The sequence below is a fragment of the Sphingomonas sp. JC676 genome (assembly GCF_014489075.1).
GTDB lineage: Bacteria > Pseudomonadota > Alphaproteobacteria > Sphingomonadales > Sphingomonadaceae > Sphingomonas.
Map to the genome: position 1 here is coordinate 57,122 of NZ_JACTGR010000003.1, position 56,379 is coordinate 113,500.

Below are 56,379 nucleotides of genomic sequence, written 5' to 3' on the forward strand. Positions count from 1 at the left end.
ACGCGGCCGATCAGGTTCGATGGCAGCAACAGATAATTGAACGAGCGCGACGGGTCGCCGGAATCGGCCGAGGCGATGAAATTGCCGTTCAATTCGGTCAGCGTCAGGTCTGAGCTGAGACCGCGGATGCTGACCCGCGACCCTTCGCCGCCGTCGCGATCGATGATGACGCCCGGCACGCGCTGCAGTGAGTCGGCAACGTTCTTGTCGGGAAACTTGCCGACATCCTCGGCGGTGATCACATCGACGAATGCATTGGCCTCGCGCTTGCGCGACAGACTCTGCTCGATCGACTGGCGGTAGCCGGTGACGACAATGTCGCCGGCCTGCGTCGCTTCGTCCTGCTGGGCCTGCGTCGCATCCTGTTGCGCTGGTGCCGCATCCTGCTGAACCGTGGTGGTCGCGACGTCCGGCGCTTGCTGCGCGTGCGCCACGCCGCCCAGCGCCACGACGATGCTCGCCGAAGCCAGCAGTTCGCGCAGCAGCCGAGCGCGGCTGGCCGGCATTGAAATCTCCTGAAGGGTCATCCCCTGTCTCCCTCTCCAAATAGGGCCTTGTCCGGCCCGGTTATGTTTTCCCCTGCCATCCGGCGGGTTCGACGTCATAATATTAAAAGCAAATTGTCAATTGTATTCCCGGCCAGTGGTGACGGCTTCCCGGCAGCCCGTTGCTGGCTCGTGTCCAAAAGCCCGAGCCGGCCCCGATTAGGGCCCCGCACGCCCTTCACCGCCCGGAAAGGTCCTGCGCATCAGCGATCTTCCCATAAGGGTGCCGCCATGCGCCGGAACGCTTCCGCCGGCGCCTTCGCGACCTCGCGGTCATAGGTCAGCAGCCCGTTGACCTCGCCCTCGACATCGGTCGTCTGGGTGTAGACCGAGGCGCTGAGGCCGTTCTCCCGGGCCTGGCGCACGACCTCGTCGAACTTGCGCCGATAGCGGGCGAGATAGTCCTTGGGGTCAGTGGTGACCTGGTAGCTCCAGCGCTTGTCGCTGCGCCACAGATGGCCGTCGATCGGCCAGCCCACGCCGCCATATTCGCCGAGCACGATCGCGCGCCCGCTCTGGTGTGCCGGGGTGTGCGGTACGTCCTCATAAGTATGGATGTCGAATACGTCGGAGACCCCGGGGGCGACGTCCAGCCAGCCGCTGTCGGCATTGACGAGCCGGCTGGGATCCATTCCTTTCACGTAACGGGCGAGGGTGGCGGAATCATATTGTCCCCAGCCCTCATTGTTGACGACCCACATCACGATCGACGGAAATGCCCTGAGGTCGCCGATCATGTGCGCCAGCTCGTTCTGCTGCTCGGCCATCACGTCGGACGAGAGCACCGCCTGGCTCTGGCTGGTACCGGTGACGAACTGGTCTTCGCCGCCGCCCGACGGCATGTCCTGCCAGATCAGCATGCCGAGATGATCGGCGTCGTAATAATAGCGCGCCGGCTCCACCTTGATGTGCTTGCGGACCATGTTGAAGCCCGCTTTCTTGAGGAACTCCAGATCGTGGCGCATCGCCGCTTCGGACGGCGGGGTCAGCAACCCGTCGGGCCACCAGCCCTGGTCGAGCGTGCCGTTCTGGAAATAGGGCTTGTTGTTGAGCAGCAGCGCCGGTTGGCCAGTCACCTTGCCCGGCCCCACCGAAATCTTGCGCATTGCGAAATAGGCGTTCACCCGGTCACGCGGCTGCCCTTCGACCTGCGCCGCGGCATAGGTCTCGACTTCGCCCTGCGTGAAGCGCGCGTCATAGGCGACGCGGTTGCGCTCGGGCTTGCCGGCATAGGGATCGCGTACCGTCACCAGCTCTGCGACGAGGTCGTAGAGGAACGGATCCTCGGGCGACCAGAGATGCGCCGCGGGCACGCTGAGGCTCGCATGGCGGTTGGCGCGCATGGTCGTCGAGGCGATCGTCTTGTTGCCCGAGCGCACGCTGAGCCGCACCGCATCGGTGTCTTTCGCCCAGCCGCTCAGCGCGACATCGACTTCCACCTTGCCGCGATCGATATCGGGCGTCGCGCGGACGTCGGCGATGTAAAGCGCCGGCACCGGCTCGATCCACACCGTCTGCCAGATGCCGCTGACCGGGGTGTACCAGATGCCGTCCGGATCGAGGATCTGCTTGCCGCGCGGCTGGCTCCCGGCACTGGTCGGATCGGCGACCTGCACAACCAGTTCGTTCGCGCCGGGCCGCAGATATTCGGTGATGTCGAGGCCGAACGCGTCCGAGCCACCTTCATGCGCGCCGACAATGGCGCCGTTGACCCAGATATGTGCGGCATGATCGACCGCGCCGAAATTGAGCATCACATGCTGCCCGGCCCAGTCGGCCGGAACGGTGAAGCTGCGGCGATACCAGATGCGGTCGTCGGGAAGCACCTTTCGCGCCACGCCGGAAAGACGGGATTCCACCGCGAACGGCACCAGGATCTTGCCGTCCATCTGTGTCGGCATGGGCGCGGCGGCCTTGGTGATCGCATAATCCCACAGGCCGTTGAGATTCTGCCACTTGGCGCGTTCGAGCTGCGGACGCGGATAGCCGCGCCAGGCATTGTCGGGCGTCACCGCCTTGCCCCAACGGGTCATGATCGCGCCGGTATAGACCGAGTCCGCGCGCTGGGCGGGCGCCGGGGACGTCTCTTGCGCGGCCGCGCACCCCGTCCAGGCGGAGGAGAGCATCAAGGCCAGGACGGCGTTGCGCATCATTGCTACCTCAGCGCCGCGACAACGAGGGAGGTGCATCGGCCGGCGCGCTGCCCCAGGCCGGGTTCGGCTTCGGCCCCATGGTGAGCACCAAAGTCGCGCCATTGGCAATGTCGGCATGGCGGAACCACGGCTTGGTCCAGCGCTTGCCGTTGAGCGTGGCCGACTGGACGTAGAGATTCTGCGCGGAGTTGTTCTTCGCGACGATCTCCAGCGCCTTGCCATTGCCCATCTTGAGCACCGAGCGATCGAAGAGCGGGCTACCGAGCACATAGACGTCGCTCGACGGATCGACCGTGTAGAAGCCCAGCGCGCTCAGCGCGTACCAGGACGAGGTCGCCCCCTGGTCGTCCATGCCCGGATAGCCATAGCCGCTCGCGTCGCTGCCATAGAGATCGCGCAGGATCCGCCGCACCAGCGCCTGCGTCTTCCAGGGCTGGCCGCTCCATGCATAGAGATAGGGCGCCTGCTGATCGGGCTGGTTGCCCTGCACATATTGACCGATCACGCCGGTGCAGTCGCGGCAGATGCCCTTGGGCGCGTAGGGCGTCGAGAAGAACTGGTCGAGCTTGGTATTGAACGCCGCGCGGCCGCCGAGCAGGTCGATCAGTCCGTGCACGTCGTGCGGCACCAGCCACAGCGTCGACCAGCCCGACGCCTCCTTCATCATGAAGTTGTAATAGGGCTCAGCCGGATCGAACGGCGCGATCCATTTCCCATCGGCGGTGCGGCCGCGGATGAAGCCGATCGACGGGTCGAAGACGTTGCGGTAGTTGCCCGCGCGCTTGGCGAACAGCCGCGCATCGTCGCGCTTGCCGAGCCGAGCCGCGAGATCGGCCATCGCCGCATCGTCCCAGGCATATTCGAGCGTGGTCGCCGCGCCTGCCTTGCCGCCGGCATAAGGCGGGCTCGGATTGCCCTTGGGAATCTCGTCCGCGATCCAGCCGTTGCGGTCATATTCCGCGAGGAAGTCGCGCGGCCCCTTGGGATCGGTGGCGTTCTTGCGGAGGAATTCGTACGCGGCCGGATAGTCGAACGGAATGCCGCGCAGCATCGCGCCGAGATACAGGAACACGGCATTGTCGCCGTGGAACGAGGTGTTCATGAACCCCCGCTCGCGCGCCATGTCGAGTTCGGACGCCATCACATCGGCGGTCAGCTCGGGCTCGAGCAGTTCGAGCAAGACGATCTGGTTGCGGCCCGTATCCCAGAACGGCACCGGGCCGTAGCGATCATGGGTTGCGGTCTGGGTCTGCCCGCGCGTGTCGGTGAAATGCTCGCCCTTGCGCGCGACCAGTCGCGGGCTGGCGAAGGACTGGAACAGCGTCGAATAGAACAGCATCCGCTGCTTGGCGGTTCCTCCGCTCACCTGCACCCGGTCGAGCAGCTTCGCCCATTCCGCACGCGCCCCGCCGCGCATGCGATCGAAGTCCCAGCCCGGGCTCTCCTCACGCAGCCGCTGCTCGGCCGCTTCATAGCTCGGCCCGTGCGCAATCTTGACGAGCACCGTCTCGCCCTGGCGCGTGGTGAAGTCGAGATAGCTGCCGGCGAAGCCGCCCTCGATCGTGCGCGCATCGGGCAGGACGTCCTTGTCACCGATACCATAGCCGCGCGCATCCCCGCCTGACTTGCGGAACGTCCCGAAGCTCTTGAACGGCTTGGAGAACTCGGCGACGAAATAGCGCCCGTCGCGCGCATCATTGTCGTTATGCCGCGCCACCACACCGCGCACGACGTGATCGCCGACCACCTCGACCTCGCCGCCGCGCCCCTGAAGGTTGAGGATCACATGCGCCCGCTCGGTCGCCGGGAAGGTGAAGCGCATCAGCGCGGTCGCCTGGGTGGCGGTCAGTTCCACCTTGGTCCTGAAGGTGTCGAGATAGACCGAGTAATAGCCCGGCGCGGCAGTCTCGCGCGCCTTGTCGTAATAGGCTTCGGTATAGGCCGGCGGCACGGTCCAGTCGCCGACCACCGGCATCAGCATCGGCGTGGCCCGCGCGCCATAGGTGGGCCCGCCGCCGCCGGTGAAGCCGATCATCGTCGGATTGGTGTAGTAATAGGGCGTCGCAACGCCCGACGGGTAGCTGAGTTCGACGTTGAGGTTGACGGGCGCCGCCTCGACCGCGCTGTGCGGCAATCGCGCACCCGGCGAGGTGATGCCTGAATAAAGCGGTTCACCCGCGGGCGGCGCGTTGCCGATGAATTCGGGCTTGTCGAGCGGCGCGGTGCCGACCAGCGGGTTGGCGGCATCCACCGGGGCGCGCTCGTCCGTCGAGCGTCCCGCGGTTTGCGCGATCACTGCGCCACCCGCCAGTGCCGAAGCCGCGCCCGCAAGGATCGTCAGGCGAGTCGCGCGACGGCCGAAACGTTGGAATTGCCGCGATGCGCCCGAAGGACCCTTCATTTTCCTCTCCGCTCATAGCGAGCGAACGCGCTTCCGCATTCGCACCCGATGCCGCCTTGCCGGCGGTCTTCGTGATGGAGATTTGATTAAATAAACCATTTTGTCAATTGAACTCTGGCGACAGCGCAAATCACCAGCGCAGGGCGGTTTCGCCGCCCGGTTACGACTGACAGCGACCGCCGATTCGGGCGCGCGCCAGAACGACTCGAGCACGAACAGCCGAACGCCGCCCCGCTGAAAGCAACGGGACGGCGTGTGATTGAGGGACTGAGCGGCGCTAGGTTGGATCGGACGGGCGAAATCGCCCCGCCCTCACCCGCTCCTGAGCTGTTTGACCGCGTGATCGGCGGCCCGCGCCGTCAGCGCCATGAAGGTGAGAGACGGGTTCACGCAGGAGACAGATGCCATCTGCGCACCGTCCGTGACGAACAGGTTGGAGGCATCATGCGCCTGGCTCCATTTGTTCAGGACGGAGGAGCGAGGGTCGGCACCCATGCGTGCTCCGCCCATTTCGTGGATGGCGTCGCCGGGCACATGCTCGTCCTCGGTGCTCGACACGTTCATCAGGCCAGCGGCCCTTAGCATCGCTTCGCCCTGGGTGCGCGCATCGGCCATCATGCGCAGCTCATTCTCGCGGAAGCGCACGTCGAAGCGCATCAACGGGACACCGAAGCGGTCGACCTTGTCCGGATGCAACGATACGTGGTTGTCTTCATAGGGAAGGCATTCGCCGAACGCGCCCATCCCGAACTTCCAACCACTATATTTGCGCATGCCCTGCTTCATCGAGGCGCCGAACCCCACCGGCGAGGCAGGGTCTCGCCGGGCGCTGCCCTGATAGCCGTAGCCGCGCTTGAAGCCTACCCCCTCGTCGCCGCCGATATTGCGGAAACGGGGAATGTAGACGCCACCCGGCCGGCGGCCATATTCGATGAACTCCTCCATCCCCGGTATATCGCCGTCGATCGACACCCGGAATATGTGATCCATCACATATTTGCCGAGCGTTCCGCTGGCGTCGAAATGGCTGCGGCCGCTGCCGGCAGGCCGCGAATTCAGCAGGATCTGGTTCGACCCCATCGCCGACGCGCAGAGGAAGACCAGGCCGGCATTGACCACTTCCGCCTGCCCGGTTTTCGCATCAATGAACCGCACGCCCGTCACGCGCTTCTTCGCGGCGTCATATTCGAGATTCGTCACCACCGCGTCCGACCGGAGCGTCAGCCGTCCCGTCGCGCGTGCGGCCGGCAACGTCACCGCCTGTGTCGAGAAATAGGCACCGAACGAGCATCCGTTCGCGCACTGGTTGCGGAACTGGCACTTCGTCCGGTTCTGCTCTGGCTTGTCCTCGGTCATGTTCGATAGACGGGTATGGATGAGCTTGCGGCCGGGAAACTGGGTCTCGAGCCGCTGCTTGAGCCACTTCTCGGCGACGTTCATCGGCATCGGCGGCTGGAATTCGCTGTCCGGGAGATAGGGCAGGTTCTCGCGCGAGCCCGACACGCCGATATATTTCTCGACATAGCTGTACCAGGGGGCGAGGTCGTCGTAGCGGATGGGCCAGTCGCCATCGACCCCGTCGCGCTTGTTCGCCTCGAAATCCGCGGGGCTCCAGCGGAAGCTCCAGCGTCCCCAGATCAGCGATTTACCGCCAACCGCGGCGGGCCGGATCCAGTAGAATTTGCTGCCTTCGTCAAAGGCATAGGGGTTCAACCGGTCGTCATTGTAGAAGGCCCGGTTGCTCGGCGAGACATAACCGTGCTTCGCGATGAAATAGTCGCTCTCCATCAGCCCTGGCGGCATCTGGTTGCGCGCCGGAACCTCATACGCCGGCTTCCCGTCATAGGCATAGCCTTCGCCATGCTCGACCATGATGCCGCGGTCGAGCATCAGCACGCGCAGACCCTTTTCGGTGAGTTCCTTCGCGGCGAATCCGCCGCTGACCCCCGATCCTATGACGATTGCATCGAACCTGTTGGTCGAAGCCATGATCTTCCTCCTCGGGGATTCCTGTCAGAAACGCAGGGTGTGAAGCGTCTCGAAACTCGTGGTGATGTCGGGAATGTAGGGCGCGGGCGCCTGATCGTTCTCCACGTAGAAATGGCGCACGCCGGCGCTGCTCTTCAGCTTGAAAAGCGCGGCGAAATCGATCGTCCCGGCGCCCACTGCGGCCATGCTGCCATCGGCCCGCATATCCTTGACGTGATAGGCATAGATCCGCCCCGCAAGCCGATCGATCAGCGGTGCCAGGCTTTCCCCGGCATGTGCCGCCCAGTAAAGGTCGAGCTCCACCTTCACGAGCGAAGGATCGGTCTCCTTCACGAACCGATCGTAAAGGCTGGTACCGCCCGGCTTGGTGGTGAACTCGAAGTCGTGATTATGATAGGCGAAGCCCAGTCCGGCCTTTTTGAAGTCCGCTGCAAAGCGGTTGAAGTTCGGAAGCGCGGCCTGCCATGCCTGCTCGGTGCGATGCTCCTGCGCCATATACGGCAGGACTACCGTGTCGGCGCCGAGCGTCTTCGCCATGCTCAGGCTCTTGTCGAAATTCTGGAGCAGCGCGTCATAGCCGATATGGACCGACGGCGCCTTGAGGCCCAGCCGATCGAGCGTCTTGCGCAGCATGGCGGCGTCCATGCTGTCATAGCCTCCGCCGCCGAACTCGACCTCGCGATACCCGATACGTGCGACCTTCTCGAGCGTGCCGACAGGATCCTTCTCGAAGATGTCGCGAACGGTGTAGAGCTGCAGGCCGATCGCTTTGATCTGGGCCGCAAAGGCCGGTGTGATCGGAAAATCAAGGACGGCGAAAGCGGCTGCGCCGGCCGCGCCTGCGAGCATGTTTCTGCGATTGATGATCATGAGGAATAGACCTTGTTGACCTGAGAATAGGGGAATTCGCCGTTATACTCGCCGGGAACCGGCAGATATTCGCGCTCCTGCGTCATCCCGATTTCGGAGGTGTAGTAACCGGTGATGACGAGCTGCCGGAAAGCCTCGAAGAAGAAACCGGCGGACGGCAATTGGCCGTTCATCGCGAGCGTGAGGAGCGCATCCTGCTGCGCCGCGGTCGCCTGCGCGCCCGAGACCTTGTAGTCCACAAGGCTCCGCGCCTCGATTGCGTCGAGCCCGGCCAGGATCGGCAATCGGTCTTCCGGCCGCGCCCAGTCGGCCAGCAGCTTCTCGATAAAGGCGGGCACCCCCGCCGCGATCGCGCCCGGCGTGTCGGTCGTTGGAATGACGCGTTCGCTGAGCGCGGCCATCAGCGCACGCTGGGCGGGGGTGAATACCGCCACGCTCGGCGGGCCCTCGCTGATCACCGGCACGTTCGACGCCTTGGCAGCACCGGCGGCGCGGGCGATCGGCGCGAAGACCGATGCGCCGAACATGCCGACCACGCCGGCAAGCGCGGTTCTGCGATTGATCATTTTCCTGCTCCCGGAAGATCCTGCGCGATGGCCGCCTCGGGCAACGGACGGACCCAGATGTTGCGATACGAAACCGCCGAACCGTGATCCTGCAGCTGCAGCGGCGCCGCATCACCGTGCGCCTGGTAGCTGGCGACCTTGCGGTAGATCGTGGCGCCGAGCAGCGCCTGATGGTTCTGCACGACGACGCCGTTCAGAAAGACGGTGACATAGGCCGGCCGCAGCAATTTCCCGTCCGCCGCAAAACGCGGTCGCTCGAAGACGATATCGTAGCTCTGCCACTCGCCAGGCTTGCGCGCGGCGTTCACCAACGGCGGCTTCCAGCCATAGACAGCGCCCACCGTGCCGTCCGCATAGGTCGGGTTCTGATAGCCATCGAGGACCTGCACCTCGTAGCGCTGCATGAACCAGACACCGCTGTTTCCCCGGTCCTGCGATGTCCCCGACGGCGGCGTGGGCGAGCGGAACTCGAGATGGAGCTGGACATCGCCGAAGCTCTGCCGCGAAACGAGATTGCTCTCGGTGCCGCCCTGCGCCCGGGCCGGAACCGTCATCACGCCGCCCTCGACCTGCCAGGGTGCGCCCTCCGCCTTCCAGGCGTCGCTCGACAGCACCACGGCATCGGAAGGCGCGCCACCCGGCGCGGCGGCAGGCGTCGTCACCGTCGGCGCCGGCCGATCCGAATCATGGACGAGCCACTTGCCGCCCGGCAGCATCGGCGTGTCCTTGAAGCCCGGTTTGTCCTGCGCAAACGCAGGTCCACCCGTCATCGCGATCAAGCTGGCAGCAACGCACCCAACCATGCGCACACGCGTCATACTTCCACTCCTTGTCGATCGATTTCGCGATAGGCGGCGATCAGGCGGTCCTCGCCCGCGCGGCCCTGTATGGAATTGCCATGCTCCATGCCGATCACGCCGGCATAGTGCTGCGCGCGGAGCCATCGGACGATCGCGGCATAGTTGATTTCGCCGGTTCCGGGCTCGTTGCGGCCAGGATTCTCGCCGAACTGGAGATAGCCGATCTCGCTCCAGCAGGTTTCCAGCGTCGGGATCAGGTTCCCGGACTGGATCTGCTCGTGATAGAGGTCCGCCAGGATCTTCACGGCAGGGCTGTTCACGCCGCGTGCCACGGCAAAGCCCTGCGCAATCGTCTGCATGTACACGCCCGGATGGTTGCTGCGCGTGTTCAGCGGCTCCATCACCATCGCCACGCCATGCGGCGCCATGATGTCCCCCGCGCGGCGCATCACGTCGATGATGCGCGCGGTCTGGATATCGACGGGCAGCTTCGGGTCCAGAAACCCGGTGACCACGGTCATGTGCGTCGCGCCCAGCCGCTTGGCGACGTCGATCGAGGTGCGGATATCGGCAAGGAACGCCTCGCGCTCGGCATCGTCGTTGGCCCCGAGCAGCGGCCGCGACTGCACCCATTTCGGCATGCTGGCCACGAACACGCCCATCTTCATCCCGCGTTGCGTCAGCGCTCTCGCCATCCGCTCCTGTTCCGCCACCGGGCGGCTTCGCGCCTCATTGTCCTCCCAGGCGGTGAAGCCCTGGTCGGCGGCGAACGCGATCTGCTCGATCAGGCCACCCCGGCTGGCGAAGCTGCCTTCGTGCGGCGCATAAGCGAGCGAGAAATGCGCGGCGTTCGAGCTCTGGCCCTGGGCGCGGGCCGTCGCTGCCGCCGCCACGGCGGCGCCTCCAGCAAGCAACGTCCTGCGCGTGACCGATGTCACTTCGCGCTCCCGCCCCTCAGATAGGCGATGATCGCCGCGCGCTTGGCCGGATCGGGCGTACTGATCGGCATCCGCGAGCCCGGAACCTTCTTGCCGGGATTGGCCAGAAACTCGCTCAGCGTCGCCTCGTCCCAGACCAGCTTGGAGCCCTTGAGCGCCGGCGAATAGTTGAAGCCCGGCGCCGATGCGGCGGGCCGCCCCACGACCCCGTACAGATTGGGACCCAGCCCGTTCTTGCCGCCTTTTTCGACGGTATGACAAGCGCGGCAGGCGGCAAAGACCGATGGCTGGGCATCGGGCGCGGGCCGCGCATGACCAGGCGTGAGCGCTACGCACAGCCCAGCCACCGCCGCGGCGCCCGTCGCCAGACCCAAGAAAAGCTTCATTCCAACTCTCCCAACACGCTTTGTACTTATCTCGAAACCGCGGCCTCACCGATGCCCGGCAGCATGCGCCCCGCGCCGATCATCCTCCATCGATGCGCGTCCATTTCTGGTCCGACGCCGCATTGGCGACGGCCGTTTCGACAAACCGCATCGTGCGAAGCCCGTCGGCGAGACCGGGGAACCAGCGCGACGCGCCAGAACGGTCTTCCGACGTACGATCACCGCGAATGGCCTGCGCAAACGCGCGGTAGAGGTTCGCAAATGCCTCGATATACCCCTCCGGATGCCCCGCCGGTGTCCGAATCAGCGCCAGGGTCCGTTCGTCGAGACCCGGTCCGCCCGCCCGCACGATTTCCGTCGGACGATCGAGCCAGCGCAGCGCGAGCGTGTTCGGCTCCATCTGCGCCCATTCCAGCCCGCCGAGCTCGCCATGGATCCGCAGCTTCAGCCCGTTCTCCTCGCCGGCCGCGACCTGCGTCGTCTTCAGCACACCCCGGGCGCCGCCATCGAAGCGGAGCAGCGCGCTCACATCGTCGTCCAGGCGCCGGCGCGGTACATGCGTCGTGAGGTCCGCGCAGATCGCATCGGTCCGCAATCCAGAAACATGCTCGGCCAGCTGGAATGCATGGGTCCCGATATCGCCAAGGCATCCGCCCAGGCCAGCGCGGGCGGGATCGGTGCGCCATTCGGCCTGCTTATTGCCGCCGGCATCGATCGGGCGACTGAGCCAGCCCTGGAGATACTCCACCTGCACCAGCCGGATCGCCCCGAAATCGCCGCGCGCTACCCGGAGGCGCGCCTCCTCGACGAGCGGATAGCCGCAATAGGTGAAGGCTAGCGCGAACCGCTTTCCGCTCGCCTCCGCCGAACCCGCGATCGTCTCGGCTTCCGCGACGGACATCGCCATCGGTTTTTCGCAAAGGACGTGGAAGCCGGCATCGAGCGCGGCGATCGCCACCGGCGCGTGCAGATGGTTCGGTGTGACGATGGCGATGGCATCGATCCGCTCGCCGGCGGGTAGCCCGCGCTCCCGGGCGATCAGTTCCTCGAACGACGCATAGACGCGCCGCGGATCGAGACCGAGTTGCTCGCCCGTCCGCGCATTCCGCCCGGCATCGGTGCTGAACGCGCCGGCGGTCATCGCCCAGTCGCCGTCCAGCGCGGCGGCCATCCGATGGACGGCGCCGATAAAGGCCCCTTCCCCGCCACCAACCATGCCAAGCCGAAGAGGCTGTCCCATTCTACCTCCGAAGTGCCCGATACTCTGGGCAGGCGTTCAATTCTGTGACGATGCGATTCCGAGGATCGAGCGGATGGCGTTCCGATCGACGCCGCTCGATGCGAAGTCGTCAAAGGGGTGATCCGTCAGGCGAATCATATGATGGCGGATGAAGGGAGCACCTTCGCGTGCCCCATCCTCGGATCGCTTCAGCGCGCACTCCCATTCGAGCACGGCCCAGCCTGAATAGCCATATTGCGCCATCTTGCTGAAGATGCCGACGAAATCGACCTGGCCATCGCCCAGCGAACGGAACCGCCCGGCGCGGTTCACCCAGCTCTCATAGCCGCCATAGACGCCCGACCGCCCGGTCGGATTGAACTCGGCGTCCTTGACGTGGAAGCAGGAGATCCGGTCGTGATAGCGGTCGATGAAGTCGAGATAGTCGAGCTGCTGCAACACATAGTGCGACGGATCGAACAGGATACGCGCCCGCGGGTGGTTGCCGACCGCCTCGAGGAATCGCTCCCAGGTCGCACCGTCGTGAATATCCTCGCCGGGATGAATCTCGAAGGCGCAGTCGACGCCCGCTTCTTCGAACACGTCCAGAATCGGTGTCCATCGCCGCGCGAGTTCGGCGAACGCTTCCTCGACCAGCCCCGCCGGCCGTTGCGGCCAGGGATAGACATAGGGCCAGGCCAGCGCGCCGGAGAAGGTCGCGTGGGCGCTGAGCCCCAGATTGGCGCTCGCCTTGGCGGCGAGCTTGACCTGCTCCACCGCCCAAGCTTGGCGCTCCGCCGGCTTGCCGTGCAGCTCCGGCGGCGCAAACCCGTCGAAAAGCTGGTCATAGGCCGGATGCACGGCAACCAGCTGGCCCTGGAGATGGGTCGACAGCTCGGTCGGCTCCACGCCGAACTCGCCGAGCAGCCCTCGCAGATCATCGCAATAGGTCTTGCTTTCCGCAGCCAGCCCCAAGTCGATCAGGCGCGCGTCACACGGGATCTGCACGCCGACATAGCCGAGATCCCCCGCCCATCGCGCGAGGTTGTCGAGCGTATCGTACGGCGCCGCTTCGCCCATGAACTGGGCGAGGAAGATCGCCGGTCCCTTCATCTCGCTCATGCGGCGCGCTCCGCCCTGCTGTCATCGCGGAAGAAAAGCTGGAACAGGATGGCGATGACCGCGGCCGCGATCGCCGGATACCACCACATATGCTGCCAATCGGCGATGGTCGGTGCCTCGGGCAGCTGGGCGTAGAGCAGCGCGCCGATCTGTGAGCCGAGCAGCATGCCGACGCCATAGGTGAACAGGGTCAGCATGCCCTGCGCCTGCGCATTGACGCCCTTGGGCGACGCGATCGTGCCAGTGTAGATCGCACCCGCGACGAAGAAGAAGTCGTAGCAGACACCGTGCAGCGCCACGCCGAGATAGACCGCCCATAGCGATCCGCCGCCGTCGCCGATGGCGAACAGGGCATAGCGCAGCGCCCAGGCGATCATGCCCACCAGCAGCAGCGGCTTCACGCCGAACCGGCGGTACAGCCAAGGCATCGAGAACATGAAGACCAGCTCGGACATCTGCCCGATCGCCATCGTGCCGCCGACATTCTTGATGCCCGTCGCGCCGACATAGGGCGAGGCATAGGCGTAATACATCGCCAGCGGGATCGAGATCAAAGTCGCGCAGCCCATGAAGATCAGGAACGAGCGCTGGCGGAGCAGCCCGAACGCCTCGACGCACAGCACCTGCCGCACCAGCCCTTCGCCGCTCGGCGCGTCAGCCGCCACCTTCGGCAGGGTCAGGCTGTAAAGGCCGAGCGCGATCGAGACGATTGCGGCGACGCGGAATATCTCGGGGCTCGCCGACAGCCCCGCCCAGCCGATGATCAGCCCCGCGACGATCCAGCCGAGCGTGCCGAACGCCCGCACGAACGGGAAGCGGTCCGTGCGCTCGCCGAAGCTCTTAAGCGCGATCGTGTTCGCGAGGCCGACGGTCGGCATGTAGAGGATCATATAGCCGAGCAGCACCCAGACGAAGGTTCCCCCGGTCGCCGGGGTCACGAGCGCTGGAAGCGCCAGCAGGATCGCGCCGCCGACCAAATGGAGGATCACCATCAGCGCGCGCGGGCTCAGATATCGAGTCGCGGCCATGCCGAGCAGAAAGGATCCGGCGATCGACGCGATCGGCCCGACCGAGAATGCGTTGCCGATAAGGCTGCCGATCCCGACGGTCTGCATGACCAGTCCGAGCGTTACATTCCACGCGCCCCAGACGAAGAACTGCATGAACATGAGTGCGCTCAATCGCGCCGTGAGCGCCGCCGTTGCCGGGCGCGCTATTCCCACCGCTTCGTTGCCCAAAGTGGCCATGCGACCCCTCTCCCGCTGACGCAGTTTCCCTGCCTTGTGGACCAAGCCTATGTCGGACAAATGGCGATGTAAAGGATTACATTGCTTTGCTGTCGACAAGCGGGCGGAACAGGCTGCATGAAGCGGCGATGCCGACGATCATCCAGGTCGCCGCAATGGCGGGCGTCTCCACGGCCACGGTTTCGCGTGTCCTGAGCCATCCGAATCGGGTCGCGGAAGAAACGCGCCGGCGCGTGCTCGATGTCGTCGATTCGCTGGGATACAAGCCGAACGTCGCCGCCCGGACACTGCGTACATTGCGCGCGGCCAAGATCCTCGTCACCGTTCCCGACATCTCCAATCCCTTTTTCGCCAGCGTGATCCGCGGCGCCGAAGAGGCGGCGCGCGACGCCGGCTATGCGGTTGTCGTCGGGGATACGCGGCACGATCCGCTGATCGAGGATCAATATGCAGACATGCTGTCCGGCCGCGAGGTCGACGGACTGATTTTCCTTGGGCATCGCCTCCCGGACAATCTGCGCCCGCTCGTGTCGAAGCAGGGCGCGCGCGCGCCGGTCGTCAACGGCTGCGAATACAGCCCGGATATCGGCGTGCCGAGCGTGCATATCGACAATGCGGCAGCCGGCCGCGATGCCGTAGAGCACCTTATCGGCCTCGGGCATCGCGACATCGGGGTCATCACGGGGCCGCCCGTCAGTCCGATCAGCCGCGACCGCCTGACCGGGGCAATGCAAGCCGCCGAATGCCATGGCCTGGGCGATCGGCTTCAAGTGCGGATCGGCGACTATTCTGCACAATCCGCCTTCGACCTGATGGGCGACCTCATTTCGCGGGGCGTGACCGGACTGTTCTGCTTCAGTGACGAAATGGCCATGGGCGCGATCAGCGCCATCCGCCAGGCGGGGCTCACCTGTCCGGACGACATCTCGGTTATCGGCTTCGACGACCTGCCTTTGGCGCGCTTCTTCCAGCCCGGACTGACTACCATCGCCCAGCCCAAGGGGCTGATCGGGCACCATGCAGTGGACTTGCTCGTCGGCATATTGAGCGGCACCGATAACCTGGTGAATCAAATCACCCTGCCGCACGAACTTGTCGTCCGACGCAGCACGAGGAAGATCGGGTAGGATCGGTTGGAGGCGGGACCGGTCCTTGTTCTAAATTGACGAGCGGCCACCAGAAGCTTGGGTTGATGCACTCCGCTCTGGCCGGCTCCCCTTTGGACCTGTTCGTCTTCGCCTTGCCTCCTCGCACGAGCGGAGTCCAAGCTCAAAATCGAGCGGTTTAGGCTAAAAATTGAACAGTTTAGGCCAAACATCGATCAGCTTTGTGGGAGTAGTCATCTTTGTCCGTGCAAGTTGACTCCCATATTAGTGAAGTAGATACTTCCTTGGTGCGATCCGAGTCTTTGCTGGGAGAAATGCAATGGAGAAGGAAACAGCCGCCAAGGTTCAACACGCCTCTATAGGTATCAACAAAGTAACTGGAGCAATTCAGTTCTCCGTGCCGCATGGCACCAAGTTGGTGGATGCCCTAAAGGCTCTTTCAACAATTGACTTTTCGGCGCTGGCCAAGCTGCCTCGCGGCTGCCAGAATTGCATTTCCGGCCACCCGTTCGACATCCGCGAGCAATTCGATCCGGTCATCAACGTGAGGCTGGGCCAAGGCCACTAACGCAGCGATAAGATGACGCACGCCGATCCCGGCCATGATGCCCCGCGTCTCGGTGTGGGCATCATGGCCAATCTTGCGATCGCGCCATTCATAGGCACGCCCGGCGCGGTTGATTATCTCGCGGTCACGCCGGACATGTTCTGGATCGATCATGGTTCGGATACCGGCGGAGCGGGACGGCGGTTCACCGACATCCCAAGCTGGGTGGCCATGCTGGATGAATCCGGGCTGCCAATGGTTTCGCATCATATCGGCCTGTCGATCGCCAGCGCGATTCCCACCGACCCCGCTTATGTCGCCCAGATGGCCGCCTGGGCCGATCGCTGGCATGCGCATTGGCTGAGCGAACATCTGGCTTTCGTAGCGATCGCCGAAGGCCAGGGCGCGTCGGCGGCGGGCCTGGCCCTGACTGCACCGTTCGACCGCGATGTCCTCGATCTGGCCGTCGAACGGGCCCGTTACGTGATCGAACGGACACAGGCGCCCTTCCTGCTCGAGAACAGCCCCTATTATGTGACCTTCGACGACTCGGACATGGCCGAGGCCGAGTTCCTGAACCGCTTCTGTGCCGACAGCGGCGGCGGACTGTTGCTCGACTTGCACAATCTCTACTGCAATGCGGTCAACTACGGCTTTTCAGGGCATCGGTTTCTGGACGAGATTGATCTTGCCATGGTGGTGGAGGTTCACATCGCCAACGGCTCGGAACTCGGCGGCATGTATGCCGACAGCCACTCAGGCGCGCCACCCGAGCCGGTATGGGATCTGCTCGACGACCTTGTCGGGCGGGCGCCAAATCTGCGCGGTATCACCTTCGAATTTCACGACAGCTATCTGCCCCTAATCGGCTTCGATGGCGTCGCAGACGTCGTCACACGCGCCCGCCGCTCGTGGAAGACGCACGCATGAGCATGGCGGCGTTCCAGCGCGCCTATGCCGATCTTGCCGGCTCGCCCAAGCTGTGCCTTGCGGTGCGCGCCGATCCCGTCGCGGCGCTCGCGTCCTATGACCTCGATGCGCGCGAACATGGCCGCCTGGCGCGCGCCGTATGGCAGCGCGGCATGGACGCGAACTGCACGCTATATCGCGCGACCCGGATCACCGCGCTCAACACCATAATACCGCTGACGCTCGGCCTGCTCCGCCCGGTCTTGCGCACCCTGCTCGACGCTTATTGGGAAGAGCACCCGGTCCACGACGTCCGTTTCACGCGCGAGACGGCACGATTCATCGCCTGGCTGGAGACGCGCCCCCCGGCACTGCCCGAACCGACCGACGAAATCATCATGCTCGCCCGGCGCGAACTGGCTGTCGAAGAGACGCGGCTGGCAGGCGCGGAGAACTGACAAGCCGCAATTTGCGACACGACCAAAGCAGAATCGCGCCGCAAATGGTCCTCTGGCAGCCATCCGGCTTGCATGCTCACCCGCTCGCGAGACGCCCTAGTTCGACATAATCGAGCTTGCCCGTCCCCAACACCGGCAGCGCATCGAGCACGCGGATGTCGCGCGGAATGGCAAGCTCGGCGATGCCGTTCTGCCGCCCCCAAGCCTGCAGATCGCCCGCCTTCGCTTCCGGGCGGGTGGTGAACAGCACCAACTGTTCGCCCTTGCGAGGATCCGCGCGGGTGACGACCGCATGGTCGGCGTCGGGCCACACGGAAGCGGCATAGCCTTCGACCGCCGGAAGCGATACCATCTCGCCGCCGATCTTGGCGAAGCGCTTGGCGCGACCGCGGATGGTGACGAAGCCCATCTCGTCGATCGTGACGATGTCGCCGCTGTCGTGCCAGCCTTCGACGGGTGGCTGGAGAATGCCGGGCTGATCGGTCTTCATATAGCCCGCCATGATGTTCGGCCCGCGGATCGAGAGCTTCCCGCCCTCCGCGATGCCGGGCACGGGCTCCACCTTCGCTTCGATCCCTGGAAGCAGCCGGCCGACCGTGCCGGCGCGGAAGTGCATCGGCGTGTTGACCGCGATCACCGGCCCCGCCTCGGTCGCGCCATAGCCTTCTAGGATGCGCAACCCGAACTTCTCGCTCCACACCTTGCGCGTCTCGTCGCGCACACGCTCGGCACCGGCGAAGATGTAGCGCAGCGCGTAGAAGTCGTAGCTGTGCGCCATGCGCGCATAGCCGGCGAGGAAAGTGTCAGTGCCGAACAGGATCGTCGCATTGGCGTCGTACGAGAGCGCCGGCACGATCCGGTAGTGGAGCGGATTGGGATAGAGCAACGTCCGGATCCCGTTGAGGATCGGCAACAGCGTTCCACCGGTCAGCCCGAAGCTGTGGAACACCGGCAGCGCGTTGAGCACGAGGTCCGACGAATTGAAGTCGATCCGCGCCGACAGCTGCGCGCAATTGGCAAGCAGGTTGCGGTGCGTGAGCACCACGCCCTTGGGCAGCCCTTCCGATCCGCTGGTGAACAGAATCACCGCCGCGTCGTTGGGCGAGACGCGGCGGCGGCGGTGGAGCCGGCCGGCGAAGCGCGTCGCGAACAGCGCGCGCAGCTTGGCGCCGGTGCCGATCTCGCGCGAGATATCCTCGAGATACAGGATCTTGCGACCGTCCGCTTCGAGCCCCTCGATCACCGGCTCCAGCTTGGCCTGCTCGATGAAAGCGCGCGCAGTCACAATCGTGCGCACTTCCGCGGCAAGGCACGCCGCCTTCAGATTGGCGAGGCCGGCCGTGTAGTTGAGCATCGCCGGCACGCGCCCGATCGCCTGCAGCGCGAAGAAGCTCGCCACGGTGCCGGTGATGTTGGGGAGCAGCAGCCCGACAGCCTCACCCTGCGCGGTGCGACGCTCGAACGCGCGGCCCAGAGCGATGCTGCCGGTGATCAGCTTCTTGTAGCCCAGAGGCTCGCGCTTGATGTCCTCGACCACCAGCGCCTTGCCGCCATGCACGTCCTTGGCATCGAGCAGCGCCTGGAACAAAGTGCGGTCGATATCCGAGGTGGCGAAGATCATCGTGCTCATCTCGTCATAAAGACGGCGGCCGGCGATCGCGCGGCGGGCACGCGCGGTCATCGCACCTTCGATGACGAAGTGGCGCGGCGGCAGGATCGTCAGGCTGATCTGCGGAAAGGTCCGCAGCCGAACCTTGCCGCGCAGATACGAGAACGGCGTGAACTGCGCGCCGTCGATGCGCACCGGGATGATCGGCGCGTCGGCCTTGTCGGCGACCATGCCGGGGCCGTCGAAGATCTTCATCAGCGCGCCGGTGACGGTGATACGCCCCTCGGGGAAGATCACCAGCGTGTTGCCCTCCTTCACCGCGCGGACCATCGCCTTGGTTGACATCGGATTGGTCGGATCGACCGGAAAGGCGCGGAACAGCTTGAGCGCGGGCCGGATCCACCAGCGCTTGGTGACCGCGGTGTGCACCGCGAACACGGGCTTGCCGGGGAGGAACACCGCGAGCAGCAGGCCGTCGAGCCAGGAGACATGGTTGACCACCACCACCGCGCGCTCGCCGGGTTTGGGCATGTTCTCGGCGCCGTGCAGCTCGATCCGGTAGAGCAGCTTCAGAATCGTGCGGATGCTCGACTTGATCACCGTGTCGGGCAGCAGCCAGCACGAGATCAATGCGACCGCCAGCGTGGCGAAGCCCATCGTGCCGACGATGCCCGGGATCGAGACGCCCGCCGCGAGCAGACCGGTCGCGACCGCGACTACACCGACCATCACCGCGGCATTGACGATGTTGTTGGCGGCGATGACCCGCGAGCGATCCTCGGGCGCGCCGGCGGTCTGGAGGATCGCGTAGAGCGGCACGATGAACATGCCGCCGGCGAAGGCCATGCCGGCGAGGTCGCCGAGGATTCGCCAGCTGCCTGGTGTCCATACGAACTCGGCGATCGAGGCGCCCGGCACGGTAATGGTGTAGCGCGAGGCGCCAAACCAGAGGTCGATCATGAAGCCGGCCATGAACAAGGCGGAAAGTGGCACGTAGCGCGCCGACACTTCGCCCTTGAGCAACCGATTCACGATCATCGAGCCCAGCGCGATCGCGACCGAGAAGATGACGAGAAACAGCGTGACGACTTCCTCGCGTCCGCCCAGTTCGTCCTTCACGAGCGGCAGGAATTGGGTGAGGATGATGGCGCCGACCGCGAAGAACCAGCTGATGCCGAGGATCGACAGCCAGGTGCCCCGGCCCTGATGCGCGACCTTGAGCACCTCCATCGTCGATTTCCACGGGTTCGGCGTGATTCGGGCCGGCGTCCCCACCGGCGGGGCCGATGGGACCAGCAGGCTGGCGCCGAACCCGGCCATTGCGAGCCCGGTCGCGATCAGCCCCGCTTCCCATGGCGGCACGTTGCTGCCGAGCAGCTGCCCGCCGAGCACTGCGAGGAACGTCCCCGCCTCGATCAGGCCGGTGCCGCCCATCACTTCGCCGGCATGGAGATGCTGCGGCATGATCGAATATTTGACCGGTCCGAAGATCGTCGAATGGCAGCCCATCAGGAACAGCGCGATCAGCAGCAGCGGGATCGACTGGAACCACAACCCGGCGAGGCCGAGCGCCATGATGCCGATCTCGGCGGCCTTTACCGCGCGTACCAGCTTCGCCTTGTCCCACGCGTCGGCAAGCTCGCCGGCGAGCGCCGAGAACAGGAAATAAGGAAGGATGAAGATGCCGGTCGAGACTGTCGACAGCATCGCCGCCTGATCCGGCGCTTTGCTGAGGATCGTGAAGTTGGCGAGGAACAGCATCGCGAACTTAAGGACATTGTCGTTGAACGCGCCGAGAAACTGGACGACGAACAACGGACCGAAGCGCCGCTTGGCGAGCAGCGAGAAATCGGGTGCGGACATGGTTCTGCTTCCCCCTGGAACTGTTATGCGGCGGCGGTGACTTGCTGGCGAGCCTTGAGTTCGCACAGAAAGCCATGGAGCACTTCGGTTGACAGACCGTGCAGCATCAGCCGGAATCCGGCCCGCAGCGTCGAGAACGGCACGAGCGGGTGGCGGTTGTTGATCATTGCGAGATGCTTCTCCTCGCCGGTGAGGCGTGCGGCGTAGAGGCCGATCGTCTCGTCGAGCTGGAGCGAATTGGACGCGCGCCAGAAGTCGCGGTCGCTGAGCAGCAGGGCATAGGCCGGCGTGTAGATTTCGATCGCGGTCTGCAGGTCGATCAGGTTGAAGCGGCCGGCAGGCATCGGGTCGATCGGCAGATCGGCGGTGATCGCGCTGAAATCGAGCGCCTCGACGCGCTCGAGCGACGTGCCGCGCCGTTCCAATTCGGCATTCAGCTGGATCAGGAAATTGAAGATGTTGAGGTCGTGCTTGAGGAACAGATTGTCCTCCACGTCCCGGATCTCGCGCGGCTGCATTGGCTCGAGCTCTGGGCGGAAGCCGGGCGTGGCATTGTCGGCGATGAAGCGCAGCACCTGCCCGCCGAGATGGAAGTGGCGCAGGATCAGCCGGTTGGCGTCGGGCGTCAGGAAATGGCGCATGCCGAACGCGATCGACCGGTGGAGCAGCCGCGGCGCATGCGGCCAGCGCGGGCTGATTGTGTGGACGAGCTGCGCCACCACGATCATCGCGCGGGCGAAGGGCCGCACGACGGGTAGCAGGAATTGGCGACTGCGCGAGGCCTGGTCACGGATCAGCGCAGCCTTGGCCTCGGGCGCGAAGGGCAGCGAGCGGTCGAGCATCAGCGCGAGGCCCGGATCGGGATCGGCGCGGTCGTAATGCGCGAGGTCGAGAGCCGGCTTAGACATGGTCGAGCTCCTCGAGCTGGAGGCGATAGAGGCGCGCGACGATCCGTGCATGGCGGACAATGTCTTCGGCGGTCGCCGCATCACGCACGGCGAGCGCCAGCGCCTTATCGAACATATCCAGATGATCCCCGTCGTTGGCGCCGTGATAAGCGAGGAAGCTTACCGCCTCCTTGCCGAGCCCGAGCTGCGCCTGGATCGCCTGGGACCAGGGGAGCGCGAGACGCTCGCCCAGCCCCTCGATAATGAACATCGCGCCGAGCATGCCGAGCGGATCCGGTTTCGACGCCGCCTGGTACATGAAGGCCGAGAGCGCCTCCGACCCGATATTCTTGCGCGCCGAGACTATGTCCTCGAGCACGCCGCCCGCGGCGACGTAATTCTGCTCGAGCAGACGATAGTCGCGATGCTCGGCGACCGCATGGCGGACGAACAGCGAGCGCAATTCCTCATGCTCGGAGCCGAGGTTCGACGCGGCGCGGCTGATCCAGCGGCTGCCCTCCACCACCTGCTGCCGCAGGTTGCGAAGCAAAGCCTGATAGTCCTCGCGGCGCAGCTTGCCGGCGGTCAGGCGCGCGATCACCGGCACCTGCACCAGCGCGCTTTCGAAATCGATCCAGACCATGGCGAGCCCGCGATGCGTGCGCTCGACCAGCGCGGCATTGTCTTCGGCAACGGCAAGAGCGTTCATTTCTCGTCTCCCACAACGGTGAGGCCGGCATAGGCCATGATGCACTGGCCGCTTTCCGGCACGGCGCAGAGGATGCGCTGGCCCGGCCGCAGACGGCCCGAGCACATCAGATCGTCGATCATCAGGAAGATCGCGGCGGCGCCGACATTTCCCTTGTCGTAGATGTTGGTGAACCAGCGTTCCTCGGGGATCATGCAGCCCGCGCGCGTGGCGAGCTTCACCATCTCCTCGCGCAGGCTGTGCGCCGAGAAATGGCAGAGGAACCAGTCGACCGCATCGGGATCGATCTTCCCATCGTCGACCAGGCGCATGAACTCGCCCATCCATACCGGCAGCATCCGGTACAGCGCGTCGATATCCTGGCGCAGCTGGAAGGCGCCGGCACGGGCCGCCTCGGGGGCGCCTCCGGTGAGGCTCCATGGGGTGAGGTCGCCATCGGCCCCGCGCACCGCGCCGCCGGTCATGCACGGCGCGAAGCGATCGGCGAAGGAGCGCAGCGAGATCCAGTCGACCCGCAGCGACAGGCCGCGCTCGGCAGGCCGGTCCTCGATCAGCAGCGCCGCGGCGCCGTCGCTTAGCGTCCAGCGCAGGAACTCGGCATCGCCGGGGAGCGTGCCGTCGGCGCGCATCGTGTCGGTGCCTATATAGTGGCCCGGGCGGAAATAGCGGCTCGAGAATTCGGCGCCGGCCACGATCGCCGCGCGGTGCTCGCCGGCGGCAACCTGCAACGCGGCCGTCTTGAACGCCATCATCGAGCTGGCGCACACGCTCTGCAGGCTCGCGACCTCGATCGGCGGGAGCCCGCTCTCGGCATGGACGCCGCTGGCTAGGCCGGGAACGAGCAGGTCGTTCTGCGTCGTGGCGGTGGCGAGGAAGCCGACACGCTGCGGATCGGTCTGGGCGAGCACACCGCGCACTGCCCGCCCCGCCAGCTTGGCGACGGTCCAGTCGCTGCTGCCATCGGGGCGGATCGCATAATGGCGGCCGCGGATGCGGTTCTGGCGCAGCGTCAGCCGGCCGAGCCGCTCGGCTTCGGGAGAGAGGCGGCCGATATACTCGACCATCGCTTCATTGCCCACGGGCGCGCCGGGAAGGCACTGCGCGGTGGCGGTCACATAAACGGGCTGCATCACGACAACTCCATTCGATGCCCGGCGAATCACCGGACGACAGCGAAATGCCATGAAATTGAGCACTGTTCAATTAAATAATTAGACAGTGCTCAATTTAACCCCTATCCGGCCTCCATGGGACGCCGATCCGACCACACGCGCGCCGAATTGCAGGAGCTCATCCTGGCCGAGGGCCAGCGGCTGCTCGCCGAAGTCGGTTATGCTGGCTTCTCCGCGCGTGAGGTGGCGAAGCGGATCGGCTATTCGATCGGCACGATCTACAATGTGTTCGGCAGCCATGACGCGCTGCTGACCGCGCTCAACAGCCGGACGTTCGTGCTGTGGGCGCAGACGCTGCACGACAAGCTTGCCCAGGCCGGCGAGGATCGCATCGCCGCGCTCGTCCAGGGCTATTTTGATTTCGCCGAGGGCAATTCCAATCTGTGGATGGCGATCTACGACCATCGCCTGCCGCCAAATACCGAGCTTCCCGAGCAATATCGCCTATTGCGGGCAGGGCTTACCAATATCGTCGAAGAGGAGATTGCGCGGGCGCTTCCGCATATGGGCCGCGCCACAATCGCAGCGCTGACGCGGTCGCTAGTCGCGACGGTCCATGGGCATTGCGCCTTCGCATTGAACGGCACCTTTCTCCTGCTGGGAGAAGAAGATCCGCGCGGCGCGGCGCTCACGCGAGTCCGGGAAACTCTGGCCGCGAACAATCGTGCCGGTGCGCGCTAGTGCCATTTCGTGATCGTGGCGACACGAAGAGAGGGCGGATCCCCCGCCCTCTCCCGCGTGTCGATCAGCGCAACGACTTGAACGCCGCGCGTAGTTCCGTGGCGAACAGTTCCGGCTCTTCCCAGGCGGCGAAATGACCGCCTTTGTCGACCTCATGGAAATAAGCGAGGTTGCGATAGGCACGCCGGGCCCAGCTCTCGGGCGCGCGATAGCTTTCGCCCGGGAAAACGGTGATGGCGACCGGTAGCGAGATTTCGCTGGTGCGTTGCGGGCCGGACAATGCGGGGCTTATCGGGCCGACCTCCCAATAGAGCCGCGCTGACGAGGTCGCGCTGTTGGTCAGCCAGTAGAGCGTGATGTCGTCGAGCACCTCGTCCGGTGATTTTTCCGGGTCACTGGCGTCATAGGTCCAGGTCATGAAGCCCGGATGCCCGAGCATCCATGCCGCGAGCCCGGTGGGCGAATCCGCCAGACCATAGCCGATCGTCTGCGGGCGCGTACCCATCACGATCGAATAGGAGCGGTTGCCCTTCTTGGCAGAGGCATTGAGCGCGTCGAACGTCGCACGTTCCTGCTCGGATAGCCCAGCCGGGGCCGGCCCGCCGGCGGCGAGTACCGTGGCGACATCGGGCGGCACGATCGCCGGCAGGTTGATATGGATGCCAAGCAGGCCGGCCGGCGCCTGCCGCGCCATCGCACTCGAGACGGGCGAGCCCCAATCGCCGCCCTGCGCGACATAGCGGGTATAGCCAAGGCGCCGCATCAGCTCCGCCCAGGTCCGGGCGATACGGTCCGGATTCCAGCCGAGATCGGTTGGCTTGCCCGAAAAACCATAGCCGGGCAGCGACGGAATAACGACGTCGAATGCATCCTCGGCACGGCCGCCATGGGCCACCGGGTCGGTCAGCGGACCGATGACCTTGAGTTGCTCGAACACCGAACCCGGCCAGCCATGCGTGATGATCACCGGCAGCGCGTTGGGATTCTTCGAGCGGACATGGATGAAGTGGATGTCGACCCCGTCGATCCGGGTGACGAATTGAGGATAGGCATTGAGCTTCGCCTCCGCCTTCCGCCAGTCATAGCCCGTGCCCCAATGCTCGACGAGCGGCTTGAGCTTGGCGAGCTTGATGCCCTGCGACTGGTCCTCGACGGTTTCCTTGTCGGGCCAGCGCGTCTCGCGGATGCGGCGCCTGAGCTCGTTCAGGTCCTTCTGGGGAACATGAACCCGGAACGGCCGGATCGACATGTCCTCGGCCTGCTTGGCCGCGATCGCGGTCGGTGCCGGCTGGGACTGGCTCGCGGCCTGCGCGAAAGCATTCGGGGTGAGGATGGTGCCCGCCGCCAATATGGCGAGTGTCTTGATGAAGCTGTTCATGAAATTCACTCCTCGACAGAGGCTGACGGCAGCGCGGCGAGCAGCTCGGCGGTCGTCAGGATGGCATGGGCGAAGGTGGGGCCGTTCAGATCATGCGCGGCGTGCATCAGCTCGGGCGCGAAGGCGGCGGTGGCGTCGCGCACCAAGGTTACGTGATAGCCGAGTTCCATCGCGTAGCGGGCGGTCGATTCGATGCAGGTATTGGCGAGCAGCCCGACAACGATCACGTGGGTGATGCCCTTCTGCCGCAACCGCATGTCGAGATCGGTATTGGCGAAGCCGCTTTGCCCCCAATGTTCCTTGGCGACGATGTCGCCCGGCTTGGGCGCAAAATCAGGATGCCAGTCGCCGCCCCATTCGCCGCGGGCGAAATGATGGCCGTGCATGATCTTCTCCTGCGAGGGGTTGGGATGGTCCCAATCCTCGTAATCGCCCGGCTCCCAGCGGCGGTGCGGGACGATCGCCACCTGGATATCGGCAGCGCGGACCGCGCGGTCAAGACTGCGCAGATTGTCGAGAAGCCCGACCTGTTCGGCGACCGGCTTGAGCCGCGGCCAGGCTTTCCCTTCCTCGGACAGGAAGTCGTTATAGGGATCGACGAAAAGAAGTGCGGTCGACTCTCTCTTGTAAATTGGCTGTGACATGTTCGTTCCAATCGATGTTTGGGCATGTTGCAGGCGGCTACTCCCGGAGCATGCTCCCTGGCGTCGCTTGAACGGAGCTCTATTTTGCTATGAAAATCATAGCATCAAGACCCTATGAAAAAGAAAGTGTCGATTGTGGAGATCGACCCGGTCGATCAAACCGCTTGGTTGCGCCGGAAAGCGGTCAGAACAGGCTGGCCTTGGGAGCTGTTATCTCCGCGGATGCACAGGGGACGGGTCCAGAGTGGAGCGCCCGTCGCAGCATCGCCCAGACCGCGATATTATTGAGGATCAGCACCGCCGAAATTGCGGCAGCCAGGCCCCATAGCCCGCCCCACCAGGCGGCCGGTGCCCCCAACGCGGCGATCGTCGCGAACCGCACGCCCGCCAGTGCCATGTTCAGGCGCTCCCCGCCGAGCACGATCAGCGCATATGCAAAGGGCGCCATCACCACCGCGGCAAGCTGCCCGGCCAACAATATGCCGAGCACTGCCCCCGCGCCGGCGAACTCCGGATGGATCGCGCCGAGCAGAGGCTCGGCCAGGGCCGTCGCGCCGAGCGCGACCGGTACGCCCAACGCCGCCGCCGTCACCGCCATTCTCCGCAGCAGACGGCCGAGTTCGCTTCGGTCCCCGCCATTGGCGATGCGCGCCAGGGCCGGCAGGTTGCTGAACGCGATCGACGTGAAGAGTATCATGAAGCCGTTGGCGAGTTGTGCCGCCATGCGGAATGTCCCCGCCCCGGCCGCGCCGAAATAGAGCCCTGCATAGGCCAGCCCCAGCCAGTCGCCCGCCGCCACGAACAGCGCTGCTGCCGCCAGCGGCATCGCCGAACGGGCCACGTCGCGCGCGCGCATGTAGAACGCGCCTTCCCCGCCCCGCCCGTGCGCCATGCGCCGCGCGATGCCGATCAGCGCGGGCACGGCGGCCGCCGCGGTACCCGCCACCATCGCCGCAAGCACGCGCGTCAACGTCGGATTGGGCAACAGCAGCGCAAGCAGGATCGCCAGGTTGATCGGCATTTCCATCAGATGCGATCGCACCAGCTTGCCGTGCGCCTGCAGCAGCGTGACCTCGAAGCGAATGACCGGACGCAGCGCCAACGCAACGATCAGCGCCATCAGTGTGGCGCGATCGACGGCCTCTGGCGAGATCGCCAGCCAGAAGAGCACCGCGCCGACAAAGGCGATGTCCGCCGCGACGACGAAGCCAAGCAGCTTGCCGATCAGCTGGGTTGCGATCGGACGGCCATCGGCGACGGCGGGAGCGAAGAGACGCAACAGCGCGAGATCGAGTCCCAGTGTCGCTACGGTCGCCGCCAGTGTCGATGTCTGCAGGACCAGCCCCAGCACGCCGCTCGCCGCCGCACCCAGGAAATGGCCGATGGCGATGGTGGTCAACAGGCCCGTGGCGAGCACGAATAGCCGGATCGCGAAGAAGATCAGCTCGTGCCGCTTCGGTTCAATCTTCCATTGCCCCATCGTCATACTTGGTACGCGCGATCGAGTTCGGCTAGCAACGTCCGATATCTTCCCGGCCCTTCCTGCCGGATCCGGGGCGCGGCGATGCAGATCCTTTTCCTGACCACGGTCCTGCCCGCCGAGATCCGCAACGGCGGTGAGCTATGGTCGCAAACGATCGTAGACAGTCTTCGCCGCTGCGGTGCGCAGGTCATGCTGCTCGGCTATGAACGCCCGGGATCGTCTCCCGCGCCGGGCGAGACCAGCGTGGGTGTGTGCAGCATTGAGACACGCGCCGCGCCGCTCCGTGCCGCGATCTGGGCACTGAGATCGATCGGCCGCCGCGCCTTCACTGTCCAGAAATGGATGGGGGCAGGCTATCGGGAGCAACTCGCGACGCTGATCGCAGATCGGGACTGGGATCTCGTCGTCATCGATCATGCCCAGATGGGATGGACGCTGCCGCTGCTGCGCGACGTCCCGATCGTCTATCTCGCGCATCATGCCGAACAGTCGCTCTACGTGCGGCTCGCGGCGTCCGCCGGTTTCGCCGGGAGGCGGGTCTATCGTCGCGAAGCGCGGCTGGTCGCCCGCGTCGAGCGTGCGGTTCTCGACGCCGCTGTGGAAACCTGGTGCATCAGCGAACACGACGCCGATCGGCTTCGCGCCCAAGCCCGCGGCATCGTCCGCGCGCTGCCGCCACTCGGTCGCGAGCAGGCCGACGCCCCGCTTTCCGAACCCGCCGGCCCGCAGGTCGCGCTGCTCGGCAATTGGCGGTGGCAGCCCAATCGGCAGGCGTTGCGCTGGTTCCTCGATCGCGTCCAGCCTCTGCTGCCGGCGGACTGGCGGATCGAGATCGGCGGCAATGTCGACCCCGCCGGCTTGCCGGCGCCGGCGCAGGTGCGGTTCTGCGGCGCGGTCGAGGACGGGCCCGGCTTCCTGCGCCGTGCCGAGCGCGTCGCGGTGCCCTCTCTCGCGGCGGAGGGCGCCAATCTCAAGCTGCTCGATGCGATCGCGTCCGGGCGGCCGGTCGTGGCGAGCGCCAGCGCGATCCGTCTGGTCGGGCAGGTTCCGGCGGACGTGGCGGGCGCGGACTCGGCCGAGGCGTTCGCAGCGGCGCTGGTGCGCACGCCCCGGCCCGATCGCGCGGCGCGGACGCGCTGGATGGTCGCACGGCGTGTGGCGCTCGACGAGATCGTCGCCGCGGCGCTGTCAGATCGGAAGATGCCCGGCAATCGGGTCGGCGATCGCGCAGGCCGACCATAGCGCCCGGCGCGACCAGACGACCCTCCAAATGTCGCGTTTCGGCGCGAGCCGGCGTATCGGGATCGCCGCAAGCGTCAGCACGACGCTGCGCAACTGGCTCCCCCGGATCAGGCACGCCGCCGCGAGCCTGCCGCGCACCGGGCCCAGGTGCCGTCGCGCCAGCTCCAGCTTGGCGCTGAGCAGATAGGTCCACATATCTTCCGGTCGACTGCTCTCGCCGCCGGCATGGACAATGCTCGCATGGGGCGTGAACAGCGGGCGTGCACCGCGCTCTCTTGCGCGAATGTTGAGATCGACATCCTCGCCGTAGAGGAAGAAGCGCGTGTCGAACCCACCAAGCTCTTTGAAGAAGCGGCGGCCGATCAGCATGAAGCAGCCGGCGATCATTCCCACTTCGCGCACGGTGTCGCGCTTCCAGCCGCCATAGCTTTCGGAGTTGAGCATCCGGCTGCCCGGGAACAGCGCGGCAAGGCCCGACGCGACACAGAAGCTGCCCCAGAGCGTCGGCAGCGCAAGGCTTTCGGTCGGATTGATCCGCCCGTCAGGCCTGAGCGTGCGCCCACCCCAGATGCGCGCCTCCGGCCGTTCGCGGGCGAAGGCGGCAAGCGCGTCGATCGCGCCGGGCGGCACTTTGGTGTCGTTATTGAGGAACAACAGTTGCTCGCCACGCGCGTGTGCGGCGCCCAGATTGGCGCCGCCGGCGAAGCCCAGATTGGTCGAACTGGAGACGAGGTTCACGTGCGGGAATTGCTCCCGCACCATTGCCGCCGTGTCGTCGCTCGATCCATTGTCGACGAGGATGATCTCATGGTCTGTGGTGGGCGGTGCCGCGCGCAGCGAAGCGAGGCAGGCGCGGCTCGCGTCGCGCTTGTTCCAGCAGACTATGACGATCGAGAACATCACGCTCAGCCGGACCACAGCCCGTCGCGCTGCCGCCGCCAGTCGCGCCAGTGCTGCTTGAGCCTGTCGTAGCGCCGCAACCACTTGTTCCGCCGCTGGTCGCGCCGGTTCACCCGCAAGTCATTGCCGTCGATCGCCCGACTGACGAAGAAGTTTGGCACCGCGTTGAGATTTTCCATCCCCAAATGAAAAACCGGGCATCCGGAGCTCGCCTGCGGCGGGACGATCCAGGACCAGTCGCCTGAAACGGTGCGGCCCTCGCGCTGCTCGCGTTTCACGAACTCCATGAACTGCGTGCTGGCGGTGTGGTGATCGACTATGTCGATGCCCGCGTGACGGAAGCTGTGCAGGACTGCATGGTTCAGCTCGGTGAGGGCGCGATCGCGCCAAAGCGGATCGGCGTTTGCGGATATTGGCAGTCCCATCGCGCTGGCGACCTCGGGCAGGAGGTCGTAGCGCTTACGATCGGCCAAGTCGCGCGAAGCGATCTCGGTGCCCATATAATGGCCATTGAACGGCGCGCAGGGATATTCGATGCCGCCGATTGTCATGTGCATGTTCGATACGCAGGGAACGGCGTACCATCTGAGGTTCAGATCGGCGATTCCAGGGTAATTCGGGTGCCTGATCTCGACTTCTTGAACAAGATCGCGCGGCAGATCGAAGATGTGGCGGTGGCCGTCCGCATCGCGGAGCAGCATCGGCAGCACGTCCCACCGCCCCCGGTCGACCGGCGGCTGCCAGCCCAGCGCCATCACCGTGCGCGTCAGCTCGACATTCTGGGCATCGCCGATCACCTTGCCGTCTTCGCCCAGATAGCCCGCATATTGAATGACCTGCGGGCTCTCGATCGTCACCGGCACCCGGCCCGGCCGGGCCGGTGGGAAAACGCTGATGCACGAACGGATGCGCCCGCCCGAAAATCCCTCCGTCATATGACCGAACACATGCGCCGAGACTTCCGCCGGCGTCTCCGCCGCCCGGCAATCGCGCACCTCGAGCGACTTCCACCACAACCGACCGATGCAGCGCGCATGATTGCGCCAGGCGAGCCGCGCGCCGAACGCAAGTTCCTCTGCCGTATGCTCGTAGTGATTCGATGCCCGCAACGACGCGAGCACCGCCCGGCGACGCGCCTTCGCCTCCGCCTCGATCTGCCCCGTCTCGCGCGCGAAATCGGCAAGAAAGGCAAGCGCTTCCTCGCGCCGCTCGCCCCGGCTCAACCGGCGCATCCGCCGCAGCACGGGATTGGCAATGGCGAACCGATCCGCGTGCATCACATCATTCCGTCGAACATCTGCGCGCCGGGCGCGAGCCGCCGCCGGTTGATCGCGAACACTGCCCCAAGCACTCGCGCCTTCGCCCGACGATAGTCGCTCACCTGGGTCGATCGATTCAAATAAGAGATGCGGCCGAGCCTGGCCTGCGCGCCGTTTACCTCGATATCGGGCAGGTCCCCGGCATGAACCTGCGCCCAGATCGGCGTATCCTCGAGGATCGAGAACTCGTTGAACCGGACGCGATCGATATAGCGAAGATGTTCCTCGAGGAACCGCGCGCTACGCTCCAGATCCTCGGCAGTTTCACCCGGATAGCCCTTGAACATCGTGCAGCGTACCGAGATCCCTGCCTCGAAGGCATGGCGGATGAACATGGAATTGGCCTCGACCGTCGCCCCCTTCGTCATCAGGTCGAGCATCCGCTGGCTGCCGCTCTCAAGTCCGAAGCTGACGCGCCGCATCCCGCTCGCCGCCGCCGCGCGCAGATCGGCGCGCGACAGACCATTGTCGGCACGCGTATCGACATGGACCGTTCCAATCCACTGCGCCCCCGGCACCACGTCCTGCGCATGCTCGGCGATCCCCCGGAACAGCGCAGGATTGCTGTTGAGCTTGAGATCGAGGAACAGGAAGTTCGACGTTGCTTGCCGGCGTGACTGCTCGCGCATCTCGTGCAGCACCGACTCCAGGCTCCGCGTGCGATAGGTGCGCCCATTGGCCGACACGACGTCGCTGCAGAAGCTGCACTTCGCCCATTGGCAGCCTCGCCCGGTCATGATCGGCACAATGCGCACACGGTAGCGATCCCAGGGAAAATCGGAAAAATCGGGGACCGGCGAGGAATCGAGCGCACGAAACGGCGGCGCCGGCCGGCTGCGCTCGCCGTCGGGCAGGACGATGCCGTCGAATTTGAGCAGATCGTCCTTGCATACGATCGCCGCGATCAGCTCGGGCAGCAGCAGGTCCGCCTCGCCGCCGAATATCGCGGTCAGCCCGGGCACCGTCCGCCATGCGTCGGCAACGCCCTTCAGATTGAAGGCCGGCCCGCCGAGCAACAGCGGAATGCCGGCCGCCCTGGCGAGCTTACCGATCTCGACCACGGTCGCGTGATGCTGGAGATAGGCGGAGAGCAGCAGCACGTCGGGCTTCGCCTCGATCGCCCTCGCGACTTCGCGCAATACCGTGCGATGCGGGCGCTGGCGCCACCAATAGCGCAGCCCGCGGGCCATATCGCGAAACCAGCGCGCCGGCGCCCAGGTCGACAGATGGATGCGCCGCATCCAGTGATCGAGCCACCACTCGACGCGCTCGCGCTCGCTCGCCGGCACGTCATAGGCCAGCGGCACCAACAGCCGCACCTCATGCCCGGCATTGCGCAACGCAGCGATCAATATCCCCACCGCCAGCGTGGGGAAGGTCGCGAAATTGTTCAGATCGACGAGCAGCGCGGTGTGACGCGTCCGATCGATCGGCCGCACTTCGCGCATCGCGCCCGGCAGGATTGCGGCGCGCCCGCGCGCGTCCTCAACAAGCCTTTGTGACGCGAAGGCGTCTCGTCTCAACCACGCACCCATCTCGCAATCCCCCAGTCTGTGAATATGAAATCAAGCCGGAGGAATCGCAAGTATTCTCAATAGTTCCGCTCGGTTTCGCAATACCGAAATCGGACATTTTTACTTGAGCGCGGCAGAGATGATGGTCGCGCCAGCATCGACCCGGATATTACCCGTGGCGATCGATTCCACCGGCAATCTGGCATAGCGAACCCGCGGAATGCATCGCCGCACGCTTCTCCGTTGACCCGAATCATTTCGCGGTGCAGCAATCGCGGCCATGGCTAGCCGTGCGATCGCGAACAACCCGGACATCCGCTTCCTTGGACGCCTGCTTGGCGACGTGATCCGCGCCTATGGCGGCGAAGAGCTGTTCAAGCGCATCGAATATATTCGCGCGACCTCTGTCGATCGCCATCGCGGTGTCGCCGGTGCCGGCGCGATCGATCGCGGGCTCGATCGGTTGACGCTCGACGAGACGATCGATTTCGTCCGCGGCTTCATGCTCTTCTCGATGCTCGCCAACCTCGCCGAGGATCGGCAGGGCGTCGAGACCGAGAAGGACGCCGATGTCGTCAGCGCGCTGGAGCGGCTGAAGGTCGAGGGCATCGGCCATGACGCGGTGATGGCGCTGCTTGATCATGCCTTGGTCGTGCCGGTGCTCACAGCCCATCCCACCGAGGTCCGCCGCAAGTCGATGATCGACCACAAGAACCGGATCGCCGAGCTGATGCAGCTCAAGGATCTAGGGCTGAGCGAGACCGAGGATGGCGACAGGGTCGAAGAGGCGATCCTGCGCCAGATCGCCCTGCTCTGGCAGACCCGCGTGCTGCGCCGCGAGAAACTCGGCGTCGCCGACGAAGTCGAGACCGCGCTTTCCTATCTGCGCGACGTGTTCCTGCCCGTGTTGCCCGCACTCTATGCCCGCTGGGATCGTGCATTGGGCGAACGCATACCTTCCTTCCTTCGCGCCGGGAGCTGGATCGGCGGCGACCGCGACGGCAACCCCTTCGTCAACGCCGAATCGATGCGGCTGGCGCTGGCGCGCTCGGCCGAGGCGGTGCTCGGCTATTATCTCGACGCGGTGCATGCGCTTGGTGCCGAGCTTTCGATCTCGACCGAGCATGTCTCGGTCAGCGACGCCGTGCTCAAGCTCGCCGAGGCGAGCCACGACACCGGCCGCAGCCGCGAGGACGAGCCCTATCGGCGCGCGCTCTCGGGCATCTATGCCCGGCTCTCGGCCACCCACGAGCATCTGACCGGCAAGCCGCCCGCCCGCCCCGCCCCGATCTCGGGCACGCATTATGCCAATCCCGGCGAATTCCGCGAGGAACTGGTGGCGATCGCGCGCGGCCTGATCGCCGAGGGGCCTGGTCCGCTGGCCAGCGGCGGCGCGCTCGGCAGGCTGATCCGCGCGGTCGAGACCTTCGGCTTCCACCTTGCCACGCTCGACATGCGCCAGAACAGCGCTGTCCATGAGCGCGTCGTCGCCGAGCTGCTCAAGGCAGCGGGCGTCGCCGAGGACTATGCGTTACTGGACGAAGATGCGCGCGTCGCACTGCTGCGCACCGAACTCGCCAGCCCGCGGCTGCTCACGAGCCCCTATGCCGAATATTCGGAGGAGACCGCCTCGGAGTTGGCGATCGTCCGCGCCGCCGCCGATGCGCATGCCAAATATGGCTGCCAGTGCATCACCCATTATATCGTCTCGATGGCACAGTCCGTGTCGGACCTGCTCGAGGTCCATGTGCTGCTCAAGGAAGCCGGGCTCTATACGCCGGGCGAGACGCCGAGCGCCGGGATCATGGCGATCCCTTTGTTCGAGACGATCGCCGATCTAGAAGCCGCGCCGCCGATCATGGAAACCTGGCTCGGCCTTCCTGAAGTCGCCGCGATCGCCAAGGCGCGCGGCCACCAGGAAGTGATGATCGGCTATTCCGACTCCAACAAGGACGGCGGCTATCTTACCTCGACCTGGCAGCTGTCGCGCGGCTCAACCGCGCTCAAGCCGGTGTTCGAAAGGGCCAATATCGGCATGCAGCTGTTCCACGGCCGCGGTGGCGCGGTGGGACGCGGTGGCGGATCGTCCTTCGCGGCGATCCTCGCCCAGCCGCGCGGCACCGTGCAGGGCCGCATCCGCATCACCGAACAAGGCGAAGTGATCGCAGCGAAATACGGCACGCGCGAGAGCGCGATGACCAATCTCGAGGCCATGGCTTCCGCCACTTTGCTTGCCAGCCTCGAGCCCGAAAAGCTCGCCGATGCGGACGCCGCACGCTTCGCTGCTGCGATGGACCAGCTCTCCGACACGGCATTCAAGGCTTATCGCGGGCTGGTCTATGAGACCGAGGGCTTCACCACCTTCTTCCGCGAGGCGACGCCGATCGCCGAGATCGCCGGGCTCAAGATCGGCTCGCGCCCGGCCTCCCGCAAGAAATCAGACGCGATCGAGGATTTGCGCGCGATCCCCTGGGTGTTCAGCTGGGCGCAGGCGCGCATCATGCTCCCCGGCTGGTACGGCGTCGGCGCCGCGATCGAGGCGTTCGAGGACAAGGGGCTGCTGCGCGAGATGGCGAGCGCCTGGCCGCTCTTCGCCTCGACACTGGCGAACATGGAGCAGGTGCTCGCCAAGTCCGACATGGGCATCGCCGAACATTATGCCGCGCTGGTCGAGGACCAAAAGCTGCGCGACACCGTGTTCGGGCGCATCCGCGACGGCTGGCAGCAGACCCATGACGGGCTGCTCCAGGTCACGCGCCAGACGCGGCTGCTGGAAAGGCACCCGACGCTGGAAACCTCGATCCTGCTCCGCCTGCCCTATATCGAGCCGCTCAACCTGCTTCAGATCGAGCTGATGAAGCGCCACCGCGCCGGCGAGGAGGATCCCCGGATCGGCGAGGGCATCCTGCTCTCGATCAACGCGATCGCGACGGCGCTGCGCAACAGCGGCTGATCCTTTCCAGGTTCAGATCGGGCGGATATTCATCCTGCGCTGCAGATCCATCAATCTAGCGTGATATGCGGGCAAGCAGTCGGGCTCGATCGTCGCGTCGAGCCTCTCGGCCATCGCATTGGCACGCTCCACTTCTCCACGGCGGATCAACCCGCGCTCGATGAAGAGGAGAGCAATGTCGAGCGCCTCGACGACATATTGATTGTCCGGACGCTGCGCATCGCGATTGCCGGCGATCCAATGAAGGCGCTCGATCATCATTTCGGCCAGGCCCTGGTCGGGGCCGATCAACCAGTCCAGCGCGTTCGCGAAATTGGCGCGCGCCGGGGACCCGTCGGCCATCCGGCTCGTGACCCGCGCGAATGCCTCTTCCACCTCGTCCACGCTCGCCTTAGGCGCAGCGGACATCAGCAGCGCCGCGCCGCCCGAAAAATAGGCGGTCGAATAGGAGGTACCGTAGCGGTCGGTGCGTTCTGCGGGCGTGGTCGAGGCGAAAGCCTCGCGATCCTTCGATCCCAGCACCGCGCCGACGGTGATGGCTTTCTCAGCTATGCCGGGACATTCGATCGAGTTGGCGTGCGGGCCGGTGTTTCCCGCCGCGGCGACCGGAGCAATACCGGCATCGCGCGCATCGTTGACCGCCCGGCACAGCGCGCAACGCGCGCCGGGCCGGCAGCCCCATAGCCGCCCTCGCGGGATGGCGAAGCTCATGTTGATCACACGCATCGCCGGATAGCGCGCGATGCTCTCGCGAACCGCGCGCGCCGCCGCATCGCGGACATGGGCATTGTAGCGCAGCGCAGTGTTGCTGGCAGGGAAGATGCTGAGCCCGACAATCCGTGCTTCGGGCGCAACGAGGCGGATGTTACGGGCGATGCTGGTTCCGTGCGTGTCGGGACCAGCCGGCACCGCCGGCTCGCGCTCCACGAATTCGAGACAGGACTCGACCCATCCCTCCAGCTCGGGATGCGTGGGATCCAGGCTGGTGTCGATCACCCCGATGGTGATGCCCGCGCCCCTGGCGCCGCGCTCCCAGCAGCGGGATATGCCCTGCTTCCGATCGAAATCGTCGGGCAGGGCCGGCACGCGGCTCAGGCCTTGGTGAGTTTCTGGAGCGTCGAGTCCCACGCGTAGCCGGCGAGCATTGCCGCCTGGGCAGTCTCCACCTGCTTGCCAAGCGCGAACATGATGATGATCGCCGTCATGGCAGAGGCAATCCCGAGCAGCAGGTAAGGCTTTATAATCGTCCAGAGCTTCTTGCTATCGTCGCGCAGACCCGCAGGTCCGGCCGGGGCGGGAAACGCAGCGCGGACTGCGACCCAGATGACGGGCAGAAGTACGCTGATGACGATCCCGGCAACGCACCAGAAGTAAAGTTCCCAGTTCATATCCACCCCCTCGAAACATCGACGGTATAGTCTAAAAGTGATCGTTCCGCGAGCGGTTACCTGCGCCCTGACTGCCCGCTATACCAATTTCGATGCGCCGATGACCTTGTTGATCAGAGCAAAGGATGACGGCGGGTCCGAACTTTGCAGTCTCGACGGCGAGACCGCCGAAAGAAAAAGGCCGGGCATCGAGCCCGACCTTTTCCGAATTCGTCCAGATCGGCCCTTCCCCGCGGGAAAGGGTTGCGCGCCTCAACGCCCGACCATCGTCTCGGGGCGCACCAGGCGGTCGAAGGTGGGCTCGTCGACCAGGCCGAGCGCCAGGCCCGATTCCTTGAGCGTCAGGCCCTTCTCATGCGCGTTCTTGGCGATCTTGGCGGCGGCGTCATAGCCGATCTCGGGCGCCAGCGCGGTCACCAGCATTAGCGAGCGGTCGACCAGCTCCTTGATGCGGCCCTCATTGGCCTTCATCCCGTCGACCGTCCGCTCGGCAAAGCTCGTCATGCCGGTCGACATCAATTCTATCGAGCGCAGCAGGTTCGAGCCGATCAGCGGCTTGAACACGTTCAATTCCAGATGCCCCTGCAGACCGCCGACGGTGACCGCGACATGATTACCGATCACCTGGCCGGCGACCATCGTCAGCATCTCGCACTGGGTCGGGTTGACCTTGCCCGGCATGATCGAGCTCCCCGGCTCGTTGGCCGGAAGCTCGAGCTCGCCCAGGCCCGAACGCGGACCCGAGCCCAGCAGGCGGATGTCGTTGGCGATCTTGGTAAGCGACACGGCGAGCGTGTTGCACGTGCCCGACAGGTTCACCAGCTGGTCTTTGGTCCCAAGCGATTCGAACTTGTTCGGCGCGGTGACGAAGGGCAGCCCGGTGATCTTGGCGATCTCAGCGGCGACGTCCTCGGCATAGCCCGGAGGCGAATTGAGCCCCGTGCCCACCGCGGTGCCGCCCAGCGCCAGCTTGAAGATATCGAGCTCGAGCACGCTGGCGAAGCGCGCCTTGGCCGAGGTCAGCATCGCCGCATAGCCGGAGAACTCCTGGCCGAGCGTCAACGGCGTCGCGTCCTGAAGATGGGTGCGGCCGATCTTGACGATGCGGTCCCAGTCCTTCGCCTTCTTGTCGAGCGCGCCATGCAGGCGCTCGAGCGCCGGATAGAGCTTCATCGTCACTGCACGCGCCGCGGCGATGTGCAGCGCGGTCGGAAACGAGTCGTTCGACGATTGCGCCATGTTTGCATGGTCGTTGGGGTGGACGGGCGACTTGCCGCCGCGCTTGCCGGTCAGGATCTCATTGGCGCCGCCCGCGATCACCTCGTTGACGTTCATGTTGGTCTGGGTGCCGCTGCCGGTCTGCCAGATCACCAGCGGGAACTGGTCGTCGAGCTTGCCGTCGATGATCTCCTGGGTGACCGTCTCGATCACCTCGGCGATCTTGGGATCGAGCCCGTGCTTGACGTTCACCCGCGCCGCGGCCTGCTTCACGATCGCCTGCGCATGGATGATGCCGATCGGCATGCGCTCCTGCGGGCCGAACGGGAAATTCTCGATCGAACGCTGGGTCTGCGCGCCCCAATAGGCGTCGCCGGGAACTTCGATGGCGCCGATCGAATCGGTTTCGGTGCGGGTAGTCACGGTCACATTGCCTCCATGCGCGCCGGGCCTGCCCGGCTCGCTGGGGCGATTGTCACTTCTTCCGCTTGAAGTCCACCGAGACGACGTTCGATCCATCGTCGACCGGCTTCACCACGCTGACGGCGCCGTCATTTTCGGCTTCTTCGTGCGGCTCGGGGCCGTCCGGGCCTTCCTGCGCCTGGAAGCGCAATTCGAAATTGACCGCCGGATCGTGGAAGCCGGTGATCGCCGAGAAGGGGATGTTGAGGATTGCCGGCACCTGGTTGAAGCTCAGGCCGACCGAGAATTTCTCGCCGTCCACCTTCAGGTCCCAGAATCGGTGCTGGAGCACGATTGTCATCTCGTCCGGGAAGCGCTCGATCAGCCGCTGCGGGATGTCGACTCCGGGGGCGTGGGTCTTGAAGGTGATGTAGAAATGATGCGCGCCGGGCAGCGCCTGAGTCGCCGCGACCGAGCCCAGCACCCGGCCGACGACGGCGCGCAGGGCTTCCTGGACGATCTCGTCATAGGGAATCAGGCTGTCGGGCACGGTACCAGTCATTCTTGTTGGACTAGCGCATGCCGAGCGCGGGTCAAGATTGCATGGACGGCAACCATCGCTATGTGGGTTGCCGATGCGCATCGCCACCATCAACCGCAAGACGAGCGAGACCTCGATCCATGTTACCGTCAACCTGGACGGCACGGGCGAATACACTGTTTCCACCGGCATCGGCTTTTTCGATCACATGCTCGAGCAGCTCAGCCGCCATTCGCTGATCGACCTCGACGTGAAGACGGTGGGCGACCTCCATATCGACCAGCATCACACCGTGGAGGACACGGGACTCGCGATCGGCGAGGCAGTGGCCAAGGCGCTGGGCGAGAAGAAGGGCATCCGCCGCTATGCCGACGCGCTCTCGCCGATGGACGAGACGCTGACCCGCGTCGCGATCGACATTTCGGGCCGCCCCTTCCTCGTCTTCAAGACCCAGTTCAGCCAAAAGCGTCTCGGCGAGATGGACACCGAAATGTTCGAGCACTGGTTCCATTCGTTCGCCCAGGCCGCCGGCATCACCCTCCACGTCGAGACCCTCTACGGCGTCAACAATCATCACATCGCCGAGAGCGCGTTCAAGGGCCTCGCCCGGGCGCTGCGTGAGGCGATCGAGATCGATCCGCGCAAGGCGGATGCCATTCCGTCCACCAAAGGCGTGCTCTGATGATCCTCGTCCTGCTGACCTACAAGCTGAGCCCCGAGGCGATCGCGGAGCTGCGCGCTGGCCATCGCGCCTGGCTAGCCGAAGGCGTCGCGGCAGGGCGACTGCTCGCCGCCGGACGCAAGGTGCCGGTGACGGGCGGGATGTTCATGGCGCGCGGAACGCTCGAGGAGGTCAGGGCATGGGTCACGAGCGACCCTTTCTCCGTGGCGGGCGCCGCCGATTATGAATTCGTCGAGATCGAAGTGACGATGACCGCGCCGGGGCTGGAGTCCCTGTCCCAGTGAGCGTCGCGCTGATCGATTACGGCGCGGGCAATCTCCATTCGGTCCACAACGCGCTGAAGGCGGCAGGCGCGGTGGACATCCTCGTTACCGCCGACCCCGAGACTGTGGCGCGGGCCGATCGCATCGTCCTGCCCGGCGTCGGCGCGTTCGGCGCCTGCGCGGCGGGGCTGCGCGGCATCCATGGCATGGTCGAAGCGCTGGAGGCGCGCGTGCTCCGCGAAGCCGCACCGTTTCTCGGCGTGTGCGTCGGTATGCAATTGATGGCGATTACCGGCGAGGAGCTCGGCAGCCATGCCGGCCTCGGCTGGATCCCGGGCACCGTGCGCCACCTCGCGCCTTCGGCACAGGTCCGCGTGCCGCATATGGGCTGGAACGACGTGATTCCCGTCGCCGATCACCCGCTGATCGAGGCGGGCGAAGCCTATTTCCTCCACAGCTTTGCCTTCGAGGGCGAGAGCGTGCTCGCCACCACCGAACATGGCGGGCCGGTCACCGCCGCGATCGGCCGCGACAATATGGCCGGCGTCCAGTTCCACCCCGAAAAGAGCCAGCGCTACGGCATTGCGCTGCTGGAGAGGTTCCTCAAATGGCGGCCCTGATCGTCTTCCCCGCCATCGACCTCAAGTCCGGCCAGGTCGTCCGCCTCGCCGAGGGCGATATGGACCGTGCCACCATCTACGGCGACAACCCCGCCCAGCAGGCGGAGATATTCGCGCAGGACGGCGCCGAATGGCTCCATGTCGTCGATCTCGACGGCGCGTTCGCGGGCGAATCGGTAAATGGCGCCGCGGTCGCCGCGATCCTCGAGCGCTTCCACGGCAAGGTCCAGCTGGGCGGCGGGATCCGCCACCGCGACTCGATCGAGCGCTGGCTCGATCTTGGCGTCGAGCGCGTCGTGATCGGTACCGCCGCGCTGGAGAATCCGGAGCTGGTCCGCGAGGCCGCTCGCGACAATCCTGGGCGCATCGTGGTGGCGGTCGACGCCCGCGACGGGCTGGTCGCGACGCGCGGATGGGCGGAGGTGTCCGATGTCGCCGTGGTCGATCTCGCCCGCCGCTTCGAGGATGCCGGCGTCGCCGCCTTGCTGTTCACCGATGTCGGCCGCGACGGGCTGCTCAAGGGCTGCAATGTCGAGGCGACCGTCGCGCTCGCCCGCGCCGTCGCGATCCCCGTGATCGCCAGCGGCGGCGTCACCGACATCGCCGACATCCACGCACTCGCCGCGCATGTCGAGGACGGCGTCGAGGGCGTCATCACCGGCCGCGCGCTCTATGACGGGCGGCTCGATCTGGGCTGGGCGATCCAGGTGGCCAAGGGATGACCGTCCGCGCGCGCGTCATCCCCTGCCTCGACGTCGCCAATGGCCGCGTCGTCAAGGGTGTCAATTTCGTCGACCTGATCGATGCCGGCGATCCCGTCGAGCAGGCGCGTGCCTATGATGCGGCGGGTGCCGACGAACTCTGCTTCCTCGACATCACCGCCAGCCACGAAGCGCGCGGCACGATGATCCATGTCGTCCGCCGCACCGCCGAGGTCTGCTTCATGCCGCTCACCGTCGGCGGCGGCGTCCGCACCGTCGAGGATGCGCGGGCGCTGCTGCTCGCCGGGGCGGACAAGGTCGCGGTCAACAGTGCCGCGGTGTCGCGGCCCGAAGTGGTCGCCGAGATCGCCGATCGCATGGGTAGCCAATGCGTCGTCGCCTCGATCGATGCGCGCCGGGTCGGCGACTACTGGGAAGTCTTCACCCATGGCGGCCGCAACGCCACCGGGATCGACGCGGTCGAACACGCCCTTCGCCTCGCCAGATTGGGCGCCGGCGAGCTGCTCGTCACCTCGATGGACCGCGACGGCACCCGCGACGGCTATGACCTGGCGCTGATCCGCGCCATCGCCGATCAGGTGACGGTGCCGGTGGTCGCCTCGGGCGGCGTCGGCAATCTCGGCCATCTGGTCGAAGGCATTCGTGACGGCCACGCCTCTGCCGTGCTCGCCGCCTCGATCTTCCATTTCGGCGAGGCGAGCATCGCCGACGCGCATGCGGCGCTGGCCGCGGCGGGTATCCCGGTCCGCTCTTAAGCCCTCACCCGCAAGCGGGAGAGGGAGTTTAATCCTTCCCCAACCCCCACCCCGCTACACCGCCCCCATGATCCGCATCGCCCTCGCCCTCCTGATCGCCACCCCGGCCTTCGCCGCCGATGAGCCGCCGCATACCGGCGTCGCCGGCAGCCGTTCGATGCCCGAATTCTCGGACCTGGCGCTGGCCGCGGTCGCCGCGGGCGGCATCTGGTTCGTGCGCAGCCGGATGCGCGCGCGCTTCCGGCGCCGGTCCGAGGATTGACAGGCGCGGCGGGCTCCCGCAGCCCGCGCACATGGCCGACTCCCTCGACGCGCTCGAACAGACGATCCGCGAACGCCGCACCGGCGATCCGGCAACCTCCTATGTCGCCAAGCTGACCGCGCGCGGCCGCGCCAAGATCGCGCAGAAATTGGGCGAGGAAGCCGTCGAGACCGTCATCGCGGCGATGGCCGACGACAAGGCCGCGCTCACCGGCGAGGCCGCCGATCTGGTCTTCCACCTCATGATCCTGCTCGCCGATGCCGGCCTTAGCCTCGACCACGTTCGCGCCGAGCTGGCACGGCGCGAGGGGGTTTCGGGGCTGGAGGAAAAGGCTGGCCGCGCTTCCTCCTGATCGTCATCCCGGCGAAAACCGGGACCAGCGTTTCTCTGCGGTTCCGCTCGTGACTCCTGGACCCCGGCTTTCGCCGGGGTGACGGAATGGTATGGGAGAGCCGAAAGGAGACCCAGCGTGCCCATCGACGCCACCAAGCCCTATGACGACCAGAACATCTTTGCGAAGATCCTGCGCGGCGAGATCCCGTCGAAGCAGGTCTATGAGGACGCGTTCGCGCTCGCCTTCCACGACATCAACCCCCAGGCGCCGCTGCACATCCTGGTGATCCCCAAGGGCGCCTATGTCTCGTGGGACGATTTCTCGGCACGCGGATCGGACGCGGAGATCGCCGGGTTCGTCCGCGCCGTTGGGCATGTCGCGCGCGAGGCAGGGCTGGTGGCGCCGGGATATCGGCTGCTTGCCAATACCGGCCTGGATTCGCACCAGGAGATCCCGCATCTCCACGTCCATATCTTCGCCGGCAAGCCGCTCGGGCCGATGCTGGCGCGATAGGGCGCGGCGCCGCGCCGCTCTGCCAGTATCAGTTTGCCTTGAGCGTGAAGCGCTGCAGCCGTCGGCCCGGCACCTCGGCCACGTAGAGATTGCCGTGACTGTCGGTGGCCATGAGATGCGGGCCGAGAAACTGGCCCGGCGCGTCTCCCTTGCCGCCGATCTCGCCGATCGCCTTCAAGGAACGGCGATCGAAGATGAGGACCTTCGAGTTTCCGAAGTCGGCCACATAGAGGAACCGCTGCGCGGCATCCGCCGAGAAGGCCATGCCGGACGCGGTCTGCGCCGACGCTTCGTTCCGGTCGATGAACACCTGTCGCAGATAGCGGCCGCCGCGCGTGAAGACCTGGACGCGCTGATTGTTCCTGTCCGAGACATAGACCAGCCCGTCGCGGGACAGCTCGACGCCGTGCACGCCGTTGAAGCCGGCCGGTCCGTTGCCCGTCTCCGGCGTGAAGGCCCTGCCGGGCTCGCGCGTCGGCGGCGCCGGCAAGGAGGGCGGCACTGCCCCGAAAGCGCTCCACATGCGCTTGAACTTGCCGGTCTCGCTGTCGAAAACAATGACCCGGCGGTTGCCATAGCCGTCGGCGACATAGACTTCGTGGTGCCCCAGATCGACGAAGACATCGGCGGGCGCCGAAAGGTTTTCGACGTCATCGTCGCCGCGCGTACCGCCCGGACGCCCGATTTGGCGCAGGAAGCGGCCCGCCGAATCGAATGTCAGGAGCATGTCGTCGGCCGTTTTCGGGTCGGATCGCCCATTGCCGGTGATCCACACCCGGCCGAGGGCATCGACGGCGAGACTATGCTCGTTGGCGGGCCAGTCAAACCCCGGCCCGGGCCCGCCGAACCCGCGAAGATAGACCCCGTGCCGGTCGAATATCATGATCGGCGGCGCGGCCTGCTGGCCCGGACCCGGCTTCGCGGTCCGGGGCCGTTGCAGAACCCATAATTGGTCGTGCTTGTCGACATCGACCGCTGCAACTTCGCCGAAGACCAGGTCGGCCGGCATTTTCAGCCACTGGGTTTCCACGGTGAATTGTGGCGCGCGAACAGCAGCGTGCGGAGGGGCCGCCCCCAGGGAAAGCGTGATCGCCACCAAAAAGCAAAGGCGTCCAAGCATCGATCAAAACCCTCCCCATGCCGCCCGATGGCCGGCCCTGTCCTTGTCGTCGCTGAGCCCTTCAGCGGGCCGCGACGCCGAATTCAATCTTCAGGCCATTCCGCGTCACGGACAAGGCAGCATGGCAGACTAAATCCGCCGGTTCACCCGGTGGAAGTGGCCGGCAGCGAACGGCACGTCGCTTGACGCCGCGGTCAACGCCCGCGATCATCCTGGACAGCGGAAGCAATAGCCGTTCCGGGGGGAGCACCGTGTCGATTGGCCGGATTCGTTACGTCGCGCTTAGTGCGCTGCTGCTACTGCTTGCCGCGGCTGGGTCGCCGGCAGGCGCGGCGCCGAAAGCGCCTTGCGGGACCGGTCTTGTCGCCGGCGTGGCAGGCTGCGTGGAGTGGATGCTGAAGCTCTCTGAATATCGGGACCTGATCGCCCGTGCGCGGAAGGGCGACAACGATGCCGCGGTGAAACTCGCACAGTTTGAAGATACTCGCGACGACCGGACCGCGGAGGGCGGACGACGGTGGTGGCTGCTCGCCGCCGAACGTGGCGAATGCCAGGCGCTGCGCACCATGCGCGATGACGAGTCGCGTAGGGGCAGGCGCGCCGCCGCCGCCAAATGGCGAACGCGCATCCGCTGGAACAGTTGTGCGCCGTCGGTGCAGGGAGAACGCTGGCTGGGATTCTAACCCGCCCGCCGCTTGCAATGTAGGATTTCGCCTGCTTGGCTCGGCCGGTTACCGGCCGCTCTTTGAATCCTTCGAGCCTCGCATTCCCAACGCGCAATAATATTACGAGATGCGGCGCGTTATCGCGAACTTCGTCAATTTTCGCGCGCGCTCCGGCCGCACAGTGGCGTGAACTTCGTGACCTTTGATCCGCCGTTCGCCGCGCCGCGCGCAGCAAAGGGATTGCGCGCCCCTGATTTGGGGCTAGGCTCGCGCCTTTCATCATTGGTGCGGCGCAACGACGCCGTGAAGGGGATAACCTAAATGATATTCGGGCGCATAAAGCCACTCGATGCCATTCTGGCGACAGCCGAAAAGAAATCGCTCCACCGCTCACTCGGCCCGATCCAGCTGACCCTGCTCGGCGTCGGCGCGATCATCGGCACCGGCATCTTCGTGCTCACCGCCGAAGCCGCGCAAAAGGCTGGCCCGGGCATGATGATCAGCTTCATCATCGCCGGCTTCGTCTGCGCGGTGGCCGCACTCTGCTATTCGGAGCTCGCATCGATGGTGCCGGTTTCCGGCTCCGCCTACACCTATACCTATGCCGTGATGGGCGAGCTGCTCGCCTGGATGGTCGGCTGGGCGCTGGTCCTTGAATATGCCGTCGCGGCCTCCGCGGTCTCGGTCGGCTGGTCGGGTTATATCGTGGGATTGCTGCGGGACACGATCGGGCTCAACATCCCGGCCGCGTTCGCCAACGGCCCCTATGCCGGCGGCATCGTCAACCTGCCCGCCGCCTTGATCGCGATGCTGGTCACCTGGCTGCTGATGATCGGCACCACCGAGAGCGCCCGCGTCAACGCGGTGCTCGTCGCGATCAAGATCGCCGCGCTCTCGCTGTTCTGCCTGATCACGCTTCCGCTCATCAAGGGCGGCAACTTCACGCCGTTCACGCCGAATGGCTGGGGCATCATCGGCGTCGGCGGCGCCGCCGCGTCGATCTTCTTCGCTTATGTCGGCTTCGATGCGGTCTCGACCGCAGCCGAGGAAACCAAGAACCCGCAGCGCAACGTTCCGATCGGCCTGATCGGATCGCTCGCCATCTGCACCATCTTCTACCTGCTCGTCGCCGCCGGCGCGATCGGCATGATCGGCGCGACGCCGGTCACCGGTCTCAACGGCGAGGTCCTTTCGCCCGGCTCGTCCGAGCTCGCCGCGCGCTGCGCCGATATCGTCAATGGCGGCGCCACGCTGCCGCTCGCCTGCTCGAAAGAGGCGCTCGCGCACGTTCTCAAGGTCGGCGGCTATGACTGGGCCGGCTATTTTATGGGCCTCGCGGCCGGTCTGGCGCTGCCCTCGGTCATCCTGATGATGCTGTTCGGCCAGACCCGCATCTTCTTCGTGATGGCGCGCGACGGTCTGCTGCCGGAGAAGCTGGCATCGATCCACCCCAAGTGGAAGACCCCGCATATCGTCACCTTCATCACCGGCGTGTTCGTCGCGATCGCCGCGGCGTTCCTGCCGGTCGGCAAGCTCGCCGACGTCTCCAACTCGGGTACGCTGTTCGCCTTCCTGATGGTGGCGGTCGCGGTGCTGATCCTGCGCCGTACCGATCCGGATCGCCGCCGCCCGTTCCGGACGCCGTTCGTCTATATCGTCGCGCCGCTGGCGATCGTCGGCTGTATCGGCCTGTATCTGCTGCTGCCGTTCGACGCGAAGATGGTGCTGCCGATCTGGGGCGGCATCGGCCTGGTGATCTATTTCGCCTATGGCTATCGCAAGAGCCATGTCGGCCGCGGCCTCGTCGATGTGTCCGAGCCCGAGGCCTATGAGGATCTCGAACCCAAGGTGCCGGGAACGCACTGAGGGTCGAGCTCAAAAAAAGGGGCCGGGAGAGCGATCTCCCGGCCCCTTTTCGTTTCAGGTGGAGCGGATCAGCCCAGCCGTTCTTCCGCCAGCTTCTTCAGATCCTTCTCGGCGCGCGCGCCGTAATGCTGGATGATCTCCGCCGCGCAGATCGCGCCGAGGCGAAGCGATTCCTCGAGGCTACGGCCCTGCGCCTGGCCGAAGAGGAAGCCCGCGGCGAACATGTCACCGGCGCCGGTGGTGTCGACCAGCTTCTCGATCGGCTCGGCCTTGACCTCGACGCGCTCGGAGCCCTGGAGCGCCATCGCGCCCTGCTCGCTGCGCGTCACGACGAGCAGCGGCACCTTGCCATGGATATGCTCGACCGCGCCCTCGAAGCTTTCATGCTCGCACAGCGCCAGCAGCTCGCTCTCATTGGCGAACAGGATGTCGATAAGCCCGTCCTCGATCAGCTTGCGGAAATCACCGCCGTGGCGCGAGATGCAGAACACGTCGGACAGCGTGAAGGCCACCTTGCGGCCATTGGCGCGGGCGATGTCGATCGCGGCGCGCATCGCGGCGCGCGGCTCTTCCGGATCCCACAAATAGCCTTCGAGATAGAGGATCGCGCCATTGGCGATCATGCTCTCGTCGATTGCGGCGGCGGGGAGGAACTGCGAGGCGCCGAGAAAGGTATTCATCGTGCGCTGGCCGTCGGGCGTGACGAAGATCAGGCAGCGCGCGGTGGTCGGCTGACCTTCACGGACCACGGTGTCGAAATGCACGCCGGCGGCGCGGATGTCGTGGCCGAAGACCATGCCGAGCTGGTCGTCTGCGACCTGGCCGATGAACGCGCACTTGCCGCCCAGTGCTGCGATGCCCGCGACGGTGTTCGCCGCCGACCCGCCGGAGACTTCGCGGCCCGGGCCCATCTTGGCATAGAGCGCGTCCGCCTCTTCGGGCGAGAACATCAGCTGCATCGATCCCTTGGCGACGCCGATCTCCTCGATGAAGCTGTCTTCGGCCTGGGCAAGGATGTCGACGATGGCATTGCCGATCGCGACCACGTCATAAAGGGGGGTGGTCAAGGTCTAACGCTCCAATTGGGTTGCGCCGATGCCCTAGAGAGCGGCATGGAATAGTGCAACCAAAGGGACCTCGCTTGATCCAAGCCTTCTTCCTATCGCTGGGCCAGTTGACCGACCGGCCGGTGCTCTCGGTCTTCCTCAAGTCGCTCGCGGTGACACTGCTGCTGTTCGCCGCAGCAGGGGTCGGACTGTGGTTCGCGCTCGATGCCATGTTCGATAGCCTGGCCGCGCGCTGGCAAGACGAGAGCGGCATCTTCGCGGCGGTGGCGACCGCGATGCTGCTGGCGGGCGCCTGGTGGCTGCTCTTCCGCGCGATCGCGGTTGCGGTGATCGGGCTATTCGGCGACGAAATCGTCGCGGCGGTGGAGGCGCGCTACTATCCCGCCGCGCATGCCGCCGCCCGGCCGGTGCCCTTCGCGCGGTCGCTGGCGATGGGGCTGGGATCGGCGGCACGGGCGATCGGCGTCAACCTCCTCCTGCTGCCCGTCTATCTGCTGCTGATCGTCACAGGCGTGGGCACGCCGATCCTGTTCTTCGCGGTCAATGGTTGGCTGCTCGGGCGCGATCTGGGAGACATGGTCGCCGCGCGCCATCTGCCCGCCGCCGGGCTCTCGGCATGGCGCAAGGAGACTACGGCTCGCCGCTTCGTGCTTGGCTTGATCGGCACCGGCCTGTTCGTGGTTCCGGTGTTGAACCTTGTTGCACCCGTGCTCGGCGCCGCGATGGCGACCCATGTCTTCCACCGGGGCCGGCGCGCATGAAGGGCTGGATCGTCGTCGCCGCGCTGGCGCTCGCGGCGTGCGGCGAGAGCATGCCGCCGCCACGCGCGGCGTCCTATGTCCCGGTCCCCGCCGCGGCGCCGGTTGCGATACCTGCGCCACCCAGCATCGCCGCGATCAAGGGCGAGACCGCGCCCAAGCTGATCGCGCAGTTCGGCACGCCGGCGATGGACCTGAACGAGGGCCGCGCCCGCAAGCTGCAATTCGCCGGGCCGATCTGCGTGCTCGACGCCTATCTCTATCCGCCCGCGAGCGGAAAAGGAGACCAGGTCGTAACCCATCTCGACACACGCCAACGCGACGGCGCCCCCATCGATCAGGCGAGCTGCGTCGCGGCGCTGACCAAGCGGCCGGGCGTGCGCTAGAGCCACTCCCCGCGGACGTCCTCATCGGCTTCGTCGGGCAGCCGCGTCGCGCGCTCGGCTTGCCAGCGACTGGCATCGAGCTGGCCAAGCGCCCAGACCGCCGCGCCGCGCACCACCGGATCGGGATCATCGAGCAATGCCGCCACCGGCGTGACCAACGCCGCAATCCCGCTGTTCCCCGCCGCGATCAGACAGTTGCGCACCATCCGGTCGCGCCCGATCCGCTTGATCGGCGAGCCCGAAAACACCTCGCGAAACCCCACATCGTCGAGCGCGAGCAGGTCCGCCAGCATCGGAGCGGTCAGTTCGGCGCGGGGGGCAAAGGCGAGGTTGGCCTGCGCCGCGGCGGCGAACTTGTTCCACGGGCACACCGCCAAACAATCGTCACAGCCATAGATGCGGTTACCGATCCCCACGCGAAATTCGTGCGGGATCGGCCCCTTATTCTCGATCGTCAGATACGAGATGCAGCGCCGCGCATCGAGCCGATAGGGTGCGGGGAAGGCGTCGGTCGGGCATGCCGTCTGGCACGCTTCGCAGCTCCCGCACGTCGTCCGCACGCGCGCGTCACCCGCCAGTTCCAGCGTCGTGTAGATCGCACCGAGAAACAGCCAGCTCCCGTGCGCGCGGCTGACGAGGTTGGTGTGCTTGCCTTGCCAGCCCAGCCCCGCCGCCTCGGCCAATGGTTTCTCCATCACCGGCGCGGTATCGACGAACACCTTGACGTCCGCGCCCGGCGCCGCGCCCACGAGCCAGCGTGCCAGCTCCTTCAGCCGCCGCTTCATCACGTCGTGATAATCGGCACCCTGGGCATAGACCGAGATGCGCCCGCGCTCGCCCTCGCCGGCCAGCGCCAGCGGATCGAGCGCGGGGGCATAGCTCATCCCCAGCGAAATCACCGAGCGCACTTCGGGCCAGAGCCCCTTGGGCGCCTCGCGGCGATGCGCGCGCTCCTCCATCCAGATCATCGACCCGTGCGCGCCCTCGGCCAGCCACTCCCGCAGCCGCGCACCGGCCAGCGGCGCGGCATCGGCATGCGCGATTCCGCAGGCGGCGAACCCGATTTCCGCCGCTTTCGCCTTGAGCAAGGCCTCCAATGGCTTGTCTTCACGCACAGCGACCCGCTACCACGAAGTCCCACCGGGGAGGGGAGCAAATTTGAGCAGCGTTCTGGCCGTAAGCGCCAAGGGCCTCGTCAAGCGCTTTGGCGATCGCCGCGCGGTCGACGGCGTCGACATCTCCGTGCCTCGAGGACTGATCTACGGCGTGCTCGGCCCCAACGGCGCCGGCAAGACGACGACCTTGCGCATGCTGCTCGGCATCATCGAGCCCGACGAGGGCGAGCGCACGATGCTCGGCACCGATCGCCCGCGCGAGATGAGCGACCATGTCGGCTATCTGCCCGAAGAGCGCGGCCTCTATCCGGGGATGAAATGCCGCGAGGCGATCGCCTTCATGGGGGCGCTGCGCGGGCTGCCGTGGAAGGTCGGGCGCAAGCGTGCCGGCGAGTTGCTCGAGGCCGCCGGGCTCGGCCATGCCGCCGACGACAAGATCCGCAAGCTCTCCAAGGGCATGGCGCAGCTCGTCCAATTGCTCGGCGCCGTCGTCCACGAGCCCGATCTGCTCGTGCTCGACGAACCCTTTTCAGGCCTCGACCCGGTCAACCAGGAGCGGCTGGAAAAATTGATCCGCGTCCAGCGTGACCGCGGCGCGACGATCCTCTTCTCCACCCATGTCATGGCGCATGCCGAGCGGCTGTGCGACCGGCTGTCGATCATCGCCGGCGGCAAGGTCCGCTTCGAGGGCACGGTCGACGAGGCGCGATCCACTCTTCCTTACAAGGCGCACTACACGCCGCATCATCATGCCGAGACCGCCGGAGCTCTGCTCCCGGCCGATGCCGAGCGCGAGAATGGCAGCTGGCGCTTCACCGTCCCGCCCGAAGGGATCGAGGGTCTGCTCGTCCGGCTGATCGACGCCGGCTACGGCATTTCCGGCCTGTCGATCGAGCGGCCAGGCCTGCACGACGCGTTTGTCCGCATCGTGGGCGCCGAAGCATTGGAAGAGGTGCCCGCATGAGCGATTTCCGGCACGCCGCGCGCCAGGCGCTTACCATTGCCAGGCGCGATTTCACCGCGACGGTGATGACCCCCACCTTCCTGCTCTTCCTGCTGAGCCCGCTCTTCATGATCGGCTTCGGCGTGGTCGGAAGCCTCAGTGCGTCGACCGCGGCGAGCGGTGGCGAGGAACGGCAGCGTATCGTCGTGATCGCGAGCCCGGAGCATGCCGCCACACTGATCGCTGTCGACAGGCAGATGCGCAGCTTCTTCCCGCGCGCGAGCCGCCCCGAGCTCAGCGTCGAGCCAACCACCGGCAAGCCCGCCGACCAGGCACGCGCGCTGTTCGACCGGAACGACGTGGAGGTGGCCGCGGCGCTTTACGGCCCGCTCGAGCGGCCGCACATCCTTCGGACGCCGAACGGCTATGCCGAAGCCAATTACCTCGCACAGCTCGCCGAACAGACGCTTCGCGCCGAAAAGGCCGGCGGGCCGGTAACGCTCAGCCAGCCCGATACCCAGGTGATCGGCCGCGTCCAGGCGACGTCGAGCGGAAAAAGCCAGGCCGCCTATTTCGCCGCACTCGGCATCTTCTTCCTGACCCTGATGCTGTCAGGCCAGGTGGTCGGCGCGATGGCCGAGGAGCGCTCGAACAAGGTGATCGAGGTGCTTGCCGCCGCCGTGCCGCTCGAAAGCGTGTTCTTCGGCAAGCTGATCGGCGCGTTCGGATCGGCTCTGCTGTTCGTCGGCTTCTGGTTCACCTTGCTCGTCAACCTGCCCAAGCTGCTGCCGCCCAGCGCCAGCTTCTTCTTCAACGAGCTGGGCACCGCGGTCGGACCGGTCTTCCCGCTGCTGTTCGTCGCCTACTTCACCATGGCCTATATGCTCCAGAGCGCGGTGTTCCTGGGGCTGGGCTCGCTCGCCTCCTCGCAGCGCGAGATCCAGATGCTGTCGCTGCCGATCACCGTGTTCCAGTTCGCGATGCTGGGCTGGTCCTCCTTTGCGGCGGGGCATCCGGGAAGCTGGATCGCACGCGCGGCCGAGATCTTCCCGTTCAGCTCGCCGCTGGCGATGGCCGCGCACGCCGCCAATTCGCCCGAGCTGTGGCCGCATTTCCTGGCGCTCGCCTGGCAGGGGCTGTGGGTGGCGATCACCGTGACGGTCGCCGCCCGGCTGTTCCGCCGCGGCGTGCTCAAGTCGGGCAGCCCCAAGCGCCGGTCGAAGCGCAAGCTGGCGTAACGCGCGCTGCGGGTCGGTTGACACGGTTGACACCTGCCATGTCGAAAAATCTTCCTCTCCGGAATGGCGTGGTTCGGGACCTTCGACGCCTACTCTTGTCATCCCGGCGAAGGCCGGGATCCAGGATCACGAGCGATGGTCTGCATGGCTCTGGATCCCGGCCTTCGCCGGCATGACGGGCGGCGCGTCGGTTTACGAAGTTCGCTCGCGGAGGGGTTTTCGCGCGGACCGTCCCGCGCGTTCCTGGTGCTTCGACGATGAGAAAGAGCCGGTCCTTCGATCCGCTCTGAAATCCTACATTGCAAGCTAGGCGATACATCGCAGTACTATTGACATTCATGTCAGCGACTGGCCTCCTGCCGAAAAGACAGGAGAGGTATGCATGGCCACGCTTGCCAATGATGCAGCGGTCGATCCGCTCGATGTGAGCCGCGCCGAGCTCTATCGCGACGATCTCTGGCACGAGCCCTTCGCCCGTCTGCGCGCCGAGGCGCCGGTCCATTACACCGAAGAGAGCGCCTTCGGCCCCTATTGGTCGGTCTCGAGCTACAAGCCGATCGTCCATGTCGAGTCGCTGCCCGATCTCTATTCGTCGGAAGCGGGCGGCATCACCATCGCCGACCTGCAGGAAGGCGACATCAAAATGCCGATGTTCATTGCGATGGACCGACCCAAGCATACCGGCCAGCGGCGCACCGTCTCGCCTGCCTTCACGCCCAGCGAGATGGTGCGGATGAGCGAGAATATTCGCGCACGGAGCGCCGAAATCCTCGATTCGCTGCCGGTCGGCCAGGAGTTCGACTGGGTCGATAGCGTCTCGATCGAGCTGACCACCCAGATGCTCGCGATCCTGTTCGACTTTCCCTGGGAAGACCGCCGCAAGCTCACCTACTGGTCCGACTGGGCCGGCGACATCGAGATCGCCAAGGATCCGGTGCGCAAGGAAGAGCGCCGCGCCATCCTGTTCGAATGCGCCGCCTATTTCGGCAATCTGTGGAATTCGAAGGTCGGCAAGGAGCCGACCCCGGACCTCATCTCGATGATGATCCATTCGGACGCGATGGCCGAGATGGACCAGATGGAGTTTCTCGGGAACCTCATCCTGCTGATCGTCGGCGGCAACGACACCACGCGCAATTCGATGAGCGCTTATGCCTGGGGACTCGAGCAATTCCCCGACGAGCGCGCCAAGCTGGAGGCCAATCCCGGCCTAATCGCCAATGCGACCCAGGAGATCATCCGCTGGCAGACCCCGCTCGCGCATATGCGCCGCACCGCGACGCAGGACAGCGAGTTGGAGGGGCAGAAGATCCGCGAGGGCGACAAATTGGCACTCTGGTATCTTTCGGCCAATCGCGACGAGAGCGTCTTTCCGAACGCGAACAAGATCATCGTCGATCGCGAGAATGCGCGGCGGCATCTGGCGTTCGGCCATGGCATCCATCGCTGCGTCGGCGCGCGGCTCGCCGAACTGCAGATCAGCATCTTGATGGAGGAGATGGCCAAGCGCCGTCTGCGCGTGAACGTGCTGCGTGAACCCGAACGGGTCGCTGCTTGTTTCGTCCATGGCTACAAGAAGATGCCCGCGGAGCTGTCGCGCTATTGAGGCGGGCCGGGCGGCTCCCCACATCCGTCACCATGCAGACCGATCGCCGCACCTTCCTTACCGTCGCCGGGCTCGGCGCGCTCACCGCGGCATGCGGCGGGCCCGCCGAGGCCGCGCAGCATTTCGAATTCACGCTCACCGATGCCGAATGGAAGAAGCGGCTGAGCCCGGCCGCCTATCAGACGCTCCGCCACGGCGCGACCGAATATCCCGGCACCAGCCCGCTCAACAAGGAGCACCGCAAGGGCATCTTCTCGTGTGCGGGCTGCGACCTGCCGCTCTATTCCTCGACAACCAAGTTCGAGAGCGGCACCGGCTGGCCGAGCTTCTACGCGCCGCTCAAGAATGCCGTGGTGACGAAGACTGACACGACGCTGGGCATGGCGCGCACCGAAGTGCTGTGCCGCCGCTGCGGCGGGCATCTGGGCCATGTATTCGACGATGGCCCGCCGCCCACCGGCAAGCGTTATTGCATGAACGGTGTCGCGATGAAGTTCACGCCTGGGGCGTAGGGACCAATCCGGCCCGTCTCACCTGAAACGTGCTCCTGCGAAAGCATGGAGCCCAGGATCACAAGCGGCGCGTTCGAGACTCCTGGGCTCCTGCTTTCGCAGGAGCGCTAGCTAGAGCTCGGTACGTCAGGATCTTCAGCGGGTGACCCAGCCGATCAGTTGACGTCGGTCTCGGGAACCAGGTCGCTGAGGTCGAGATCGAGCGAAGCCATCTGCTCGGGCTTGTCGGCCCAGTCGCCCTTGGGCTCGCCGTTCGAATAGATGAAGCCGTTGACCGGATAGGTCGAGGTGCCGAGATCGCCGTTCGGCGCGAACCACACCTTCACTTCGCTCCAGTCGCCGGCTGCCGACACGTCGACCGCACGGACGTTGCGCTCGATCCCGCCGCGGCGCGACCAGTTGGCATGGGTCAGCAGAACCTCGCGGCTGCTCACCACCTTCGACACCATTGCGACATGGCCGAGCGGCATGCGGGCGGTGCGCTGGAACGACATGACCGAGCCGACCTTGGGGGTTTCGCCACGCTCGTAGCGGCCGGCGGCCTGGTCCCACCAGGTCCAGGCATTGCCATGGATATCGACGCCGGAAATCGCACGGGCATAGGTGGCGCACTGCCAGAACATGCCCTTTGCCTGGGCCGGGACTGCAGTCATCAGGGCGCAAGCCGCCACCAGCGCAAAACGCGCTGCAAAACCACGAAAATTCATAGACCCCCCGGTCAGGAAGCGAATCTGTTGAGACGTGCTAACCAGATCACGGATTACCAGTATACTACCGCGGCCCGCCGATGGGACGAACCGTTGCGCCAAGCCGATGGAGTGCAGGAATCTGCGCCGATCCGCAGGAACCATCCGAAAAATCGCGCCGCGCCGGCTCTAGGAAAAATACGGTAGTCGCCGTCCCGCTGCGGGTCAGCTGGAGGTCGCGCCTCTGGGGAGCGGGCATTTTTGTTGCGCAAAAGCATCACGCTAAAGCCGATTCTGTCCGACACCCTCAACTCGTCGCAACCTATGTTGCGCCGCAACACCATCTGGGCTCCTATTATGAATAGGGGACTACGAAGGATTAAGCGGCGCGTTAACCAATCTGCCGCATGATCCTTTTCGAGGGATTTGAGTGGGGTGGGAGTTAGGTGAATGGCTTCTAGAATGAAACCGGCCGAGGGCGCGATGACGCTGGCCGAAATGAAAGAGTTTGCGGGGTTCAGCGCGGCGACCCAGCGGTATGTCCGCCGCTCGCTCGATATCGGCCTGGAGCGCAACGACGCGCTCGAGCGCTGGTCGCGCGATGTGGTCGAAGCCGCCAGCATCCGCGCCCAGGCCCGCATGTACGAACGGCTTCCCGAGGTTCGCGCGCTGATGCCGGACGATTCGGATCTCCCCTCGATCGAACCGTTCATGGCGCCGCTCGTCACCGTCTCCGCCTTCGATCTCGGCCAGGGCCGCCTCATCACCTTCTCGGCCTATCGCTTTCTTTACGAGCGGCTGATCGGCGCCGAAGTTCGCCCCTGGCTCCCCTCGGCCTTCTGCTCGGCCGCGGCGCTCCCGCATCTCCACCCGGACCTGCGCCGCAAGCTGCTTCAGTCGATCAGCGAAGCCGCGGCGACCGCCTCGGGCTGGTCGAACCGCCAGCCGGCCTTCTTCCCGCAATGGGTGGAAAAGGTCGACGTCCAGGCGCTGCCCAACTGAGATGCTTGTGCTCCTGCGAAAGCAGGACCCCCAGGGTCGCGGGCTATGCGCTTTTGACCCTGGATCCCCGCTTTCGCGGGGAAATGGTTATATCTGGATAAAGCC

54 protein-coding genes (1 of these 54 running past the window's edge) are annotated in these 56,379 nt (G+C 65.7%); 24 read left to right on the forward strand and 30 right to left on the reverse strand.

All coding sequences use genetic code 11. The annotated features are described in order from the left end of the window. The 12 genes from IAG41_RS10920 to IAG41_RS10975 all read right to left on the reverse strand — a co-directional run. On the reverse strand, positions 1-506 hold the 5' portion of the coding sequence (locus IAG41_RS10920; protein WP_262408614.1) for a TonB-dependent receptor. The gene continues 2,503 nt to the left of window position 1, outside the view; 506 of the gene's 3,009 nt are visible here — the first part of the coding sequence; its start codon is at positions 504-506; its stop codon lies beyond the left edge, outside the window. Positions 507-748: 242 nt separating this feature from the next. Beyond that, complete coding sequence (locus IAG41_RS10925) at positions 749-2,698, reverse strand: glycoside hydrolase family 2 protein (protein WP_262408615.1); 1,950 nt, start codon at positions 2,696-2,698, stop codon at positions 749-751. A gap of 7 nt (positions 2,699-2,705) precedes the next feature. Continuing rightward, complete coding sequence (locus IAG41_RS10930; protein ID WP_187728686.1) at positions 2,706-5,099, reverse strand: GH92 family glycosyl hydrolase; 2,394 nt, start codon at positions 5,097-5,099, stop codon at positions 2,706-2,708. 312 nt (positions 5,100-5,411) lie between these two features. Next, positions 5,412-7,088 (reverse strand): GMC family oxidoreductase, encoded by a 1,677-nt coding sequence (locus IAG41_RS10935; protein ID WP_187728687.1) that lies wholly within the window; start codon positions 7,086-7,088, stop codon positions 5,412-5,414. Between the two features lie 24 nt (positions 7,089-7,112). Then, positions 7,113-7,958, reverse strand: coding sequence for a sugar phosphate isomerase/epimerase family protein (locus IAG41_RS10940; protein WP_187728688.1), 846 nt, complete (start codon positions 7,956-7,958; stop codon positions 7,113-7,115). Beyond that, complete coding sequence (locus IAG41_RS10945; RefSeq protein ID WP_187728689.1) at positions 7,955-8,524, reverse strand: gluconate 2-dehydrogenase subunit 3 family protein; 570 nt, start codon at positions 8,522-8,524, stop codon at positions 7,955-7,957. The genes IAG41_RS10940 and IAG41_RS10945 overlap by 4 nt, the downstream gene beginning before the upstream one ends. After that, on the reverse strand, positions 8,521-9,342 hold the full coding sequence (locus IAG41_RS10950) for a DUF1080 domain-containing protein (protein WP_262408616.1): 822 nt from the start codon (positions 9,340-9,342) through the stop codon (positions 8,521-8,523). Before IAG41_RS10950 ends, IAG41_RS10945 begins: the two co-directional genes overlap by 4 nt. Beyond that, entirely contained in the window at positions 9,339-10,262 is a 924-nt protein-coding gene (locus IAG41_RS10955; RefSeq protein ID WP_187728690.1) for a hydroxypyruvate isomerase family protein, read from the reverse strand. Before IAG41_RS10955 ends, IAG41_RS10950 begins: the two co-directional genes overlap by 4 nt. Beyond that, entirely contained in the window at positions 10,259-10,648 is a 390-nt protein-coding gene (locus IAG41_RS10960) for a c-type cytochrome (RefSeq protein ID WP_187728691.1), read from the reverse strand. Before IAG41_RS10960 ends, IAG41_RS10955 begins: the two co-directional genes overlap by 4 nt. A gap of 79 nt (positions 10,649-10,727) precedes the next feature. Beyond that, positions 10,728-11,888 (reverse strand): Gfo/Idh/MocA family protein, encoded by a 1,161-nt coding sequence (locus IAG41_RS10965; protein WP_222950653.1) that lies wholly within the window; start codon positions 11,886-11,888, stop codon positions 10,728-10,730. 36 nt (positions 11,889-11,924) lie between these two features. Continuing rightward, a complete protein-coding gene (locus tag IAG41_RS10970) occupies positions 11,925-12,989 on the reverse strand; it encodes a sugar phosphate isomerase/epimerase family protein (protein ID WP_187728692.1) in 1,065 nt (354 codons plus the stop codon). Next, on the reverse strand, positions 12,986-14,236 hold the full coding sequence (locus IAG41_RS10975; protein WP_187728693.1) for an MFS transporter: 1,251 nt from the start codon (positions 14,234-14,236) through the stop codon (positions 12,986-12,988). Before IAG41_RS10975 ends, IAG41_RS10970 begins: the two co-directional genes overlap by 4 nt. 128 nt (positions 14,237-14,364) lie before the next feature. Here IAG41_RS10975 and IAG41_RS10980 point away from each other — a divergent pair, with 128 nt between their 5' ends. The 4 genes from IAG41_RS10980 (at position 14,365) to IAG41_RS10995 (ending at position 17,256) form a co-directional block, all read left to right on the forward strand. After that, entirely contained in the window at positions 14,365-15,363 is a 999-nt protein-coding gene (locus IAG41_RS10980; protein ID WP_187728694.1) for a LacI family DNA-binding transcriptional regulator, read from the forward strand. 298 nt (positions 15,364-15,661) lie between these two features. Continuing rightward, on the forward strand, positions 15,662-15,910 hold the full coding sequence (locus tag IAG41_RS10985; RefSeq protein ID WP_187728695.1) for a hypothetical protein: 249 nt from the start codon (positions 15,662-15,664) through the stop codon (positions 15,908-15,910). Between the two features lie 12 nt (positions 15,911-15,922). Continuing rightward, positions 15,923-16,819, forward strand: a complete 897-nt coding sequence (locus tag IAG41_RS10990) for a DUF692 family multinuclear iron-containing protein (protein WP_187728696.1) — start codon at positions 15,923-15,925, stop codon at positions 16,817-16,819. Further along, positions 16,816-17,256: a hypothetical protein gene (locus IAG41_RS10995; RefSeq protein WP_187728697.1), complete on the forward strand. Its 441-nt coding sequence runs from the start codon at positions 16,816-16,818 to the stop codon at positions 17,254-17,256. Before IAG41_RS10990 ends, IAG41_RS10995 begins: the two co-directional genes overlap by 4 nt. 76 nt (positions 17,257-17,332) lie before the next feature. On the opposite strand, the gene IAG41_RS11000 is transcribed toward IAG41_RS10995, so the two are convergent. From IAG41_RS11000 to IAG41_RS11015, 4 genes are read right to left on the reverse strand one after another with little or no spacing between them, the layout of a single operon-like run. Then, entirely contained in the window at positions 17,333-20,728 is a 3,396-nt protein-coding gene (locus IAG41_RS11000) for an acyl-[ACP]--phospholipid O-acyltransferase (protein ID WP_187728698.1), read from the reverse strand. Positions 20,729-20,751: 23 nt separating this feature from the next. After that, complete coding sequence (locus IAG41_RS11005; protein ID WP_187728699.1) at positions 20,752-21,636, reverse strand: DUF6999 family protein; 885 nt, start codon at positions 21,634-21,636, stop codon at positions 20,752-20,754. Further along, positions 21,629-22,324 (reverse strand): iron-containing redox enzyme family protein, encoded by a 696-nt coding sequence (locus IAG41_RS11010; RefSeq protein ID WP_187728700.1) that lies wholly within the window; start codon positions 22,322-22,324, stop codon positions 21,629-21,631. The genes IAG41_RS11005 and IAG41_RS11010 overlap by 8 nt, the downstream gene beginning before the upstream one ends. Then, positions 22,321-23,454 (reverse strand): 3-oxoacyl-[acyl-carrier-protein] synthase III C-terminal domain-containing protein, encoded by a 1,134-nt coding sequence (locus tag IAG41_RS11015; RefSeq protein ID WP_222950654.1) that lies wholly within the window; start codon positions 23,452-23,454, stop codon positions 22,321-22,323. The genes IAG41_RS11010 and IAG41_RS11015 overlap by 4 nt, the downstream gene beginning before the upstream one ends. A gap of 150 nt (positions 23,455-23,604) precedes the next feature. Between IAG41_RS11015 and IAG41_RS11020 the strand changes: the two genes are divergently transcribed. Next, positions 23,605-24,177: a TetR/AcrR family transcriptional regulator gene (locus IAG41_RS11020; protein WP_262408617.1), complete on the forward strand. Its 573-nt coding sequence runs from the start codon at positions 23,605-23,607 to the stop codon at positions 24,175-24,177. A 64-nt stretch (positions 24,178-24,241) separates the two neighbouring features. On the opposite strand, the gene IAG41_RS11025 is transcribed toward IAG41_RS11020, so the two are convergent. From IAG41_RS11025 to IAG41_RS11035, 3 genes are all read right to left on the reverse strand, one after another. Next, positions 24,242-25,555 (reverse strand): epoxide hydrolase family protein, encoded by a 1,314-nt coding sequence (locus IAG41_RS11025; protein WP_222950655.1) that lies wholly within the window; start codon positions 25,553-25,555, stop codon positions 24,242-24,244. 5 nt (positions 25,556-25,560) lie between these two features. Beyond that, positions 25,561-26,199 carry an isochorismatase family cysteine hydrolase gene (locus tag IAG41_RS11030; protein ID WP_187728703.1) on the reverse strand — a complete coding sequence of 213 codons (639 nt, stop codon included), beginning with the start codon at positions 26,197-26,199 and terminating at the stop codon, positions 25,561-25,563. A gap of 184 nt (positions 26,200-26,383) precedes the next feature. Next, positions 26,384-27,685, reverse strand: a complete 1,302-nt coding sequence (locus tag IAG41_RS11035; RefSeq protein ID WP_187728704.1) for a lipopolysaccharide biosynthesis protein — start codon at positions 27,683-27,685, stop codon at positions 26,384-26,386. Positions 27,686-27,763: 78 nt separating this feature from the next. Here IAG41_RS11035 and IAG41_RS11040 point away from each other — a divergent pair, with 78 nt between their 5' ends. After that, positions 27,764-28,924: a glycosyltransferase gene (locus tag IAG41_RS11040; protein ID WP_187728705.1), complete on the forward strand. Its 1,161-nt coding sequence runs from the start codon at positions 27,764-27,766 to the stop codon at positions 28,922-28,924. On the opposite strand, the gene IAG41_RS11045 is transcribed toward IAG41_RS11040, so the two are convergent. The 3 genes from IAG41_RS11045 to IAG41_RS11055 are packed head-to-tail and all read right to left on the reverse strand — an operon-like array spanning position 28,871 to position 32,678. Then, on the reverse strand, positions 28,871-29,842 hold the full coding sequence (locus tag IAG41_RS11045) for a glycosyltransferase family 2 protein (RefSeq protein ID WP_187728706.1): 972 nt from the start codon (positions 29,840-29,842) through the stop codon (positions 28,871-28,873). The two genes, IAG41_RS11040 and IAG41_RS11045, sit on opposite strands and share 54 nt — an antisense overlap. Continuing rightward, positions 29,830-31,101 (reverse strand): nitric oxide synthase oxygenase, encoded by a 1,272-nt coding sequence (locus IAG41_RS11050; RefSeq protein WP_222950656.1) that lies wholly within the window; start codon positions 31,099-31,101, stop codon positions 29,830-29,832. Before IAG41_RS11050 ends, IAG41_RS11045 begins: the two co-directional genes overlap by 13 nt. After that, positions 31,101-32,678, reverse strand: a complete 1,578-nt coding sequence (locus tag IAG41_RS11055; RefSeq protein WP_187728707.1) for a B12-binding domain-containing radical SAM protein — start codon at positions 32,676-32,678, stop codon at positions 31,101-31,103. The genes IAG41_RS11050 and IAG41_RS11055 overlap by 1 nt, the downstream gene beginning before the upstream one ends. 259 nt (positions 32,679-32,937) lie before the next feature. Between IAG41_RS11055 and ppc the strand changes: the two genes are divergently transcribed. After that, complete coding sequence (gene ppc / locus IAG41_RS11060; protein WP_187728708.1) at positions 32,938-35,610, forward strand: phosphoenolpyruvate carboxylase; 2,673 nt, start codon at positions 32,938-32,940, stop codon at positions 35,608-35,610. Between the two features lie 12 nt (positions 35,611-35,622). Here ppc and IAG41_RS11065 read toward each other — a convergent pair whose 3' ends face one another. From IAG41_RS11065 to IAG41_RS11080, 4 genes are all read right to left on the reverse strand, one after another. Next, positions 35,623-36,696: a S8 family peptidase gene (locus IAG41_RS11065; protein ID WP_187728709.1), complete on the reverse strand. Its 1,074-nt coding sequence runs from the start codon at positions 36,694-36,696 to the stop codon at positions 35,623-35,625. A 5-nt stretch (positions 36,697-36,701) separates the two neighbouring features. Then, the gene (locus IAG41_RS11070) at positions 36,702-36,998 is read right to left on the reverse strand and encodes a hypothetical protein (protein ID WP_187728710.1); all 297 of its coding nucleotides are present in this window, start codon (positions 36,996-36,998) and stop codon (positions 36,702-36,704) included. Between the two features lie 252 nt (positions 36,999-37,250). After that, entirely contained in the window at positions 37,251-38,639 is a 1,389-nt protein-coding gene (fumC, locus tag IAG41_RS11075) for a class II fumarate hydratase (RefSeq protein WP_316251151.1), read from the reverse strand. A 52-nt stretch (positions 38,640-38,691) separates the two neighbouring features. Then, positions 38,692-39,180, reverse strand: a complete 489-nt coding sequence (locus IAG41_RS11080; RefSeq protein ID WP_187728712.1) for an SspB family protein — start codon at positions 39,178-39,180, stop codon at positions 38,692-38,694. Between the two features lie 73 nt (positions 39,181-39,253). Between IAG41_RS11080 and hisB the strand changes: the two genes are divergently transcribed. The 8 genes from hisB (at position 39,254) to IAG41_RS11120 (ending at position 43,310) form a co-directional block, all read left to right on the forward strand. Next, positions 39,254-39,841 (forward strand): imidazoleglycerol-phosphate dehydratase HisB, encoded by a 588-nt coding sequence (gene hisB, locus IAG41_RS11085; protein ID WP_187728713.1) that lies wholly within the window; start codon positions 39,254-39,256, stop codon positions 39,839-39,841. Further along, positions 39,841-40,125 (forward strand): YciI family protein, encoded by a 285-nt coding sequence (locus tag IAG41_RS11090; protein ID WP_187728714.1) that lies wholly within the window; start codon positions 39,841-39,843, stop codon positions 40,123-40,125. The genes hisB and IAG41_RS11090 overlap by 1 nt, the downstream gene beginning before the upstream one ends. Then, positions 40,122-40,724 (forward strand): imidazole glycerol phosphate synthase subunit HisH, encoded by a 603-nt coding sequence (gene hisH / locus IAG41_RS11095; protein ID WP_187728715.1) that lies wholly within the window; start codon positions 40,122-40,124, stop codon positions 40,722-40,724. The genes IAG41_RS11090 and hisH overlap by 4 nt, the downstream gene beginning before the upstream one ends. Next, a complete protein-coding gene (gene hisA, locus IAG41_RS11100) occupies positions 40,712-41,446 on the forward strand; it encodes a 1-(5-phosphoribosyl)-5-[(5-phosphoribosylamino)methylideneamino]imidazole-4-carboxamide isomerase (RefSeq protein ID WP_187728716.1) in 735 nt (244 codons plus the stop codon). The genes hisH and hisA overlap by 13 nt, the downstream gene beginning before the upstream one ends. Continuing rightward, the gene (hisF, locus tag IAG41_RS11105; protein WP_187728717.1) at positions 41,443-42,201 is read left to right on the forward strand and encodes an imidazole glycerol phosphate synthase subunit HisF; all 759 of its coding nucleotides are present in this window, start codon (positions 41,443-41,445) and stop codon (positions 42,199-42,201) included. Before hisA ends, hisF begins: the two co-directional genes overlap by 4 nt. 67 nt (positions 42,202-42,268) lie before the next feature. Then, the gene (locus IAG41_RS11110; RefSeq protein ID WP_222950657.1) at positions 42,269-42,463 is read left to right on the forward strand and encodes a hypothetical protein; all 195 of its coding nucleotides are present in this window, start codon (positions 42,269-42,271) and stop codon (positions 42,461-42,463) included. Between the two features lie 31 nt (positions 42,464-42,494). Beyond that, complete coding sequence (locus tag IAG41_RS11115) at positions 42,495-42,815, forward strand: phosphoribosyl-ATP diphosphatase (protein WP_187728718.1); 321 nt, start codon at positions 42,495-42,497, stop codon at positions 42,813-42,815. Between the two features lie 117 nt (positions 42,816-42,932). Further along, positions 42,933-43,310, forward strand: a complete 378-nt coding sequence (locus IAG41_RS11120; protein ID WP_187728719.1) for a histidine triad nucleotide-binding protein — start codon at positions 42,933-42,935, stop codon at positions 43,308-43,310. 28 nt (positions 43,311-43,338) lie between these two features. Here IAG41_RS11120 and IAG41_RS23470 read toward each other — a convergent pair whose 3' ends face one another. After that, on the reverse strand, positions 43,339-44,406 hold the full coding sequence (locus IAG41_RS23470) for a hypothetical protein (RefSeq protein ID WP_187728720.1): 1,068 nt from the start codon (positions 44,404-44,406) through the stop codon (positions 43,339-43,341). A 416-nt stretch (positions 44,407-44,822) separates the two neighbouring features. Between IAG41_RS23470 and IAG41_RS11130 the strand changes: the two genes are divergently transcribed. Both IAG41_RS11130 and IAG41_RS11135 read left to right on the forward strand, forming a co-directional pair. Continuing rightward, positions 44,823-45,113: a hypothetical protein gene (locus IAG41_RS11130; RefSeq protein ID WP_187728721.1), complete on the forward strand. Its 291-nt coding sequence runs from the start codon at positions 44,823-44,825 to the stop codon at positions 45,111-45,113. Positions 45,114-45,416: 303 nt separating this feature from the next. Further along, positions 45,417-46,961, forward strand: a complete 1,545-nt coding sequence (locus tag IAG41_RS11135; RefSeq protein WP_187728722.1) for an amino acid permease — start codon at positions 45,417-45,419, stop codon at positions 46,959-46,961. A gap of 68 nt (positions 46,962-47,029) precedes the next feature. Here the strand turns inward: IAG41_RS11135 and IAG41_RS11140 are convergent, their stop codons facing one another. After that, positions 47,030-48,028 carry an adenosine kinase gene (locus tag IAG41_RS11140; protein ID WP_187728723.1) on the reverse strand — a complete coding sequence of 333 codons (999 nt, stop codon included), beginning with the start codon at positions 48,026-48,028 and terminating at the stop codon, positions 47,030-47,032. Between the two features lie 74 nt (positions 48,029-48,102). On the opposite strand from IAG41_RS11140, the gene IAG41_RS11145 reads away from it, so the two are divergent. Next, positions 48,103-48,789 carry an EI24 domain-containing protein gene (locus IAG41_RS11145; RefSeq protein ID WP_187728724.1) on the forward strand — a complete coding sequence of 229 codons (687 nt, stop codon included), beginning with the start codon at positions 48,103-48,105 and terminating at the stop codon, positions 48,787-48,789. Beyond that, positions 48,786-49,172, forward strand: coding sequence for a hypothetical protein (locus tag IAG41_RS11150; protein WP_187728725.1), 387 nt, complete (start codon positions 48,786-48,788; stop codon positions 49,170-49,172). The genes IAG41_RS11145 and IAG41_RS11150 overlap by 4 nt, the downstream gene beginning before the upstream one ends. Here the strand turns inward: IAG41_RS11150 and queG are convergent. Next, entirely contained in the window at positions 49,169-50,287 is a 1,119-nt protein-coding gene (gene queG, locus IAG41_RS11155) for a tRNA epoxyqueuosine(34) reductase QueG (RefSeq protein WP_187728726.1), read from the reverse strand. The genes IAG41_RS11150 and queG overlap by 4 nt on opposite strands. A gap of 43 nt (positions 50,288-50,330) precedes the next feature. On the opposite strand from queG, the gene IAG41_RS11160 reads away from it, so the two are divergent. From IAG41_RS11160 to msrB, 4 genes are all read left to right on the forward strand, one after another. Further along, complete coding sequence (locus tag IAG41_RS11160; protein ID WP_187728727.1) at positions 50,331-51,251, forward strand: ABC transporter ATP-binding protein; 921 nt, start codon at positions 50,331-50,333, stop codon at positions 51,249-51,251. Further along, the gene (locus IAG41_RS11165) at positions 51,248-52,468 is read left to right on the forward strand and encodes an ABC transporter permease (protein WP_187728728.1); all 1,221 of its coding nucleotides are present in this window, start codon (positions 51,248-51,250) and stop codon (positions 52,466-52,468) included. Before IAG41_RS11160 ends, IAG41_RS11165 begins: the two co-directional genes overlap by 4 nt. Positions 52,469-52,850: 382 nt before the next feature. After that, positions 52,851-54,074, forward strand: coding sequence for a cytochrome P450 (locus tag IAG41_RS11170; protein WP_187728729.1), 1,224 nt, complete (start codon positions 52,851-52,853; stop codon positions 54,072-54,074). A 32-nt stretch (positions 54,075-54,106) separates the two neighbouring features. Continuing rightward, positions 54,107-54,586 (forward strand): peptide-methionine (R)-S-oxide reductase MsrB, encoded by a 480-nt coding sequence (gene msrB / locus IAG41_RS11175; protein WP_187728730.1) that lies wholly within the window; start codon positions 54,107-54,109, stop codon positions 54,584-54,586. A 155-nt stretch (positions 54,587-54,741) separates the two neighbouring features. On the opposite strand, the gene IAG41_RS11180 is transcribed toward msrB, so the two are convergent. Then, positions 54,742-55,293 (reverse strand): CHAP domain-containing protein, encoded by a 552-nt coding sequence (locus IAG41_RS11180; RefSeq protein ID WP_187728731.1) that lies wholly within the window; start codon positions 55,291-55,293, stop codon positions 54,742-54,744. A gap of 429 nt (positions 55,294-55,722) precedes the next feature. Here IAG41_RS11180 and IAG41_RS11185 point away from each other — a divergent pair, with 429 nt between their 5' ends. Then, on the forward strand, positions 55,723-56,274 hold the full coding sequence (locus IAG41_RS11185) for a hypothetical protein (RefSeq protein WP_187728732.1): 552 nt from the start codon (positions 55,723-55,725) through the stop codon (positions 56,272-56,274). Positions 56,275-56,379: the final 105 nt, after the last annotated feature.

Bases quoted from the DNA above. Each gene is read 5' to 3' on its own strand.
- IAG41_RS10925 (WP_262408615.1), bottom strand. From the start codon at position 2,698: ATGATGCGCAACGCCGTCCTGGCCTTGATGCTCTCCTCCGCCTGGACG.
- IAG41_RS10930 (WP_187728686.1), bottom strand. From the start codon at position 5,099: ATGAAGGGTCCTTCGGGCGCATCGCGGCAATTCCAACGTTTCGGCCGT.
- IAG41_RS10935 (WP_187728687.1), bottom strand. From the start codon at position 7,088: ATGGCTTCGACCAACAGGTTCGATGCAATCGTCATAGGATCGGGGGTC.
- IAG41_RS10940 (WP_187728688.1), bottom strand. From the start codon at position 7,958: ATGATCATCAATCGCAGAAACATGCTCGCAGGCGCGGCCGGCGCAGCC.
- IAG41_RS10945 (WP_187728689.1), bottom strand. From the start codon at position 8,524: ATGATCAATCGCAGAACCGCGCTTGCCGGCGTGGTCGGCATGTTCGGC.
- IAG41_RS10950 (WP_262408616.1), bottom strand. From the start codon at position 9,342: ATGACGCGTGTGCGCATGGTTGGGTGCGTTGCTGCCAGCTTGATCGCG.
- IAG41_RS10960 (WP_187728691.1), bottom strand. From the start codon at position 10,648: ATGAAGCTTTTCTTGGGTCTGGCGACGGGCGCCGCGGCGGTGGCTGGG.
- IAG41_RS10965 (WP_222950653.1), bottom strand. From the start codon at position 11,888: ATGGGACAGCCTCTTCGGCTTGGCATGGTTGGTGGCGGGGAAGGGGCC.
- IAG41_RS10970 (WP_187728692.1), bottom strand. From the start codon at position 12,989: ATGAGCGAGATGAAGGGACCGGCGATCTTCCTCGCCCAGTTCATGGGC.
- IAG41_RS10975 (WP_187728693.1), bottom strand. From the start codon at position 14,236: ATGGCCACTTTGGGCAACGAAGCGGTGGGAATAGCGCGCCCGGCAACG.
- IAG41_RS10980 (WP_187728694.1), top strand. From the start codon at position 14,365: ATGCCGACGATCATCCAGGTCGCCGCAATGGCGGGCGTCTCCACGGCC.
- IAG41_RS10985 (WP_187728695.1), top strand. From the start codon at position 15,662: ATGGAGAAGGAAACAGCCGCCAAGGTTCAACACGCCTCTATAGGTATC.
- IAG41_RS10990 (WP_187728696.1), top strand. From the start codon at position 15,923: ATGACGCACGCCGATCCCGGCCATGATGCCCCGCGTCTCGGTGTGGGC.
- IAG41_RS10995 (WP_187728697.1), top strand. From the start codon at position 16,816: ATGAGCATGGCGGCGTTCCAGCGCGCCTATGCCGATCTTGCCGGCTCG.
- IAG41_RS11000 (WP_187728698.1), bottom strand. From the start codon at position 20,728: ATGTCCGCACCCGATTTCTCGCTGCTCGCCAAGCGGCGCTTCGGTCCG.
- IAG41_RS11005 (WP_187728699.1), bottom strand. From the start codon at position 21,636: ATGTCTAAGCCGGCTCTCGACCTCGCGCATTACGACCGCGCCGATCCC.
- IAG41_RS11010 (WP_187728700.1), bottom strand. From the start codon at position 22,324: ATGAACGCTCTTGCCGTTGCCGAAGACAATGCCGCGCTGGTCGAGCGC.
- IAG41_RS11015 (WP_222950654.1), bottom strand. From the start codon at position 23,454: ATGCAGCCCGTTTATGTGACCGCCACCGCGCAGTGCCTTCCCGGCGCG.
- IAG41_RS11025 (WP_222950655.1), bottom strand. From the start codon at position 25,555: ATGAACAGCTTCATCAAGACACTCGCCATATTGGCGGCGGGCACCATC.
- IAG41_RS11030 (WP_187728703.1), bottom strand. From the start codon at position 26,199: ATGTCACAGCCAATTTACAAGAGAGAGTCGACCGCACTTCTTTTCGTC.
- IAG41_RS11035 (WP_187728704.1), bottom strand. From the start codon at position 27,685: ATGACGATGGGGCAATGGAAGATTGAACCGAAGCGGCACGAGCTGATC.
- IAG41_RS11040 (WP_187728705.1), top strand. From the start codon at position 27,764: ATGCAGATCCTTTTCCTGACCACGGTCCTGCCCGCCGAGATCCGCAAC.
- IAG41_RS11050 (WP_222950656.1), bottom strand. From the start codon at position 31,101: ATGCACGCGGATCGGTTCGCCATTGCCAATCCCGTGCTGCGGCGGATG.
- IAG41_RS11055 (WP_187728707.1), bottom strand. From the start codon at position 32,678: ATGGGTGCGTGGTTGAGACGAGACGCCTTCGCGTCACAAAGGCTTGTT.
- ppc (WP_187728708.1), top strand. From the start codon at position 32,938: ATGGCTAGCCGTGCGATCGCGAACAACCCGGACATCCGCTTCCTTGGA.
- IAG41_RS11070 (WP_187728710.1), bottom strand. From the start codon at position 36,998: ATGAACTGGGAACTTTACTTCTGGTGCGTTGCCGGGATCGTCATCAGC.
- IAG41_RS11080 (WP_187728712.1), bottom strand. From the start codon at position 39,180: ATGACTGGTACCGTGCCCGACAGCCTGATTCCCTATGACGAGATCGTC.
- hisB (WP_187728713.1), top strand. From the start codon at position 39,254: ATGCGCATCGCCACCATCAACCGCAAGACGAGCGAGACCTCGATCCAT.
- IAG41_RS11090 (WP_187728714.1), top strand. From the start codon at position 39,841: ATGATCCTCGTCCTGCTGACCTACAAGCTGAGCCCCGAGGCGATCGCG.
- hisA (WP_187728716.1), top strand. From the start codon at position 40,712: ATGGCGGCCCTGATCGTCTTCCCCGCCATCGACCTCAAGTCCGGCCAG.
- hisF (WP_187728717.1), top strand. From the start codon at position 41,443: ATGACCGTCCGCGCGCGCGTCATCCCCTGCCTCGACGTCGCCAATGGC.
- IAG41_RS11110 (WP_222950657.1), top strand. From the start codon at position 42,269: ATGATCCGCATCGCCCTCGCCCTCCTGATCGCCACCCCGGCCTTCGCC.
- IAG41_RS11115 (WP_187728718.1), top strand. From the start codon at position 42,495: ATGGCCGACTCCCTCGACGCGCTCGAACAGACGATCCGCGAACGCCGC.
- IAG41_RS11130 (WP_187728721.1), top strand. From the start codon at position 44,823: ATGCTGAAGCTCTCTGAATATCGGGACCTGATCGCCCGTGCGCGGAAG.
- IAG41_RS11135 (WP_187728722.1), top strand. From the start codon at position 45,417: ATGATATTCGGGCGCATAAAGCCACTCGATGCCATTCTGGCGACAGCC.
- IAG41_RS11150 (WP_187728725.1), top strand. From the start codon at position 48,786: ATGAAGGGCTGGATCGTCGTCGCCGCGCTGGCGCTCGCGGCGTGCGGC.
- IAG41_RS11165 (WP_187728728.1), top strand. From the start codon at position 51,248: ATGAGCGATTTCCGGCACGCCGCGCGCCAGGCGCTTACCATTGCCAGG.
- IAG41_RS11170 (WP_187728729.1), top strand. From the start codon at position 52,851: ATGGCCACGCTTGCCAATGATGCAGCGGTCGATCCGCTCGATGTGAGC.
- msrB (WP_187728730.1), top strand. From the start codon at position 54,107: ATGCAGACCGATCGCCGCACCTTCCTTACCGTCGCCGGGCTCGGCGCG.
- IAG41_RS11180 (WP_187728731.1), bottom strand. From the start codon at position 55,293: ATGAATTTTCGTGGTTTTGCAGCGCGTTTTGCGCTGGTGGCGGCTTGC.
- IAG41_RS11185 (WP_187728732.1), top strand. From the start codon at position 55,723: ATGGCTTCTAGAATGAAACCGGCCGAGGGCGCGATGACGCTGGCCGAA.